The 55,540-nt window shown below is 71.3% G+C and carries 53 protein-coding genes, 1 tRNA gene and 1 pseudogene (1 of these 55 cut by a window edge); 27 read left to right on the top strand and 28 right to left on the bottom strand.

What is annotated here, in order from left to right; genetic code table 11:
• Together ACFY8U_RS34560 and ACFY8U_RS34555 are read left to right on the top strand one after the other, a co-directional pair.
• Positions 1-206 carry the 3' end of a YbjN domain-containing protein gene (locus ACFY8U_RS34560; RefSeq protein WP_361754023.1) on the top strand. It extends 307 nt beyond the left edge of the window, so 206 of the gene's 513 nt are visible here — the last part of the coding sequence; the start codon falls outside the window, past its left edge; its stop codon occupies positions 204-206.
• A gap of 128 nt (positions 207-334) precedes the next feature.
• A complete protein-coding gene (locus ACFY8U_RS34555) occupies positions 335-1,972 on the top strand; it encodes a glycosyl hydrolase family 28-related protein (protein WP_389576092.1) in 1,638 nt (545 codons plus the stop codon).
• Here ACFY8U_RS34555 and ACFY8U_RS34550 read toward each other — a convergent pair.
• Positions 1,962-3,386, bottom strand: coding sequence for an MDR family MFS transporter (locus ACFY8U_RS34550; protein ID WP_389576091.1), 1,425 nt, complete (start codon positions 3,384-3,386; stop codon positions 1,962-1,964). The genes ACFY8U_RS34555 and ACFY8U_RS34550 overlap by 11 nt on opposite strands.
• 125 nt (positions 3,387-3,511) lie before the next feature.
• Here ACFY8U_RS34550 and ACFY8U_RS34545 point away from each other — a divergent pair, with 125 nt between their 5' ends.
• Positions 3,512-4,270 carry a phosphoglyceromutase gene (locus ACFY8U_RS34545; protein ID WP_383167807.1) on the top strand — a complete coding sequence of 253 codons (759 nt, stop codon included), beginning with the start codon at positions 3,512-3,514 and terminating at the stop codon, positions 4,268-4,270.
• A gap of 83 nt (positions 4,271-4,353) precedes the next feature.
• Here ACFY8U_RS34545 and ACFY8U_RS34540 read toward each other — a convergent pair.
• Positions 4,354-4,509: pseudogene (locus ACFY8U_RS34540) on the bottom strand (integrase); the annotation flags it as partial.
• 338 nt (positions 4,510-4,847) lie between these two features.
• Between ACFY8U_RS34540 and ACFY8U_RS34535 the strand changes: the two are divergent.
• The 3 genes from ACFY8U_RS34535 to ACFY8U_RS34525 all read left to right on the top strand — a co-directional run bounded on the left by ACFY8U_RS34535 (position 4,848) and on the right by ACFY8U_RS34525 (position 7,207).
• Positions 4,848-5,270: a DUF4231 domain-containing protein gene (locus ACFY8U_RS34535; RefSeq protein ID WP_389576090.1), complete on the top strand. Its 423-nt coding sequence runs from the start codon at positions 4,848-4,850 to the stop codon at positions 5,268-5,270.
• A gap of 562 nt (positions 5,271-5,832) precedes the next feature.
• On the top strand, positions 5,833-6,657 hold the full coding sequence (locus tag ACFY8U_RS34530) for an alpha/beta fold hydrolase (protein WP_389576089.1): 825 nt from the start codon (positions 5,833-5,835) through the stop codon (positions 6,655-6,657).
• 82 nt (positions 6,658-6,739) lie between these two features.
• Positions 6,740-7,207 carry a GNAT family N-acetyltransferase gene (locus ACFY8U_RS34525; RefSeq protein ID WP_389576088.1) on the top strand — a complete coding sequence of 156 codons (468 nt, stop codon included), beginning with the start codon at positions 6,740-6,742 and terminating at the stop codon, positions 7,205-7,207.
• 56 nt (positions 7,208-7,263) lie between these two features.
• On the opposite strand, the gene ACFY8U_RS34520 is transcribed toward ACFY8U_RS34525, so the two are convergent.
• Positions 7,264-7,416 (bottom strand): hypothetical protein, encoded by a 153-nt coding sequence (locus ACFY8U_RS34520; RefSeq protein WP_389576087.1) that lies wholly within the window; start codon positions 7,414-7,416, stop codon positions 7,264-7,266.
• Between the two features lie 752 nt (positions 7,417-8,168).
• The gene (phoU, locus tag ACFY8U_RS34515) at positions 8,169-8,849 is read right to left on the bottom strand and encodes a phosphate signaling complex protein PhoU (RefSeq protein WP_361436928.1); all 681 of its coding nucleotides are present in this window, start codon (positions 8,847-8,849) and stop codon (positions 8,169-8,171) included.
• 262 nt (positions 8,850-9,111) lie between these two features.
• Between phoU and ACFY8U_RS34510 the strand changes: the two genes are divergently transcribed.
• Positions 9,112-10,341, top strand: a complete 1,230-nt coding sequence (locus ACFY8U_RS34510) for an ATP-binding protein (protein ID WP_361436930.1) — start codon at positions 9,112-9,114, stop codon at positions 10,339-10,341.
• Positions 10,338-11,018: a response regulator transcription factor gene (locus tag ACFY8U_RS34505; RefSeq protein ID WP_017242433.1), complete on the top strand. Its 681-nt coding sequence runs from the start codon at positions 10,338-10,340 to the stop codon at positions 11,016-11,018. Before ACFY8U_RS34510 ends, ACFY8U_RS34505 begins: the two co-directional genes overlap by 4 nt.
• A gap of 123 nt (positions 11,019-11,141) precedes the next feature.
• Here the strand turns inward: ACFY8U_RS34505 and ACFY8U_RS34500 are convergent, their stop codons facing one another.
• Complete coding sequence (locus ACFY8U_RS34500) at positions 11,142-11,828, bottom strand: DUF461 domain-containing protein (RefSeq protein WP_389576086.1); 687 nt, start codon at positions 11,826-11,828, stop codon at positions 11,142-11,144.
• Positions 11,829-12,465: 637 nt separating this feature from the next.
• Between ACFY8U_RS34500 and ACFY8U_RS34495 the strand changes: the two genes are divergently transcribed.
• The 5 genes from ACFY8U_RS34495 to rlmB all read left to right on the top strand — a co-directional run bounded on the left by ACFY8U_RS34495 (position 12,466) and on the right by rlmB (position 17,192).
• Positions 12,466-12,948, top strand: a complete 483-nt coding sequence (locus ACFY8U_RS34495; protein WP_003953493.1) for a CarD family transcriptional regulator — start codon at positions 12,466-12,468, stop codon at positions 12,946-12,948.
• Positions 12,949-13,378: 430 nt separating this feature from the next.
• The gene (ispD, locus tag ACFY8U_RS34490; RefSeq protein WP_361436934.1) at positions 13,379-14,128 is read left to right on the top strand and encodes a 2-C-methyl-D-erythritol 4-phosphate cytidylyltransferase; all 750 of its coding nucleotides are present in this window, start codon (positions 13,379-13,381) and stop codon (positions 14,126-14,128) included.
• Positions 14,118-14,612: a 2-C-methyl-D-erythritol 2,4-cyclodiphosphate synthase gene (ispF, locus tag ACFY8U_RS34485; RefSeq protein WP_361676518.1), complete on the top strand. Its 495-nt coding sequence runs from the start codon at positions 14,118-14,120 to the stop codon at positions 14,610-14,612. Before ispD ends, ispF begins: the two co-directional genes overlap by 11 nt.
• 146 nt (positions 14,613-14,758) lie before the next feature.
• The gene (cysS, locus tag ACFY8U_RS34480) at positions 14,759-16,156 is read left to right on the top strand and encodes a cysteine--tRNA ligase (protein WP_361599012.1); all 1,398 of its coding nucleotides are present in this window, start codon (positions 14,759-14,761) and stop codon (positions 16,154-16,156) included.
• Between the two features lie 76 nt (positions 16,157-16,232).
• Positions 16,233-17,192 carry a 23S rRNA (guanosine(2251)-2'-O)-methyltransferase RlmB gene (gene rlmB / locus ACFY8U_RS34475; protein ID WP_361436940.1) on the top strand — a complete coding sequence of 320 codons (960 nt, stop codon included), beginning with the start codon at positions 16,233-16,235 and terminating at the stop codon, positions 17,190-17,192.
• Here rlmB and ACFY8U_RS34470 read toward each other — a convergent pair.
• Positions 17,162-17,260 carry an MYXO-CTERM sorting domain-containing protein gene (locus tag ACFY8U_RS34470; RefSeq protein ID WP_389576085.1) on the bottom strand — a complete coding sequence of 33 codons (99 nt, stop codon included), beginning with the start codon at positions 17,258-17,260 and terminating at the stop codon, positions 17,162-17,164. The two genes, rlmB and ACFY8U_RS34470, sit on opposite strands and share 31 nt — an antisense overlap.
• Positions 17,261-17,335: 75 nt before the next feature.
• Between ACFY8U_RS34470 and ACFY8U_RS34465 the strand changes: the two genes are divergently transcribed.
• Positions 17,336-18,910 (top strand): DoxX family membrane protein, encoded by a 1,575-nt coding sequence (locus ACFY8U_RS34465; protein WP_389576084.1) that lies wholly within the window; start codon positions 17,336-17,338, stop codon positions 18,908-18,910.
• Between the two features lie 389 nt (positions 18,911-19,299).
• On the opposite strand, the gene ACFY8U_RS34460 is transcribed toward ACFY8U_RS34465, so the two are convergent.
• The 3 genes from ACFY8U_RS34460 to ACFY8U_RS34450 all read right to left on the bottom strand — a co-directional run bounded on the left by ACFY8U_RS34460 (position 19,300) and on the right by ACFY8U_RS34450 (position 21,811).
• Positions 19,300-20,016, bottom strand: a complete 717-nt coding sequence (locus tag ACFY8U_RS34460; protein ID WP_389576083.1) for an NDP-sugar synthase — start codon at positions 20,014-20,016, stop codon at positions 19,300-19,302.
• An 88-nt stretch (positions 20,017-20,104) separates the two neighbouring features.
• Positions 20,105-20,518 carry a hypothetical protein gene (locus tag ACFY8U_RS34455; RefSeq protein ID WP_361436948.1) on the bottom strand — a complete coding sequence of 138 codons (414 nt, stop codon included), beginning with the start codon at positions 20,516-20,518 and terminating at the stop codon, positions 20,105-20,107.
• 195 nt (positions 20,519-20,713) lie between these two features.
• Positions 20,714-21,811: a sn-glycerol-3-phosphate ABC transporter ATP-binding protein UgpC gene (locus ACFY8U_RS34450; protein WP_361599003.1), complete on the bottom strand. Its 1,098-nt coding sequence runs from the start codon at positions 21,809-21,811 to the stop codon at positions 20,714-20,716.
• Between the two features lie 181 nt (positions 21,812-21,992).
• On the opposite strand from ACFY8U_RS34450, the gene ACFY8U_RS34445 reads away from it, so the two are divergent.
• The 4 genes from ACFY8U_RS34445 to ACFY8U_RS34430 all read left to right on the top strand — a co-directional run bounded on the left by ACFY8U_RS34445 (position 21,993) and on the right by ACFY8U_RS34430 (position 24,487).
• Positions 21,993-22,066 (top strand) — tRNA-Thr (locus ACFY8U_RS34445).
• 263 nt (positions 22,067-22,329) lie between these two features.
• The gene (locus tag ACFY8U_RS34440) at positions 22,330-22,515 is read left to right on the top strand and encodes an HAD family hydrolase (RefSeq protein WP_389576082.1); all 186 of its coding nucleotides are present in this window, start codon (positions 22,330-22,332) and stop codon (positions 22,513-22,515) included.
• Positions 22,516-23,146: 631 nt separating this feature from the next.
• Complete coding sequence (locus tag ACFY8U_RS34435) at positions 23,147-23,389, top strand: hypothetical protein (RefSeq protein ID WP_389576081.1); 243 nt, start codon at positions 23,147-23,149, stop codon at positions 23,387-23,389.
• Positions 23,390-23,653: 264 nt separating this feature from the next.
• Complete coding sequence (locus ACFY8U_RS34430; protein WP_389576080.1) at positions 23,654-24,487, top strand: DUF4365 domain-containing protein; 834 nt, start codon at positions 23,654-23,656, stop codon at positions 24,485-24,487.
• A 380-nt stretch (positions 24,488-24,867) separates the two neighbouring features.
• Here ACFY8U_RS34430 and ACFY8U_RS34425 read toward each other — a convergent pair whose 3' ends face one another.
• The 8 genes from ACFY8U_RS34425 to ACFY8U_RS34390 all read right to left on the bottom strand — a co-directional run bounded on the left by ACFY8U_RS34425 (position 24,868) and on the right by ACFY8U_RS34390 (position 35,693).
• Positions 24,868-26,097, bottom strand: coding sequence for an HTTM domain-containing protein (locus ACFY8U_RS34425; RefSeq protein ID WP_389576079.1), 1,230 nt, complete (start codon positions 26,095-26,097; stop codon positions 24,868-24,870).
• On the bottom strand, positions 26,087-26,779 hold the full coding sequence (locus ACFY8U_RS34420) for a DUF5819 family protein (protein ID WP_389576078.1): 693 nt from the start codon (positions 26,777-26,779) through the stop codon (positions 26,087-26,089). Before ACFY8U_RS34420 ends, ACFY8U_RS34425 begins: the two co-directional genes overlap by 11 nt.
• Positions 26,780-26,962: 183 nt before the next feature.
• Positions 26,963-27,730 (bottom strand): ice-binding family protein, encoded by a 768-nt coding sequence (locus ACFY8U_RS34415; protein WP_389576077.1) that lies wholly within the window; start codon positions 27,728-27,730, stop codon positions 26,963-26,965.
• 16 nt (positions 27,731-27,746) lie between these two features.
• Entirely contained in the window at positions 27,747-28,148 is a 402-nt protein-coding gene (locus ACFY8U_RS34410) for an ice-binding family protein (RefSeq protein WP_389576146.1), read from the bottom strand.
• Between the two features lie 659 nt (positions 28,149-28,807).
• Positions 28,808-31,033, bottom strand: coding sequence for an FG-GAP repeat domain-containing protein (locus ACFY8U_RS34405; RefSeq protein ID WP_389576076.1), 2,226 nt, complete (start codon positions 31,031-31,033; stop codon positions 28,808-28,810).
• 128 nt (positions 31,034-31,161) lie between these two features.
• Positions 31,162-31,578, bottom strand: coding sequence for a hypothetical protein (locus ACFY8U_RS34400; protein WP_389576075.1), 417 nt, complete (start codon positions 31,576-31,578; stop codon positions 31,162-31,164).
• A gap of 216 nt (positions 31,579-31,794) precedes the next feature.
• A complete protein-coding gene (locus ACFY8U_RS34395; protein WP_389576074.1) occupies positions 31,795-34,083 on the bottom strand; it encodes an FG-GAP repeat domain-containing protein in 2,289 nt (762 codons plus the stop codon).
• Positions 34,084-34,292: 209 nt separating this feature from the next.
• On the bottom strand, positions 34,293-35,693 hold the full coding sequence (locus ACFY8U_RS34390; RefSeq protein WP_389576073.1) for an NAD(P)/FAD-dependent oxidoreductase: 1,401 nt from the start codon (positions 35,691-35,693) through the stop codon (positions 34,293-34,295).
• Positions 35,694-35,821: 128 nt separating this feature from the next.
• Here ACFY8U_RS34390 and ACFY8U_RS34385 point away from each other — a divergent pair, with 128 nt between their 5' ends.
• Genes ACFY8U_RS34385 through ACFY8U_RS34375 form a run of 3 tightly spaced genes read left to right on the top strand, consistent with a single transcriptional unit; the run spans position 35,822 to position 38,001 of the window.
• Entirely contained in the window at positions 35,822-36,505 is a 684-nt protein-coding gene (locus tag ACFY8U_RS34385) for a DsbA family protein (protein ID WP_389576072.1), read from the top strand.
• Positions 36,506-36,560: 55 nt separating this feature from the next.
• Entirely contained in the window at positions 36,561-37,460 is a 900-nt protein-coding gene (locus tag ACFY8U_RS34380) for an aminoglycoside phosphotransferase family protein (RefSeq protein ID WP_389576071.1), read from the top strand.
• 19 nt (positions 37,461-37,479) lie between these two features.
• Positions 37,480-38,001 (top strand): GNAT family N-acetyltransferase, encoded by a 522-nt coding sequence (locus tag ACFY8U_RS34375; protein WP_389576070.1) that lies wholly within the window; start codon positions 37,480-37,482, stop codon positions 37,999-38,001.
• Between the two features lie 54 nt (positions 38,002-38,055).
• Here ACFY8U_RS34375 and ACFY8U_RS34370 read toward each other — a convergent pair whose 3' ends face one another.
• Positions 38,056-39,054 carry a zinc-binding dehydrogenase gene (locus tag ACFY8U_RS34370; protein WP_389576069.1) on the bottom strand — a complete coding sequence of 333 codons (999 nt, stop codon included), beginning with the start codon at positions 39,052-39,054 and terminating at the stop codon, positions 38,056-38,058.
• A gap of 64 nt (positions 39,055-39,118) precedes the next feature.
• Positions 39,119-40,315, bottom strand: a complete 1,197-nt coding sequence (locus tag ACFY8U_RS34365; protein WP_389576068.1) for an NAD(P)-binding protein — start codon at positions 40,313-40,315, stop codon at positions 39,119-39,121.
• A 97-nt stretch (positions 40,316-40,412) separates the two neighbouring features.
• Between ACFY8U_RS34365 and ACFY8U_RS34360 the strand changes: the two genes are divergently transcribed.
• Positions 40,413-41,138, top strand: coding sequence for a pentapeptide repeat-containing protein (locus tag ACFY8U_RS34360; protein WP_389576067.1), 726 nt, complete (start codon positions 40,413-40,415; stop codon positions 41,136-41,138).
• Positions 41,139-41,192: 54 nt separating this feature from the next.
• Here the strand turns inward: ACFY8U_RS34360 and ACFY8U_RS34355 are convergent, their stop codons facing one another.
• The 4 genes from ACFY8U_RS34355 to ACFY8U_RS34340 form a co-directional block, all read right to left on the bottom strand.
• Entirely contained in the window at positions 41,193-41,693 is a 501-nt protein-coding gene (locus tag ACFY8U_RS34355; RefSeq protein ID WP_389576066.1) for a hypothetical protein, read from the bottom strand.
• Positions 41,694-42,260: 567 nt separating this feature from the next.
• Positions 42,261-43,475 carry an FAD-dependent monooxygenase gene (locus ACFY8U_RS34350; protein ID WP_389576065.1) on the bottom strand — a complete coding sequence of 405 codons (1,215 nt, stop codon included), beginning with the start codon at positions 43,473-43,475 and terminating at the stop codon, positions 42,261-42,263.
• 86 nt (positions 43,476-43,561) lie between these two features.
• The gene (locus ACFY8U_RS34345; protein WP_361754070.1) at positions 43,562-44,188 is read right to left on the bottom strand and encodes a response regulator transcription factor; all 627 of its coding nucleotides are present in this window, start codon (positions 44,186-44,188) and stop codon (positions 43,562-43,564) included.
• A gap of 286 nt (positions 44,189-44,474) precedes the next feature.
• The gene (locus ACFY8U_RS34340) at positions 44,475-45,605 is read right to left on the bottom strand and encodes a sensor histidine kinase (protein ID WP_389576145.1); all 1,131 of its coding nucleotides are present in this window, start codon (positions 45,603-45,605) and stop codon (positions 44,475-44,477) included.
• 295 nt (positions 45,606-45,900) lie between these two features.
• Here ACFY8U_RS34340 and ACFY8U_RS34335 point away from each other — a divergent pair, with 295 nt between their 5' ends.
• The gene (locus ACFY8U_RS34335; RefSeq protein ID WP_361754480.1) at positions 45,901-46,443 is read left to right on the top strand and encodes a heme-binding protein; all 543 of its coding nucleotides are present in this window, start codon (positions 45,901-45,903) and stop codon (positions 46,441-46,443) included.
• 217 nt (positions 46,444-46,660) lie between these two features.
• On the top strand, positions 46,661-48,067 hold the full coding sequence (locus ACFY8U_RS34330; protein ID WP_389576064.1) for a M1 family metallopeptidase: 1,407 nt from the start codon (positions 46,661-46,663) through the stop codon (positions 48,065-48,067).
• 21 nt (positions 48,068-48,088) lie between these two features.
• Here ACFY8U_RS34330 and ACFY8U_RS34325 read toward each other — a convergent pair whose 3' ends face one another.
• The 4 genes from ACFY8U_RS34325 to ACFY8U_RS34310 all read right to left on the bottom strand — a co-directional run bounded on the left by ACFY8U_RS34325 (position 48,089) and on the right by ACFY8U_RS34310 (position 50,995).
• Positions 48,089-49,234, bottom strand: a complete 1,146-nt coding sequence (locus ACFY8U_RS34325; RefSeq protein WP_389576063.1) for an RNA polymerase sigma factor — start codon at positions 49,232-49,234, stop codon at positions 48,089-48,091.
• Between the two features lie 7 nt (positions 49,235-49,241).
• On the bottom strand, positions 49,242-49,649 hold the full coding sequence (locus tag ACFY8U_RS34320) for a YciI family protein (protein ID WP_361598953.1): 408 nt from the start codon (positions 49,647-49,649) through the stop codon (positions 49,242-49,244).
• A 42-nt stretch (positions 49,650-49,691) separates the two neighbouring features.
• Positions 49,692-50,261 carry a GNAT family N-acetyltransferase gene (locus tag ACFY8U_RS34315; protein ID WP_389576062.1) on the bottom strand — a complete coding sequence of 190 codons (570 nt, stop codon included), beginning with the start codon at positions 50,259-50,261 and terminating at the stop codon, positions 49,692-49,694.
• Positions 50,262-50,419: 158 nt separating this feature from the next.
• Complete coding sequence (locus ACFY8U_RS34310) at positions 50,420-50,995, bottom strand: TerD family protein (RefSeq protein ID WP_361437001.1); 576 nt, start codon at positions 50,993-50,995, stop codon at positions 50,420-50,422.
• Positions 50,996-51,133: 138 nt separating this feature from the next.
• Between ACFY8U_RS34310 and arfB the strand changes: the two genes are divergently transcribed.
• Complete coding sequence (arfB, locus tag ACFY8U_RS34305) at positions 51,134-51,571, top strand: alternative ribosome rescue aminoacyl-tRNA hydrolase ArfB (protein WP_361437003.1); 438 nt, start codon at positions 51,134-51,136, stop codon at positions 51,569-51,571.
• 201 nt (positions 51,572-51,772) lie between these two features.
• Here arfB and ACFY8U_RS34300 read toward each other — a convergent pair whose 3' ends face one another.
• Entirely contained in the window at positions 51,773-52,336 is a 564-nt protein-coding gene (locus ACFY8U_RS34300; protein WP_389576144.1) for a flavin reductase family protein, read from the bottom strand.
• A 341-nt stretch (positions 52,337-52,677) separates the two neighbouring features.
• Here ACFY8U_RS34300 and cdgB point away from each other — a divergent pair, with 341 nt between their 5' ends.
• Positions 52,678-54,333, top strand: a complete 1,656-nt coding sequence (gene cdgB / locus ACFY8U_RS34295; protein WP_361754076.1) for a diguanylate cyclase CdgB — start codon at positions 52,678-52,680, stop codon at positions 54,331-54,333.
• A 106-nt stretch (positions 54,334-54,439) separates the two neighbouring features.
• Positions 54,440-55,405 carry a CBM35 domain-containing protein gene (locus tag ACFY8U_RS34290; protein ID WP_389576061.1) on the top strand — a complete coding sequence of 322 codons (966 nt, stop codon included), beginning with the start codon at positions 54,440-54,442 and terminating at the stop codon, positions 55,403-55,405.
• The last annotated feature ends 135 nt before the right edge of the window (positions 55,406-55,540 follow it).

The raw sequence follows: 55,540 nt of genomic DNA, 5'->3' as shown, positions 1-55,540 counted from the left end.
AGCTGCCGCTGGCCGCCGTCACCCCGGACGAGCTGGACCGTCTCCTCGGCTCGGTCCTCGAAGCGGCGGACGGCTCCTTCAACACGCTGCTGGAGCTCGGCTTCGCGAGCGCGATCCGGCGCGAGTACGAGTGGCGGGTCTCGCGCGGCGAGTCGACCCGGAACCTCGACGCGTTCACGCATCTGACCCAGAAGCCCGCGAACTGACCGCCGGTCCTTCGTAGCTGCGCGACGCCGTAGGGCGCTGCACGACCCCTTCCGTACCCGCCGTGGCCGTGCCATGCTCGCCGCCGTCGCGCATATGAATGGCGTTCACATCCATGAAAGGCGGGCTCATGGGAATCAGCAGAAGGCAGTTCGTGGGAGGTGCGGTGGCGGTCGGGGTGGCCGCCACGACCGGCTTCCGGCCGGCGGGGCCGACGCCGCTCTGGAAGGAGTACGCCGACTCCCCGTACACCCACCCCCAGATCCCCTACATCGGCCGCTCCGGCGCACACGGCGGCGCCACCCGGCGGCCCCGCCCGCCCGTCGTCGCGAACGTCCTGTCCTACGGCGCGGCCCCCGACGGCTCCGCCGATTCGGCCGCCGCCATCAACCGGGCGCTCGCCGAGGCGGGGGAGCGCGGCGGCGGCACGGTGCTCGTCCCGCCCGGCACGTACCGCATCGACGACTTCCTCCACATCGGTCACAGCGGCGTCGTGCTGCGCGGCGCGGGCTCGGGGCGGACGAGACTCCTCGCCACGAAGCACCTCACGGAGCTGATCGGCCCCTACGGTTCGCGCTACGGCGGCGACAAGTCCTCCTGGTCCTGGGCCGGCGGCCTCATCTGGCTCGCCCCGCACGCCCGCCACGCCTCCCTCGTCGCCGCGATCCGCGACCGCGCCTGGCCCTTCGAGGGCTGGACCGGCAACCGGCGCGACGAGTGGGAGACGCTGACCACCGTCCGCCCCGGCCGGCGCGGCGACTGGTCCGTGACGGTCGACGACCCGTCAGCCGTGCGGCGCGGACAGCTCGTCCTGCTCCGTCTCGCCGACGACGCGGGCCACACGCTCCTGGAGCACATGGCGGGCGGCGGGGCCGGACCGGAGGCGTACCACTGGGACGACAAGACCAAGCTGACGTCGTACGTGCCGTACGAGTGGCCGGTCCGCGTGGTGGCCGTACGAGGCCGGAAGGTGACCCTCGAACGACCCCTTCCGCTGGACGTCCGCCCGGAGTGGGACCCCCGCCTGACGACGCTCGCGGAGCCGCTGACGGACGCGGGCGTCGAGGGGCTGACCCTGGAGGCGGTCGAGACACCCCAGGCCCCCCACCTCCTCGACAAGGGCTACAACGGCGTCACCTTCCAGTGCGCGTACGACTGCTGGGCCGAGGACGTCGTCGTACGGCATGTGGACAACGGCTTCGGTCTCGTCGCCGCCTCCGCCGTCACCCTGCGGCGCACCCGGGTGGAGGGGCGGGGCTCCCATCACCCGTACTTCTGCCGCGAGGGCGCCCACGACAATCTGATCGAGGACTTCCGCATCGCGGCCCGTACGGTCCCCGCACCGGCGGGCACCCAGCTCCACGGCATCAACGTGGAAGGGCTGTCCAGCTACAACGTCTGGTCGCGCGGCGTGATGGAGATGGGCACCTTCGACACGCACCGGGGCATGCCGTTCGCCAACGTACGGACGGAGATCACGGTCGAGAACAACGGGAGGCACGGCGGCGACGCCTCGGCCGGCCCGCTGTACGGGGCCCGCTTCACCCACTGGAACGTGACGGTGACCAACGGCCGGGCGGGCCTCGTCAAGATCGACACGATCGCGCCGTACAGCGCGACCGTCGGGATCAGCGAGGTGCGGGAGTTCGACCAGATCGACGTACCGGACTTCACGGGGGAGCTCCACGCGCGCGTGGAGGCGTACGGGAATCCGGGGGCGGTACGCCCCCGGAACCTGTACGAGGCGCAGCGGATGCTCAGGCGCTGACGGTCTTGTCGGCGGGGGTCTTGTCCACGGGGGTGCTGTCGGCGAGGGCGCGCTCGACGGCGGCGGGGTCGAGGGCGGCCGGGGCGAGGGCGGTGGGGTCGACGTCCGTGCCGCCCTTGCCGGTGATCGTCTGGCCCTGGGCCTGGCCCTGGCCCTGGGGCTGGCCCTGGGGCTGGGCCTGGGCCTGGGCCTGCCCCTCGCCCTCGTCGAGGACCCTGCGGAGGCGGGTGGAGTAGCCGAGGGCGGCGACGGCGCCGATGACGCCCGTCCCCATCCAGAGGAAGTCCGGACCCGGTCCGTCGACGACCCAGCCCGCGAGGATCGGCGCGAGGAAGCCGGACAGCGCCCAGGACATGCCCATCACGCCCTGGTAGCGGCCCCGGGCGTGCTCGGGGGCGAGCTTGGCGGTGGCGGCGGCGTTGGTGGGGACGTGGACCATCTCGCCGATGGTCCACACGACGACGGTGACGGCGAAGACCAGCGGCGTCCCGGCGAGCGCGGTGGCGCCGGTGCCGAGCGCGAAGAGCAGCGAGGAGACGGTGAGCAGCATCGCGGGGGAGCGCTTGTCGGTGATCTTGTTGACGAGCAGCTGGAAGGCGACGATCACGACACCGTTGACGGCGATGACCGCGCCGTACGCACCCGGCTCCAGACCGGCCGCGGCCATGGAGAGGGGAAGGCCGACCCAGGGCGCGGTGAAGACGAGGCAGACGAGGAGGTTGAGGAGGACGAGCGTGCGGAAGGGGGCGTCGCGCAGGACGTCCAGGACGCTGACGCGGTCCTTCTCGACGAGCTCACCGGCCGGGTCGCGGCGGGCCTCGGGTCGGGTCTCGGGGAGGCGCAGGAAGACGATCAGCGCGCAGAGGGTGACCGCGGCGGCCTCGATGAGGAAGAGGGCGCGGTAGCCGAGGAAGATCGCGGCGCCACCGCCGAAGGCGGCGACGGCGAAGCCGAGGTTGAGGGCCCAGTAGTTGAGGGCGAAGGCCCGGCGGCGGTCGTGCTCGGGGACCATGTCGGTGATGGTCGCCTGGATGGACGGCCGGACGGCCTGCATGGAGACGCCCATCAGCAGGACGACGCCGGCGACGCCCCAGGCGGTGGTGACCAGGGCTAGGGCGACGGCGCAGGAGGCCGTCACCAGGTGCATGGTGACCATCGTGGGCCGGCGGCCCCACTTGTCGGTGAGCGTGCCGCCGAGCGGGGAGCCGGCGACGCCGCCGAGACCGTGGAGGGCCACGACGAGCCCGGCGAACCAGGCGGAGTGGCCGAGCTCCTGGGTGAGGTAGAGGGAGAGGAAGGTGAGGACGAAGGCGCCGGTCCGGTTCACCAGGGTGGAGAGCCAGAGCCACCAGAATCCGCGGGGGAGCCCGGATACGGTCGCGCGCGCTGATCGTCTGAGCGAGTCGATGGACATGTGTTGCCGGCCCCCGTGATGTGTAAGTCCCTCTAGTGGCGCTCGTAACTTACGCATCTCATACGCCGGACGCCAGCGAATTGACGGTGCGCGTCAACCGTCGGGCGTCGATTAGGCTCGGGCGCATGGCCGACGCACCGTACAAGCTGATCCTCCTCCGCCACGGCGAGAGCGAGTGGAACGCGAAGAACCTGTTCACCGGCTGGGTGGACGTCAACCTCACCGAGAAGGGCGAGAAGGAGGCGGTCCGCGGCGGTGAGCTGCTCAAGGACGCCGGTCTGCTGCCCGACGTACTGCACACCTCCCTGCAGAAGCGCGCCATCCGCACGGCGCAGCTGGCGCTGGAGTCCGCCGACCGCCACTGGATCCCGGTCCACCGGTCCTGGCGTCTGAACGAGCGCCACTACGGTGCGCTCCAGGGCAAGGACAAGGCGCAGACGCTCGCGGAGTTCGGCGAGGAGCAGTTCATGCTCTGGCGCCGCTCGTACGACACCCCGCCGCCGGCGCTCGAGGACGGCACGGAGTTCTCCCAGTCGGACGACCCGCGTTACGCGACGATCCCGCCGGAGCTGCGCCCGCGCACGGAGTGCCTGAAGGACGTCGTCGACCGCATGCTGCCGTACTGGTACGACGGCATCGTCCCGGACCTCCTGGACGGCAAGACGGTCCTGATCGCGGCCCACGGCAACAGCCTGCGCGCGCTGGTCAAGCACCTGGACGGCATCTCGGACGAGGCCATCGCGGGCCTGAACATCCCGACGGGCATCCCGCTCTCCTACGAGCTGGACGAGAACTTCAAGCCCCTCAACCCGGGCGGCACCTACCTCGACCCGGAGGCGGCGGCCGCGGCGATCGAGGCCGTGAAGAACCAGGGCAAGAAGTAACCCTGACGCACGATAAGGCCCCCTACCTGCTGGTTCTCAGCGGGTAGGGGGCTTCTTCGTGCCCGTGGGCCGTCTGTGGGCCGTCAGGGCGACGGTGCCGCGTAGACGGACGCGATCGCCTTCCGGGTCCGCTCACGGCTGCTCGGCATCAGGTGGGCGCATACGCGGAGCGTCAGCCCAGGATCCGAGTGGCCGAGGTATTCGGCCAGGGCCTTGACGTTCTCTCCGGCGTCGAGGACCTTCGCTCTCTCCGCACTTGTAGAGAAGGAGACTGGCCTAACCGCCTACGACCCCCAGGTTGAGATGCCTCTGACAGAGAGCTCTCCCCAGCAGGCCCCAAGTTGCTTCGGGACGAAGAGGTCACGGGCCAAATCCCGCCACCCTGACTCAGAAGTACAAGTTCAGAGCCACCTAGACCGCCAGATCACCTTCCGTTGCAGGAACCTCTTGCGGCTACGCTAGGCGCGCGATTGCCAGGGCAGCGAGCTGCGAGGTGGCGGCAGAACTTGGGGGCGGAGTGCAGCCGGACAGTGGCCTGGGCGTTGGTCTCAGCCCGAGGGAGGCAGCCGCCCTCCTGTTGGACAAGATTCGTCAGGGCAACGGCTACGCCCGCGGCAAGAAGAAGCGGTTCAGTCGAAGTGCCGCCGTCACTAAGGTGGCGACGCTTGTACTGTCCGCTGCGTCCACCGTCATCCTGGGCCTGCAGAACCTCGACGCGTGGGCCGGTCTGGCCTTGGCGTGTGTGGCGCTGGTGACGTTGCTGGGAGCCGTCGAACCGTTCTTCAACTGGCGCTCCCGGTGGGTTCTGATGGAGGAAGCGCAGTACCGGTTCCAGCGGCTTGCCGATGACCTCGAATACCTCGTGGCATCGACGGCCGCCGACGACCTCACGTTCGATCAACTGAACGAGATCTTTGGCCAGTATCAGGCGATCTGGGGCGACCTAAGCCGCACATGGCTGGAACATCGTCGAGAACCCGCGCCGTCGACCAATGCCTAGAGGTGATCGGCTGAAGTTCAGACGGGGCGCATCGAGAGTGTTGGCGTCAGTCGAGTGCGGCAAAACTGGGCCGTCCCTGGACCGTCCGAGGCTGCTCGACTGTGGCCAATGACGACCAACGACGACCACTAGGCCCACGACCCCACCGCCCCTGAGCAGCAAAAACCCAGCTCACCAAGATCCCCGGCAAGACCCAGGGCAAGAAGTAACCCTGACGCACGAAAGGGCCCCCTCCCTGCCGGTTTCCGGCGAGGAGGGGGCTTCTTCGTGCCTGGGGCCGGTGCGACGGAGGCTCCTCCTCCGTGCAACTCGCCTTCTGTCCCTGGTGCGGTGTGCGTCCGGGCAACAGTCTGACGATGGATCAGCGACCTGGCCTGGCGCCCTCGTCCTCGCGCGCCGCCGCCGCGCGCGCCGCTGACCCCGCCCCGGTCCCTGACCCGGCTTCTGATGTACGGAAAGCCCCTGCTCGCCGAACTTCCCGGTGGGCAGGGGCCTGTGCGTGCGGCGCGCCGGGATTCGTCCGCGCTCCGGCAGAGGGACGATGGGGGCGGAGGTGGGATCCATGGGCCGGTACGTAGAAGCCAACGGAACCAGGATCTGGACCGAGAGCCGTGGCCAAGGGCCGGACGTCCTGTTGATCGCCGGGCTGAGCGACCCCGTCGAGGCCTGGCAGGCGCAGCTCGACGGGCTCTCGGACCGGTACCGGCTCATCGCCTTCGACAACCGGGGCTCGGGGCGTACGCCCCTGCCCGACGAGCCCGTCTCCCTGGCCACGATGGCCGACGACGCCGCCGGAGTGCTCCGCGCACTCGGCGGCGACGGGACGCAGGCGCACGTCCTCGGTTTCTCCGGCGGCAGCGCGATCGCGCAGGAGCTGGCGCTCCGCCATCCGGAGGCCGTACGCAGCCTCGTCCTCATGAGTACCTGGGCGCGGGCGGACGCCTACTTCACCGCCATGGGCCGCTTCTGGCGATGGATGGCGGCGGAAGCGCCCGACGAGCGCGCCATGCTGGAGGCGTTCTTCCTCTGGATCTACACGCCGCGCGCCCACGCCGACGGCACGGTGAAGCAGATCGTCGACGAAGCGCTCGCCTTCCCGCACCCGCAGTCCGCCGAGGCCTTCCAGCGTCAACTGGAGACGTTCACCCAGCACGACACGCTCGACCGGCTGCCCGCCATCACCGCGCCGACCCTCGTCCTCGCCGGCGAACGGGACATCACCACGCCGCCGCGCTTCGGGCGCGTCGTGGCCGACGCCATCCGGGGCGCTCGCTTCGAGGTCCTGGAGGGGGAGGCCCACCAGCCGTTCCAGGAGTCCCCGGACATGTTCAACGCCCGGGTCGACGCCTTCTGGCAGGAGTTCGAGAGCGGCACCCTGCCGTCCTGATCCTCAGGTGCCGGCCTACGTGCGGCCGCCGCCCGGCATATTCACGAGCGAAGATCCCCGGCCCGTCGGTAGCCTCCGCGTCATGTCTACCGCGCTCCGCCTGGAGAAGATCACCCCCGACAACGTCGACGCCGCGATCGCCCTGCGCGTGCATCCGCACCAGGAGAAGAACGTCGACCCCGTCGCGAACTCGCTGGCGGAGGCGTACGCCTTCGGTGAGCCCGCCTGGCCCCGCCTCATCTTCGACGGCGACGAGCTCGTCGGCTTCCTCATGGCCTTCCTCGACATCCAGTGGGCCCCGAAGAAGGACCCCGACGACTACCGCAGCGGGCTCTGGCGACTCAACATCTCCGCCGATCACCAGGGCAAGGGGTACGGGCGCTTCGCCGTCGAGGCCGTACGCGAGGAGATACGGCGGCGGGGCGGCAGCCTGATGTACGTGTCGTGGGAGGCGGACCAGGACGGCCCCGGCGACTTCTACCGCAAGCTCGGCTTCCGCGAGACCGGCGAGACGACCGGGGGCCAGCCGGTGGGCGTGCTCGAGGTGTGACGCGAAAGGCCCCGCCCGGGAGCTTCGGCTCCCGGGCGGGGCTTCACGCCGCGCGGCTACCCCGAGCAGCCCCCGCACTGGCACGGCCCGCCGGACTGGCAGCCGCAGCCGCAGCCCGAGCCGCACCCGCAGGCGCCGAGGACGGGCAGGAAGACCGCACTACGCGGCGCCTCCTGCTGGGGGTCGGTGGTGGTGGCGGATTCGGCCATGGGGGTCCCTCCTCGAAGGCGTACGTCGCCTCCCCCCATTGCATGCCCACCCCGCCGGGCGCATCAACGGCGCACAGAAGTGCGAACACCTTCCCGCCGGGCGAGGCGGCCCGCCCCGTAGACCCGCGCCACGCGGTCCGTCCGATCGCACGGCCCCGGTCGCCGGGACAGGTCCCGCGTCGCGGAAGCCCCGCGCCGGACCAGGCTCGGGCGCCGGGCAGGCTCGTGGGCGGGACAGGCCGGACGCCGCGTGGCACGCGTCGCCCGCTCCCGGCCCGCCGAGCAGGCCGGCTGCCGGTCGGATCACCGCCGCGAAAGTCCCGCCGACGACTCCAGGCTCCGCCGTCGGCCGGGGGAGGCCCCCGCCGGGCAGCCCTCGCAGGCCCGCCGTCACGCAGGGCAGCGCGGACCGCGCCCCTGCGGTAGCGGCGTCACGCCGATGGGTGGCGTCACGCCGAAGAGCGGCTTCGCGCCTTCGGCGGCCGTTGCGCGACGCGACGCCCCGTCTCGCGACCGTCCCGCCGAGCAGGCCCGGCTACCGAGCGGGGCCCGCCGCGATTCGGCCAGCCGAGGGACGGCGGGTCCGCCTCGCGCCCGCCGGGGCCCTCGCGGCCCGCCGAGAGGCCCGCGGCCCGCCGAGGGCCCCTCGGGTCGGGCCGTCACCCGCCCAAGACCTAGACCTAGGCCCAGGCCCAGGCCCAGGCCCAGGCCAAGCCCCAGGCCCCCCGACCGTCCCGCCGCCCGCCCCAGGGCTACGCGCCTTCGACCGGGGCGTCCGACTGCTGGAGTTCGTCCGCGTGCTCGCCCGTCACCAGGTACACCACGCGCTTCGCCACCGACACCGCGTGGTCCGCGAACCGCTCGTAGTAGCGGCCCAGCAGCGTCACGTCGACCGCCGTCTCGATGCCGTGCTTCCAGCGGTCGTCCATCAGGTGCTGGAACAGCGTCCGGTGCAGCAGGTCCATCTCGTCGTCGTCCTGCTCCAGCTGGAGCGCCAGGTCGACGTCCTTCGTGATGATGACCTCCGCCGCCTTCGCCATCAGGCGCTGCGCCAGCTGACCCATCTCCAGGATCGTCGCGTGCAGGTCGCGCGGCACAGCCGTCGCCGGGAACCGCAGCCGCGCCAGCTTCGCCACGTGCTGCGCCAGGTCGCCCGAACGCTCCAGGTCCGCGCTCATGCGCAGCGAGGTCACCACGATCCGCAGGTCCGTCGCCACCGGCTGCTGGCGGGCCAGCAGTGCTATCGCCCGGGCCTCCAGGTCGTGCTGCAGGTCGTCGACCTTCTGGTCCGCGGCGATCACGCTCTCCGCGAGCTTCAGGTCGGCGTCGAGCATGGCCGTCGTGGCGCGCCCGATCGCCGACCCGACCAGGCGGGCCATCTCGACCAGGCCCTCGCCGATCGAGTCAAGTTCCTCGTGATACGCGTCCCGCATCGATGTCCCTCTCTCGCAGATGTCCGGGGTCCCGTCGTGCTCGGACCCCCACGCTCCCACGTTCGACCCCGTACAAGTCGGGTGCGTCCACCCCAAGTGAATGAGCTCTTTCACCCCGGTGAACTCTGGGCGACGTACGCCGTCGTCCCGAACGGTCCAAATGAACCACCACCGTCCCCACGGTGAACTCTGGGCGACGACTGTTCGAGCAGCCACACGGACGGCTGGGAGAGTGTCCGTCGGCCCGCATAACCTTGATGGCATGGACGTGAACGCGGCGGTCGCCGCATTGGCCGCGATCGCCGGGGTGTGCACCGGCGTGATCGCCATGCTGGCGTTCCGCTGGAGCGAGCGCGACCAGGCGCGGCCCACCCGGACCTCCCTGCACACCGACGCCGTGCTCCCGCCCGGCGTTGACACCGTGCTCTCCGTGCTGCGCTCCTCCGCGGTCGTGCTCGACGAGAGCGACTCCGTGGTCAAGGCCAGCTCGGCGGCGTACGCCCTCGGACTGGTCCGCGGCGGGAAGCTGGCCGTCGAGCCGATGCTCAACATGGCCCGCGACACCCGCCGCGACGGAGAGATACGTCAGGTCGAGCTCGACCTGCCCCGGCGCGGTACCGGACGCGGCGAGGCCCTCGCGGTCTCCGCCCGTGTGGCACCGCTCGGCTCCCGCCTGGTGCTGCTCCTGGTCGAGGACCTGACCGAGGCCCGCCGTATCGAAGCGGTACGGCGCGACTTCGTCGCCAACGTGAGTCATGAGCTCAAGACTCCGACGGGCGCCCTCTCCCTGCTCTCCGAGGCCGTCATGGACGCCTCGGACGACCCCGAGGCGGTCACCCGCTTCGCCGGCCGCATGCAGATCGAGGCGACCCGCCTGACCAACCTCGTACAGGAACTCATCGACCTCTCCCGGGTGCAGAACGACGACCCGCTGGAGGACTCCGAGCCCGTACGGGTGGACGAACTGGTCGCCGAAGCCATTGACCGCTCCCGGCACGCCGCCTCCACCAAACAGATCACCATGGCCTCCGGAGGCACCGCGGACCTGCACGTATGGGGCAGCCGTGGCCAGCTCGCCGCGGCGCTCGGCAACCTCGTCGAGAACGCCGTCAACTACTCACCGGCCCGTACGCGGGTGGGCATCGCCGCCCGCCGCGTCGCGGCACCCGGCGGCGACCTGATCGAGATAGCGGTGACCGACCAGGGCATCGGCATCTCGGAGAGGGACCGCGAGCGGATCTTCGAACGCTTCTACCGCGTCGACCCGGCCCGCTCCCGTGCCACCGGAGGTACGGGGCTCGGCCTGGCCATCGTCAAGCACGTGGCCGCCTCGCACGGCGGGGAGGTCACGGTCTGGAGCACCGAAGGCCAGGGCTCCACCTTCACCCTGCGGCTGCCCGAGGCGGGCGCCGTGAGGGACCGCCGCCCGTCAGCCTCCCCCACCCCCGATCTCATGACCGAACCGCTCCCTGCCCCGGAGGTCCTTCCGTGACCCGAGTGCTTGTCGTCGAGGATGAGGAATCCTTCAGCGACGCCCTGTCGTACATGCTCCGCAAGGAAGGCTTCGAGGTCGCGGTCGCCGCGACCGGGCCCGACGGTCTCGACGAGTTCGAGCGCAACGGAGCGGATCTCGTCCTCCTCGACCTCATGCTGCCGGGGCTGCCCGGCACCGAGGTGTGCCGTCAGCTGCGCGGCCGCTCGAACGTCCCGGTCATCATGGTGACCGCCAAGGACAGCGAGATCGACAAGGTCGTCGGGCTGGAAATAGGAGCCGACGACTACGTGACCAAGCCCTTCTCCTCGCGGGAGCTGGTCGCCCGCATCCGCGCGGTCCTGCGCCGCCGCGGTGAGCCGGAGGAGGTCACCCCCGCCGCCCTGGAGGCCGGCCCGGTCCGTATGGACGTGGACCGTCACGTCGTCACGGTCTCCGGCGGCAAGGTCGACCTTCCGCTGAAGGAGTTCGACCTCCTGGAGATGCTGCTGCGCAACGCGGGCCGCGTCCTGACCCGTATGCAGCTGATCGACCGGGTCTGGGGCGCCGACTACGTCGGTGACACCAAGACCCTCGACGTCCACGTGAAGCGCCTGCGGGCGAAGATCGAGCCCGACCCGGGCGCGCCGCGGTACCTGGTGACGGTGCGCGGCCTCGGCTACAAGTTCGAGCCGTAAACCGAGCCGTACTGCCGTACAGCCGTCCGTACGTTCCCAGGACCGTTGGGCGTCGCGTACATACGTGAAGGGGCGCCCCGCCGGAGTGATCCGGCGGGGCGCCCCTTCCGCGTTACGGGTGTGTCAGTGACCGGTCGAGCTGCTCGCGCCGCCCGTCGGGGTCGCGGTGCCCGAGGGCGTGGTGCCGCCGGTCGGGGTGGCGGTGCCCGTCGGGGTGGGCGTGCCCTCGCCGCCGTGGCCGGCCTCGCCGGTCGGCGTCGCGGCGGCGGTCGGCTCGGCGGCCGGGGGCTGCGGGATCTCGGTGGGGCCGAACTCCGCGAAGTAGCTGGTCGCCGGGACGACGAAGGCCTCCAGGGACACGTCGCCGGTCCGGCTCAGCTTGAAGACGAGCTCCTGCGCGCCGCCGTCCTTCACGGCCTCGTGGCCGTTCGCGATCGTGGCGGAGGCGTTGCCCTTGCCGCCGATGATGACCGAGCCGCCCGCGGGGACCGTGATCGGGCCCGAGCCGGTGGCGGCCTTGAGCGCGACCGGCGCGGCGGAGCCGCCCAGCGTGATCGAGTCGAGCGTCTGCGGAGCGCTGCCGTTGTTGAACACCGTCGCGGAGACGACGGCCGGGCCGGGCGCACCGGAGGTCGGCTGGGTGATCACGATGGCGTTCTGGATCTTGACGTCCTCGACGGTGACGGCGGCGTTGTCCGGCCTGACCCCGAGTGTCTGTGCGTCGTTGCCGGCGCCACAGGCGGACAGCGAGGCGATCGAGATCACGATGGCGGTGGCGGCGAGGGCGCCGCGTCGAAGGCTGCGGCTCACGGCGGCGGCATCTCCTAGGACGTACGGACGGGCATGGACGGCCGGCTGGAGTCGAGCTCAGGACCAACCGGCTAAGGGCGAGCTAAAGGTGCGTCAGCGGGCTTAGGTTACCGAGCCACCCTCTCCGACCCGCACCCGACCCGCCCCTTCGCGCCTGCCGGCCGCGCGCCACGCTCCCCACGCCCTTCGTGATCGCCTGCGGCATGGCCGGATCACGTCGCATTGGCGCTCCGTTCACATAACCGACTTGATCAATTCGGTGACCGTCCGCGCATTACCTGGCACGCCCCGCGGAAAAACCCGACTCACACCGTCGGGTGATCAATTCGGGATTCGGTCCGAGATGCATCCGCACGGGTGACCGATCCTCGAACGGAGTACGTGAAGATGCCTGCTCTGAACCCGGCAAAACGGGACATCACGCCTCCTCCGGGGGGCTCCGGGCGGGTGTGGTGCGCGCGTTTCTCTTCGTCCGCGCAGCGGCTCCGACCTGCGAATACCGGCTTCCGGAAGCCCTGCGCAGCACGTTCGCGTCGCTGTTGTCAAGCCCTGAGATATGCCCTGACCTGCGAAAACGCCATTCAGAAGAAGCCGTATCCGTGTTACCCTGGATAGCCACGGAAGGGGTACCTGTCACATGACGTTCAAGGTTGGCGACACCGTGGTCTATCCCCATCACGGGGCCGCGCTGATCGAGGCCATCGAAACTCGCCAGATCAAAGGCGTGGACAAGACCTACTTGGTGCTCAAGGTCGCCCAGGGCGACCTGACGGTTCGTGTGCCGGCGGACAATGCGGAGTTCGTCGGTGTTCGCGATGTAGTTGGTCAGGACGGACTTGACCGGGTCTTCGAGGTGCTGCGCGCGCCGTACGCCGAGGAGCCCACGAACTGGTCCCGACGCTACAAGGCGAACCTCGAGAAGCTCGCCTCCGGCGATGTCATCAAGGTCGCCGAAGTGGTCCGCGACCTGTGGCGCCGGGAGCGCGAGCGCGGTCTCTCCGCAGGTGAGAAGCGCATGCTCGCCAAGGCTCGGCAGATCCTGGTGAGCGAGCTGGCGCTCGCGGAGAACACGAACGAGGACAAGGCCGAGGCTCTCCTCGACGAGGTCCTCGCGTCCTGAGTGAAGCGATGCCGCGGTGCCCGATGACGTGCTGTGTCCCACACAGCGCTGTCGCCGGGCGCTGCGGCATGTTTCGTCTCCGGACGTCCCGCCGCCCGATGTCTCTTTCGACGTCCACGGCCGCTTTCGCGACGCGCCACGCCACGACGAACGACGTCACGACGTCCGGGTGATCTCCCGACGCTCTCCGGGTGATCTCACGTCCGGGTGGCCCGGGTGACATCCGTCTCGTGTCGCGTCCGTCGCGAAACTTCCGTACCCCCTGCCCCTCGCGTCCACGGACCTTGTGCCACTCGCAACGCCCCGACCGTCGTCACGGAAGGGGCCCGGTCAAGGCGTCGCGTACAGCACTCCCCCAGACTTCGTCCGGGGGGACCCCCAGGGCCATACCCATGTCGGCCGAGCAAACAAACCTGCCGGAGTGCAACCGATGACAGACGAAACGCGTCCCGCGCGCACCGCCGCTGTGATCCCCGCGGCGGGCCGGGGCGTACGCCTCGGCCCGGGCGCCCCCAAGGCGCTCCGAGCGCTGAACGGCACCCCCATGCTCATCCACGCCGTCCGGGCGATGGCGGCCTCGCGCGCCGTCTCCCTCGTCGTCGTGGTCGCCCCCTCCGACGGTGCCGCCGAGGTCAAGAACCTCCTCGACGCCCACGCGCTGCCCGAGCGCACCGACTACCTCGTCGTCCCCGGCGGCGAGACCCGTCAGGAATCCGTACGCCTCGGCCTCGAAGCGCTGCCCGAGGGCGTCTCCACCGTCCTCGTCCACGACGCGGCCCGCCCGCTGGTCCCCGTCGACACCGTCGACGCGGTCGTCGAGGCGGTACGGGACGGAGCCGTCGCCGTCGTCCCCGCCCTGCCGGTCGCCGACACCGTCAAGGAGGTCGAGCCCGCCGAGACGAAGGGTGACCCCGAGAGCGTCGTCGCCACGCCCGAGCGCTCCCGGCTGCGCGCCGTCCAGACACCGCAGGGCTTCGACTACGAGACCCTCGTCAACGCGCACGCGACCGTCGCCCTCACCGGTGACGGCGCCACCGACGACGCCGGCATGGTCGAGCGGCTCGGCGCGCCCGTCGTGGTCGTCCCCGGCCACGAGGAGGCGTTCAAGGTGACCCGTCCCCTCGATCTCGTACTGGCCGAGGCCGTACTCGCCCGCAGGAGGGCCAACGATGGCTTCTGACCTCCCCCTGATCCCGCGGACCGGCATCGGCACCGACGTCCACGCCTTCGAGAAGGGCCGCGAGCTGTGGTGCGCGGGCCTTCTGTGGGAGGGCGAGGAGTACGGGCTCGCCGGGCACTCCGACGGTGACGTCGCCGCCCACGCCGCCTGCGACGCGCTCTTCTCCGCCGCCGGCATCGGCGACCTCGGCGCCCACTTCGGCACCTCACGCCCCGAGTGGTCCGGCGCCTCCGGCGTCACCCTGCTCACCGAGGCCGCCCGGATCGTCCGCGCCGAGGGGTACGAGATCGGCAACGTCGCCGTCCAGGTCATCGGCGTACGGCCCAAGGTCGGAAAGCGCCGCGACGAGGCGCAGAAGGCGCTGAGCGCGGCCGTCGGCGCCCCCGTCTCGGTCTCCGGCACCACCACGGACGGCCTAGGCCTCACCGGCCGCGCGGAGGGCCTGGCCGCCCTCGCGACCGCCCTGGTCTACCGCCCGGCCTGACGCGCCCGACCGCCTCGGCGTACCGCGGGCCCGACGCGCCCGGCCGTCCCGGTCCACCGCCCCACCTGACGCACCGCCGGAAAAATCCCGCCCCGCGACCCGCAATCGGTCGCGGGGCACTACCACACGCCCACTACCCTGGAGTGGTGACTATTCGCCTGTACGACACCAGCGCCCGGCAGATCCGTGACTTCTCCCCGCTCACACCGGGCTGCGTCTCGATCTACCTCTGTGGCGCGACCGTCCAGGCCGCCCCGCACATCGGCCACATCCGTTCGGGGCTGAACTTCGACATCATGCGCCGCTGGTTCGAGTACCGCGGCTACGACGTCACGTTCATCCGCAATGTCACCGACATCGACGACAAGATCATCGCCAAGGCCGCCGACCAGGGCCGCCCCTGGTGGTCGATCGGCTACGAGAACGAGCGCGCCTTCAACTCCGGCTACGACGCCCTCGGTTGCCTCCCGCCCACCTACGAGCCCCGCGCCACCGGCCACATCACCGAGATGGTCGAGATGATGCGCGGACTCATCGAGCGCGGCCACGCCTACGAGGCCGACGGCAGCGTCTACTTCGACGTGCGCTCGTTCCCCGGCTATCTCGCCCTGTCCAACCAGGACATCGACGACCTGCGCCAGCCCGACGAGGGCGTCTCCGGCAAGCGCGACCCGCGCGACTTCGCCATGTGGAAGGCCACCAAGCCCGGCGAGCCCGACTGGGAGACGCCGTGGGGCCGCGGCCGCCCCGGCTGGCACCTGGAGTGCTCGGCCATGGCCCACAAGTACCTCGGCTCCGCCTTCGACATCCACGGCGGCGGCCTCGACCTGATCTTCCCCCACCACGAGAACGAGATCGCCCAGGCCAAGGCCTTCGGCGACGACTTCGCCTCGTACTGGGTGCACAACGCCTGGGTCACCATGAGCGGCGAGAAGATGTCCAAGTCGCTCGGCAACTCGGTGCTCGTCTCCGAGATGGTCAAGCACTGGCGCCCCATCGTCCTGCGCTACTACCTGGGCACCCCGCACTACCGCTCGATGATCGAGTACAGCGAGGAGTCCCTGCGCGAGGCCGAGTCCGCGTTCGCGCGCATCGAGGGCTTCGTCCAGCGCGTCACCGAGAAGGCGGGCAAGACCGTTCCGCCCGCCCCCGAGGTGCCGCCCGCCTTCGCCGAGGCGATGGACGACGACCTGGGCGTCCCGCAGGCGCTCGCGATCATCCACACCACCGTGCGCCAGGGCAACAGTGCCCTCGCCGCAGACGACAAGGACGAGGCCATCGCCCGCCTCGCCGAGGTCCGGGCCATGCTCGGTGTCCTCGGCCTCGACCCCCTCGACCCGCACTGGGCCGAGGAGAGCGACCGCGGCGAGGAGCTCCACGGCGTCGTCGACACCCTCGTACGGCTCGTGCTCCAGCAGCGCGAATCGGCCCGCGAGCGCAAGGACTGGGCGACCGCGGACGCGATCCGCGACCAGCTCGGCCAGTCCGGCCTCGCCATCGAGGACAGCCCCGACGGCCCCCGCTGGACGCTGGGCAACCGCTGATGATGTGCCGCTCGGGGAGCCGGGCGGCACACTTCACTTACAGACCTATGTACGCAACACCGAGGATTAGGTAGTCATGGCCGGGAACAGCCAGCGCAGGAACCGCCGCACGTCCAACAAGAAGGGCGCGACGGTCGGCAGCGGTGGCCAGCGGCGCAAGGGCCTCGAGGGCAAGGGCCCCACGCCGCCCGCCTCCGCCCGCAAGGGTCACAAGAAGAACCGCATCGCCAACGCCCAGGCCAAGCACGCCGCCGCCCGCCGCCCCGCACCGCGCCGCGGCGGCCCCAAGGGCACCTCGGAGATGGTCGTCGGCCGTAACCCGGTCTACGAGGCGCTGCGTGACGGCGTCCCCGCCACCACGCTCTACGTCCAGCAGTTCATCGACAACGACGAGCGCGTCCGTGACGTCCTCAAGCTCGCCGGCGACCGCGGCAACATCAACCTGATGGAGGCCCCGCGCCAGGAGCTCGACCGGATGACGAACGGCCTGAACCACCAGGGCCTCGTCCTCCAGGTCCCGCCCTACGAGTACGCGCACCCCGAGGACCTCACCGCGGCCGCCTACGACGCCCACGAGGACCCGCTGATCGTCGCCCTCGACGGCGTCACCGACCCCCGCAACCTCGGCGCGATCGTCCGCTCCGTCTCCGCCTTCGGCGGCCACGGCGTCGTCGTCCCCGAGCGCCGCGCCGCCGGCATGACCGCCGGCGCCTGGAAGTCCTCGGCCGGCACCGCCGCCCGCACCCCCGTCTCCCGCGTCACCAACCTGACCCGGGCCCTGGAGGGCTTCCAGAAGGAAGGCCTCACGGTCGTCGGCCTCGCCGCCGACGGCGAGCACACGGTGGAGGACCTGGAGGCGCTCGACGGCCCCGTCGTCATCGTCATCGGCAGCGAGGGCAAGGGCCTCGGCCGCCTCGTCGGCGAGACGTGCGACTACCGCGTCCGCATCTCGATGCCCGGTGGCGCCGAGTCGCTGAACGCCGGCGTCGCCGCGGGCATCGTCCTCTACGAGGTCGCCCGCCGCCGCGCGAACTGACCCGCGTACGCCATCCCCGGAAAGGGCCCAGCTCCCTGAGCTGGGCCCTTTCCCGTACACCCGCACACATGGCGCGATCTTGACGGGTCTCGGACATTCAGAGCCCGTCAAGGCAGTGTCCTAACCCCGCGTCACTCGGTTAGATGAGTGTGGACACCAGAACGCCCCGGCCGGGGTTCGACGATCAGCCCGCGCTGAGCATGCTCAAAGTGGATTCCGATCCCGCGCAGGTCATCGTGAACCACGCCAGCTTCCGTGTGCGGCTCGCGCCGGCCCAGCAGCCGAAGTTCGCCGCCGCCTCCCGCGGCCCGGCCCTCGCCGGAGCGGCGGCAGCGGCAGGTGGAGCCGCCGGCCGCCGCCGGCCCGTCGTATGGACCGGAAAGTCCGCGCCCGGAGCCACCGGACTGCTCCAGGCCGTGCGCGAGTCCTCCGTCTCCACGCTGGAGCCCCCCGCGCACCACGACGCCGGCGCCACCCAGGCCATCCCGCGCATCGACGACACCATGCCCACCCCCGTCGTCACCGCCGAGACGCCGCTCCTCCCCCCGATGCGGCGCGCCGAAGGCGCCTTCGACCACGCCTACGACAGCCCGTACGAGCTGTCCCGCGAGGGCACGTACGGGAACGGACGCGGGGACGACCCGAACGGCGACGAACTCCGCGGCCGCTCGCAGCGCCACGGCGCCGACCCCGTCCGGCACGCCTACTACCCCGGGCGCCGGATGAACCTCGGCGTCGTCCTCCTCCCGCTCCGCGTCTTCCTCGGCTTCATCTCCATCTACGCCGGCATGGGCAAGCTCTGCGACCCCGTCTACTTCGACGGCGGCGAGCGCGGCTCCATGGTCAAGTGGCTCCACTCGCTCAACCCCTGGGCCCTCGCCGAACCGCTCCGCGACTTCGCCCTCCAGCACCCGGTCGGCGCCGGCCTCACCGTCGCCTTCCTCCAGGTCGTCGTCGGCGTCCTCACCGTCCTCGGCCTCTGGCAGCGCGTCGGCGCCGTCATCGGCGCCCTGCTCTCCGCCGCGCTCCTGCTGACCGTCAGCTGGAAGTCCGTCCCCGTCTACGACTCCGCCGACATCATCTTCCTCGCCGCCTGGTCCCCGCTGATCATCGCCGGGGCGCCCGTCTACTCCATCGACGGCCGCCTCGCCGGCGAAGCCTGGCGCACCCTGGGACCCCGCTCCGAGCTGTGGGAGCTCCGCCGCCGCGTCCTGCGCCGCGGGGCGCTCGTCACCTCCGTCGTCGTCGGCCTCACGCTCCTCACCGGCTCCGTGCTCGGCGGGGCCGTACGGTCCACCGAGATGGTCACCGTGCCCGGCCCGAACGACGACCCGATCAACCACCTGCCCGGCCGGACGCTCCCGCAGGAGCCCGGCGAGCGCACCCCGTCCCAGTCGACCTCCACGCGCCCCAAGCCGTCGGCGACGGCCGGCGCGAGCGGCGAGCCCGAGGACGACAAGACGGCCTCGCCGAGCGAGACCGTACGGGAGACCGGCCGTACGGAGGAGAGCCGGCCGACCGCCACGCAGGGCACCGGCAGCCGTACGCCGACCCAGTCGCGCCCGGCGGCCCCGCCGTCCACCAGCTCCGGCCCGACGAGCTCGGGCGGCACGGGCAGCGGTGGCGGCACCGGCGGCACGACCGAGCCGACGAGCGGCGGCTCGTCGACGGGCGGCACGGGCGGCAACCGGAACCCGATCGGCGGCCTGCTGGGCTGACGCGGGGTTCCTGCACGAACAACGGACAACGAACAACGGACAACGGGCGGCACCGCGGGGACGCGGCGCCGCCCGTCGTCGTGCGGCCACGCGCCGGCTCGTACGGTACGAGGGGCGGTCAGGGCGGCACGAAGGCACGGCGGGGACGGCTCGAGCGCTCTCAGGCGGTACGCGCGGCGCTCGTCGGGGGGTACGGCGGTCAGGCCGTACGGAAGCGCTGCCAGGCCGCACGAATCACGGTGTCAGGCCGTACGCGTACTCGTCGCGGCGGACGAATTCGGCGAGGCCCTGCTCCGTGCCCGGCAGGGCTTGGCCAGGCGGGGCCAGCCGGGGCCGGCAGGGCCGCGGCAGGGCCGGCCAGGTGGGGCCGGCCAGGGGCGGCAGGGCTCTCAGCCGCCCTGTCCGGCCAGTTCCTTCGCGGCCTCGGTCAGGTCCTTCGCCGTGTCGATCGCCCGCCAGTAGGCCCCCTGGGGCAGCGGGAAGCCCGCGAGGCGGCGCTCCCTGGCCAGCCGGGGGAACGTGGTGCGCTCGTGGTCGCCCCGGTCCGGGAGCAGCTCGGTGAAAGCGGCGGAGAACACGTACACGCCCGCGTTGATGAGGAACGGCGACGGCGGCGCCTCGATGAAGTCGGTGATGTGCCCGAACGTGTCGGTCTCGACGGCGCCCCACGGGATCCGGGGGCGGGCGAGGGCGAGGGTCGCGGTGGCGTCGCGCTCGTCGTGGAACGCGGCCATCTCACGCAGGGAGAAACGGGTCCAGATGTCGCCGTTGGTGGCGTACCAGGGCTGTCCGGGCTCCGGCAGGTGCGCGGCGGCGTACTTGAGGCCGCCGCCGCGGCCGAGCGGCTCGTCCTCGACGACCGTCTTCACGCGCAACGGCAGATCGGCGGAGGCGAGCCACTCCTCGAGCACCTCGGCCAGATGTCCGCAGGACACGACGGCGTCCGTCACGCCCTCGGCGGCGAGCCAGGACAGCTGATGGCCGATGATCGGGGTCCCGGTGCCGGGGATCTCGACCATCGGCTTGGGGCGGTCGTCGGTGTACGGGCGCAGGCGCGAGCCCTGGCCGCCCGCCAGGACCACGGCCTGCGTCGGGGAGGTATCCATACCGCGAACGATATGCGTACCTCGGGAAGCGGCCGTTCAGCGTCGTCAGCGTCTTCGGCGTCGCTGGATCAGTGGGCGGGGCGGCGGCTCAGCTGGCGTACATCACGCCGGTCGCGAACGAGGTGTCGCAGACCGGGCGCGAGTAGGACTGGGCGCGGGTGGGGCCGTAGTGGCGGACGGCCGCCTTGCCGAGGGCGCGCGCGATGGACATGCAGTGCTTGGCGAGGGACGGGCTGTTCTCGACCTCGCGCTGGAGGTGGGTCAGGGCCGTTCCGGGGTCCTTCTCCTGAAGCTCTGCGAGGAGCCGGTCGCGCAGAATATCCTGCGGGGCACGGGACTTGGCGGGGACGGAGACGTCCTCCGAGGATGCGGTCAGCATCTGGGTGTCGGAGCCCTGGCCGGCCCACGGAACGGCGGACACCGCGAGCGTTCCGGAGAGCACCAGGACGACGGGCAGGACGAGGGCGAGAGAGCGGCCGATACGGCGGGCAGTGTGCGTCACGGAGGCGAGCGTAGCGGCCGGTGATGATATGGCGACATTTAGTCACTCTCGCGGGGGATGGTTCGAGGCGAAAATTCGAATCCCGTGTTGACGCCGGTGTCTGAATTGGCGGCTATGCCGGGGTATTTGTCGACATAGGCGAACGGCCCCGCATCTGCAAGAGATGCGGGGCCGTTCGGCAGTACAGGCTCAGGCTCAGCCGGAGAGGCGCTCACCCGTCGAGGTGGAGAAGACGTGCAGCTCGTCCGGGCGCGGCACGACGTGGAGCGTGGAGCCCTTCTCGGGCACGGCACGGCCGCCGACGCGGACGACCAGGTCCTTGTCCTCGCTGCCGACGCGGGCGGAGCCGTAGACGTAACCGTCGGCGCCGAGCTCCTCGACGACGTTCACGGAGACGGCCAGGCCCTCCTTGCTGGTGGCACCCGACACGTCGAAGTGCTCGGGGCGGATGCCGACCGTCACGGTCGTGTCGCCCTTGGCGGAGGCGGCGGAGAGCGCGTCACGGGAGACCGGGACGATGCTGTTGCCGAACTTCACGCCGCCCTCGGTGATGGGCACCTCGACCAGGTTCATGGCGGGGGAGCCGATGAAGCCGGCGACGAAGAGGTTGGCGGGGCGGTCGTACATGTTGCGCGGCGAGTCGACCTGCTGGAGCAGACCGTCCTTGAGGACGGCGACGCGGTCGCCCATGGTGAGGGCCTCGACCTGGTCGTGCGTGACGTACACCGTGGTGATGCCGAGCCGGCGCTGGAGCGACGCGATCTGCGTACGGGTGGACACACGGAGCTTGGCGTCGAGGTTCGACAGCGGCTCGTCCATGAGGAAGACCTGCGGCTCGCGCACGATCGCGCGACCCATGGCCACACGCTGCCGCTGGCCACCGGAGAGAGCCTTGGGCTTGCGGTCGAGGTACGGGGTGAGGTCGAGGATCTTCGCGGCCTCTTCGACCTTGGCGCGGATCTCGCTCTTGTTGACGCCGGCGATCTTGAGGGCGAAGCCCATGTTGTCGGCGACGGTCATGTGCGGGTACAGCGCGTAGTTCTGGAACACCATGGCGATGTCCCGGTCCTTCGGCGGCAGGTGCGTGACGTCGCGGTCACCGATGCGGATGGAGCCGCCGTTGACGTCCTCCAGGCCGGCGAGCATGCGCAGCGAGGTGGACTTGCCGCAGCCGGACGGACCGACGAGGACGAGGAACTCGCCGTCCTCGATCTCGATCTCGAGCTGGTCGACGGCGGGCTTGTCGGAACCCGGGTAGAGCCGGGTCGCCTTGTCGAACGTGACAGAAGCCATGGTGATGAATCCCTTCACCGGCAGGAACGTGCCGGACGATCCGAGTAAAGGAAGGATTGAGGTCTAGTCCACCGAGGCGAACTCCGGGTGACGCTACCCGCCGGCACGCGATCTGTCAGCAGTCCCGGTCCGTGAAATTGCCGACCACGGCGGGGTGGGGGTTGGTTACACTGCACTCGCTGCCTCCTTAGCTCAGCTGGCCAGAGCACCGCTCTTGTAAAGCGGGGGTCGTCGGTTCGAACCCGACAGGGGGCTCAAGGGCGAAGACCCCCAACCGATCATGGTTGGGGGTCTTTGACATCTACGGGTGACATCCACGGGGGTGGTCAGGGACGGTCGGGCCTTGGACGCAGTCACCTGAGGAGCCGCTCCACCGGGCTCAGGGGACATCCCGTGGTTCGTTCGGCTCAGCGATCCGGGAGGCGGCCATGTCCCACGGGGTCGGCTCTGCCACGTCTTCATGATCATCGGTTGAAGCCGAACCCGTTCCCGCTCATCACAGCAGCCGAGCGGTGCATATGGACGTCACGAACTGCACGCTGATCGGTGACTCGCCCACGGACATCCAGGCCGCTCACGCCGCCGGGACAACGGTCATCGGCTACGCCAACAAGCCCGACAAGGCCGGCCTGTTCGCCGAGGCGCAAGCCGACGCGATCACCGACGACATGCAGGCCATGGCCGACGCACTCACCACGGCGTAGCCGAGGACCAACGGGGGAGCTGTTACAAGTTTCTCTACCTCATCAAGGCACTCGCCGCGCACGGCGCGGCGCGTGCGGCCCGTCGTCCGGGCCGCCGCTCCTGTCTGCGCCCCGCTCCGGCCAGGCCGCCGGCCGCACGCCTGACGGCTCGGATTGATGGTGGGGAACCACGATGCGGCCCGGCCGAGTGCGCGAGGTGCGGGTCAGGGAGATGCCTCCGGCGGGGGCGCTCAGGCTCCGGGATGCCGGGGGATCCTTACGCGAGTACCGGCGCGTGGGTGGTTGAGGCGGGGGACTCCCATCCCGTCTGCCATCGACCCAGGACAAGCCGAGCAGACATGGCACCGGGCGTCCAGGTCGTTCGTACAGTGGCGCCCTCCACCTGGACGCCCGGCACCGCGCCCGCTCCACATACGTGTGGGTCGACGGCAGACGGGATGGGAGCTGAGGTAAGTGGTGGTCACCCTCGCGACGTCATCCGCCTGGCGAGGTCATCTCGTCGGTACCGAGAGCGCGGTCCAGTTCCAGCTGGGCGACATCGGCCTTGAGATGGTCCCTCTCCCGCCGAAGGGCAGGCGGCTGAATGACGCAGCGTCGTAACGGATGAAACCGACGCCGCGTTAGGCCAGCCATGAAGATCACCAAGGCGCGCGCCGCCACCCTCATCGCCACTGCCTTCTTCGCCGCGCTGCTCGCTTCCCCCTCGGCATCCGCCGCCGACGGCCCGCTGGGAGGCGTGGCACTGGGGGGAGGACTGGTCGGCGGCGTTGTCGACGAGCTGGGCGAAACCGCCGGCGCCGCTGTCAAGCAGACCGCCGCAGGAGTCCCCGCTGTGCTGCCCCTTCTGACTGGGGCCGTGCCGACGATGTCATGAAACAGCGCATCGAGCTCTGACCGCGTGCCAGTTGCGTGCCAGACAGAGCGGGGAACGACGGTCAACGGCGGGTGCCGCTGGGAGCCGCAAGGTTCCCGCCGCCACCCATATCCGCTGGTCAGTGACCTATAAGCGGGTGGAAGATCGGTGATTCCCAAGCTCATGGCATGCGTTCGAGCTCCTGCACACAGGCTTGTCGACGACCCAGTGTCAGACCCGGATGGCACGGTAGGCGGGCAGGCATGCGGATGGGGGGAGCGGAACATGACGGTGATTCCGAGTGGGCGGCGGATGGAGCAGGCAGCAGTGAACGCCTTGCGCACTCTCCTGCAGAGTCACGATCACGTCGTGGAGGAGATCTCAGGGCAGAACGACTACGGCGAGGACCTGTACGTCACCTTCGCTGACGCTGGACGGGTGACCAATGACGTCATCAAGGTTCAGGTGAAGGGCGGCATCTCATGGAGAAGGGCATACGGCTACGCAGTACCAGTGCGACAGCATTCCGAGACTTGGGCAAACGGCAACGTCCCCGTCTTCTGCGTCGTCTTTGATCCGGGCACAGAGCAGCTGTACTGGGCGAACGCTACGAAGCAGCTCCGTGTTGGAGGGCAGAAGGGCCAGCGGCCGCGCACCATCAGGCTGTCCAGGACATCGGTGCTGGACACCAACACCGTGGCGGACTTCGTGAATGAGGCCCGTGCGTACGTCGGCGGGTACCGAGGCCGGAACGCGGTCCTGAGTCATCTCGGAGAGATGGCAGGCGTCGTCTTCGATCGCTCGGACCATGTCCTTCACTGGGTCAATGAGTTCGACGAGCAGTTGATCTTCTGGCAGCGCCCTGGGGAGTTCTATGCCACGCTCCTTCACAGCGACCTCGACTGGGATCCAATCCCGATCACGCCCAGCGGGCTGCTCCTGCCGGGCGCCTGGTCTCAAGGCCTCGATTTCGGCGGAGACTTCCCAGAGGAGCTGCGGCAGAGCTCGCCAATCGCAGCCATCAGTGGGGTGATCCTGAACATGCCGGAGGCCCTGTGGCTCGCCTCCTGTTTCTCCGCTACAGAGCGGGCACGGCGAGGGGCTGAGGTGCCGAGATGAGAGCAACCAACCGCGCACACGCTCAGCCGCGGCCAAACTGGGACGTCAGCGGCTCATACCGCAGGTCACAGGCACAGCAGCCCGAACACAGCGAGCGTCGCGGGTTGCTTCGGGACGGAGGTCGCCGTGCCACATCCGTGCCAGATCGTGCGGGGACTCAGGGGGAACGAAGGGCGTCTACAGAGCCTGGGCAGTAGGTGAGCTAGCGCCCAACCTTGCAGCTCCGGCGCGGGTGCGCCTTCCCCCTCTCCTAAAGCGGGTGCCGCAGGTTCGAATCCTGCCGGGGGCACAAGCGAGAAGACCCCCAGCCGACCATGGCTGGGGGCTTAGGCAACTACGCCGGACATCGACGGCGGTCCGCCGCCGGGGCCGCGCCTTGCTCAGGTCTGGTCGGGCGCGAGCCCGGTGGCGAGTGGCGCGCCCTTCCGCGGGGTTGGAGCGGCTCGATGCTGCGGGTCGGACACGGTGGGTACGCCGGGCCGGCCGCCCTGCGAGGGTACGGATCCGGATCCGGCCGATCGGCCCGGTGCCGGCCGTCGCGTCCCGCGCTGTGTTGCGCGTCGCCACAGGTGAGGCAGGAAGGTGTAGAAGCGGTCGGGGAGGAACACGGCGTCCGCAACGATCATCGCGCCGGAGAAGAGGGGCAGCCCCATGAGGACGGCGATACCGACGTGCATGCCGAGCAGCACGGCCAGAACGGGATACTTGAGCCTGCCGAAGAGCACGAACGGGAACGCGACCTGCAGGAGCACCGTCACGTAGCCGACGATCGCGATCGCCATCGGGTACTCGTCCACCAAGTGGGAGAGCGCGGGCCAGGGCTGGAACAGTTCGAGGTTCAGCGCGTAGTGGAGAGCGGTGCCGCCACCCCAGGTCGGGCCTTGGACCTTGTACAGGCCGGCTGATCCGTAGAGGAAGCAGACCTGTGCCGCGATGACGAACATCGCGCAGTTGTGCACCACCGTGGTCAAGGTGATCCGAGCGTCCCGGAGTTGCTGCGCGTAGAGGCTCTTCACCGGATCCGTCGTATTGCCCGCACGTGCCGCCCTGAGCCGTTCGCGGCGTGCGTCCAGGGACCAGCGGCGGCCGCAGGCGGTGAGGACGAGGTAGAGGGCCATCAGCAGGACCAGGTTGTCACCCCCGTCCGTCATGAAGATCGCTCGTGCATGGAACGAGGTCACCACGACGGCGAAGAGGACGGACATGACGCGGGTCCGCCAGCCCAGCGTGAAGAGCGCGGACGTGACGACTGCCAGTACGTAGCAGAGCTCGAAGTAGGCACGACTGTCGGACAGGATCAGGATGCTGTTCCAGCCCGTCTGGTCGAAGAGCTGTGCTGCCAGCGCGGGCGTCCAGGGCGAGTCGGGGCCCCAGATCTCTGCGCGGTGCGGAAATTCGCGGAGCAGAAAGATCAGGTAGAGCAGCCCGTACCCGATGCGCAGAACCGAGGCGGCGTACAGGGAGACCGGCCTGCCGGTGAGAAGCGCCCACAGAACGGCGATCCGGTCGCCGAGCCACCGGCGGGCAGTGCCGACGAGCGAAGTCCCGTCGCCGGCGGTCCGGTGCGGTGCGGCTGCCGTGGAGGACTGGGGGATCTGCTCATTTCCCATGGGGGGTCACCTTCCACCAGGGCAGGAGTCGGTTCTCGGTGGGCGCCGGCGGGGGGCTGCCCACGGGTGTGCCGGGTGCGGCGATGGGCAGCGTGATGACCCGGAGCTGAATGAATTCGAAGGTGCCGCCGTCGTTGTGGGCGGCGACGCGGTCGGCGGCGATGTTGCTCAGATACTTCTGCAGCATCACGGCCCGGTCCGAGCGCGCCGTGTCGCTTCCTCCATGTGTTTCGACGTAGGAGCTCCAGGCGCGGCGCAGAAGGTTCTGCGCCGTGTGGCTCGGAAATGCATTGTGCTCGACCGCGGAATTGTCCACGGCGGCGAGGTCGAACCAGGGACTCACCCGTACCGATCCATTGGAGTCGGTGTGTGCGGTTCTCGCCAGGACCTGCCGGTTGAAGGAGTCCGGGTCCGGGGCGAAAAGCCTCCAATTCTGTTCGAAGAGGGGGTACACCCATCCGTTTACCTGTGCGCTGTACCGCTTCGACACGGGGTTGGAGGGGGCCACGTGCAGGAACACCATGACGACGTGGACCAGGGTGGTCACCAGACACAGGAGAACGGCGGTTTGCAGCGCTGTCTTCAGCGCACGGGCACCGATGGGCCGCCTGTCCGGCGTACTCCCTCTGTCATGACGTGGTGGGGAGACCGGATCGGAATCGGACTGCTGAAGTTCCTCCACGGCCGCTGATTCAATTCCGCTCGACACCGCCCACCCTGTCTTTCTCTTATGTGTTGATCGCGCCCGAGGTCACTGCGACTCTCACCGACGGCGCACGGCGCACGGCGCACGGCGCGCGGCGGATTCGGTGAGGATTCCGCCGCGCGCCGCTATGTGATGAACCGGCTTCGAGCAGGCTGCCGCCTAGACCTCGTGGTCCGTGGGCTTGTCGGCGTAGCCGAAGTGTCCGTGCGGCTGCTCGCCGTGGCCGTCATGGCCGTCGTGGCCGTGGCCCGGCTTGCCCGGTCCCTCGTGGTCCCCGTGACCCGGACCGCCGTGGTCCCCGTGACCCGGTCCGCCCTGCTCCGGTCCGCCGTGGTCCGGCTTGCCGCCGTGCCCGCCGGTGACGGCCCCGCCGGTCGTGTTCCCTGCGGTGATACCCGAGGTGTCCCCACCCGTGGTGTTCCCGGCGGTGTTGCCCGCGGTGTTCCCGGAGGTGTTGCCGGAGATGTTGCCCGAGGTGCCGCCGCTCACGAGGCCGACGCTCGGTCCGCCGATGAGGCTGCCGCCGATCAGGCCCAGGGTCGTACCCGTCGTCGCCCCGGTCGTGGTGCCGGTCGTCGTGCCTGCGGTCGCCCCGGTCGTCGTTCCCGCGGTCGCCCCGGTGGTCGTTCCCGCGGTCGCCCCGGTGGTCGTGCCGGCCGTCGTCCCACCGGTGGCGCACCCGCCGAGGAAGATCCTGTTGTTGTCCATCGTCACCTGGCCGTTACGGGCCAGCGCACGGCCCTCGATGTTCGTTCCCGTTCGCAGGAAGATCGAGGTCAGAGCCATGATGGTGCCGACGAAGGTGGTGTTCGTGTTGAGTTCCGCCGAACTACCGATCTGCCAGAACACGTTGCACGGCGAAGCGCCGTTGGTAAGGAGGACCCGGCTGGACGTTGCCGTCGTCAGGGCTGTTGGAATCTGGAACACCCAGACCGCATTGGGGTTACCCCCCGGCGTTCAGGACCAGGTCGCCGGTGAGTCCGACACTGCCGGCGGGGTCCCTCGTGTAGACGCCCGGAATCAGCTCTGTGGGGCCGGACGTCCCTGAGCCGATCGCCGCCGGAAGGTCGAAGTCCTCGGCCTGCCCGGCAGCTTGGTTGTACGCCACGATCAGATCGCTCTTGGCCTGGAGGGCCGCGGCGTCCGCAGCGTGCACGGCGCCGAGCACTCGGCCGGGCGGGAATCCGGTGATGGACGGGTTCGGGTGCGTCCCGAGGTCGTGGTCGATCACCGTGGGACCGGTGTTGGTGACTCCCTGACCTGCCAGAACCGAGTAGCTGGCGGTGGTGCCCAGGGGTACGGGTGTCGCGATGGCCAGCGCCTGAGTCGGCGCAATGGCGACCATCACGGTGGCAACCGTTGCGGCGAGAGCTGAGGCCAGTCCGCCGGACAGAACGCGGCGATTAGCCGATTGCGGGATGTGCAGCTTCATCAAGAGGCCAATTTCTGTGGGGGGCCGTGGCATGCCGGGCCCTACCGGGTCACCCGGAAGCCTTCTAGCTGTCGCCGCATATTACGCGGGAAATTTCACATGCCGACGCCGAGTAAGGGCAGGAGGGGGGATTAATACAAACACATTCAACGACGCGAAGCGCGATGAAAATATTCAAACTCGTATCGTCGATAATCCTGCATTACCCCGAAAAGCAAAGCTCGACCAGCTCATGCGGCGTAGGACCGCACATATGCCCAATAAATCCAACCCCGCCGCGCTTGGAGGGATGCCGCCGACCGGGTGATCTCACGAATGCCGCCGGAACGGGCGTGGCGATCGGCGCATCCGCCGGGCCGTCTGTGGGCCGTGCAAGGGATGCAGCCGCGGACAGCTCCTCGTGGACCGGCAAGGGGCGGTATACCGCCTTGAGGTCGTCGGCCTGGTCGGACGGGCGAAGGCAGCGCCGTCACGGCGGTGACGAGGGTTCTCGTCACCACGTGACGGCGGAGAGGGCGAGGACCAGAGTGGTGCTGGTTCGTGTGCTCGCCCTTTTGCGGGAGGGAGTTCCGTCAGCCGAACAGGTCGTACGAACCCGAGGCGAAGAGGGTGGTGGCGACCCGGGCCCGCTCGAACGGGGTGGTGCGCGCGCCGGTGCCCCGGAAGAGGTACGTCTTGCCGGTGGCGGCCTCGACGGCGAGCAGGTCGTTCCTGCCGTCGTCGTCGTAGTCGCCCGCCCCGACGAACTTGCTGTAGCGGCCGAAGCCTTCGCGGAGGCGGGTGCGGCCGGTGAAGGTGCCGTCGCCCTTGCCGAGGTACATCCATGTGACGCCGTCCGCGTCGCGGGTGACGAGGTCGCCGTGCGCGGCGCCCGCGATGTTGCCCGTGGCGGTGAGCTGGTTGTAGATGCCCCAGCCGGAGCCGATCTTCTTGCGGGTGTCGAAGGGCTTGGAGGCGCTGCCGGTGGCCTTGTAGAGCCACAGGACGCCCGTCTTGTCGGCGGCGACGACGTCGGGGCGGCCGTCGCCGGTGAAGTCCGAGCCGCCGGTGATCTTGTCGTAGGTCTGCCAGCCGCCGCCGACCTGGACGCGGTCGGCGAAGCCGCCGAGGCCGTCGCCCTGGTGGAGCCAGAGCACGCCCGCCTTGTCGCGGGCGACGACGTCGGCGTGGACGCTGCCGGCGACGTCGCCGGTGGTCTCGATGCGGTCGTAGATCTGCCAGCCGCTGCCGACCTGGGTCTCCGGGACCTCGAACTCGGTTCCGGAGCCCCAGCGGCGGGAGCGGACCGAACTGTCCGACCACAGGACACCGGAGGCGTCGCGGGCAAGCAGGTCGGGCGAGCCGTTGTCGTCGAAGTCGTGCTGCTTCGGCGTGCGCGTGACGGTGAAGGTGCCGGACCTGTTCAGAGCGGGGCCGAGACCGGACAGGGGCTCGGCGGTCAGCTCCCAGGTGTAGTCGCCGTTGTAGGCGATGCGGGTGTCGGGCGAGCCGAACTCGTTCCCGTTGCCGAACGTTCCCACCCACTCGGGGCCCATGGGGAAGCCGTCCGCGTAGTCGGTCCTGCTCCCGTCCATGCTGCGGCCCTGGGCGAAACCGTTCGAGGTCCAGTCGAAGGTCTTGCCGGAGCGGACGTGCCGCAGCCGCACCGTGGCCTTGGTGTCCCAGTGGTTGAGGAACCACTTGAACGAGACGTCGGAGTGCCGGTCCAGGTCGACGGGGTTCCGCATCAGGGGCTGCCGCAGTTCCGCGGTCTCGGTCGGCGAGCCGTTGCTCGCGACGAGGGTGGTGGCGAGCCGGCCGTCCGCGCCGAGCTCGACGCGGTGGACGCCCTGGCCCTTCCCCAGCCGGCCGCCGCTGGCCAGGACGCCGCCGTCGGCGTCCCGCGTCATGGTCTGGAAGTAGTCGAGCAGCTCGACCGGCGCGGCGTCGTCGGTCAGGTTCCGGGCGCGCAGGCCGTAGCCGGGCGTCAGATCCCGGCCGGCCCGCAGGGGCAGCCCGTCGAGGAGCCAGTCGCCCACCAGCTGCACCTCGGCGGTGCGGGGCATCCGGCCGAGTTCGACGGTCTTCCGCTCGGCCGTGCCCCGGGTGAGGACGACCGCCTGCGCCGTGCCGGTCGCGGCGTCCCGCTCCGCCCAGGCCACATGGGTGTCCGAGAAGGTGAGCGAGGAGGCCGACGCCGGGACCGCGTAGATCTCGGTGACCGCCCCCGCCGCGAGGTCCACCAGACCCTGGTTCCGGGTGCCGTCCGCGTCGGTGAAACCGACGACGCCGTACTTCGCGGTGCCGGGACGGACCGAGAAGTCCTCGGCCCCGGCGGGCAGGCCGGTGACCTGGCGGCCGCCCTGGGCCGTGTGGGCCCACAGCGCACCCGCGGCGGCGAGCGAGGTGAAGACGTACGGGCCGGCGATGCCCACCGCCTTGCCGTGGCCCGCGGGCAGCTGGTAGCGGGCCCCGGTCGCCATGTTGACCACGGTGTCGGTCACGTCGTCGACGAACTGGTCGCCGCCGACGGCCGAGACCGACGTCGTGTAGCGGCTCAGGCTGTAGGACCTGCCGTCCTTGTAGCTCGTCCAGGCGCGGACGTCGCCGTTGAACCAGAGGCTGTCGAAGAATCCGGCGCTGCCGGCCTCGTCGACCACGAAGTTCAGGGCCACCCGCGTCACGCCCTCTTGCGTCGCGGTGCCGGTCACCGTGTCCGCCGCGGTGGCCGGGACGGATAGGGCTCCGGCGCCGAGGGTGACGGCGAGGACGGTGGCCACGGAGGCCGCGGCGCGGCGGGTGACACGTACAGGAAGCACGGGCTCTCCAGACGAAGACGGGTCGGTCCGCGAATGAGAGCGGACGGACCCGTATGACAATCGATCAGGAGAAAGGGTTGTACGACCCGCTTTCGAAGAGGGTGTGGTAGAGGGCGTGGTGGAGCGGGTCAGGCTGAACGGGGGTGTACAGCCGGCCCGCGCCCTCGTGTCGCGTAGGCGATGACCGCGGAGGCGCCGGCGCTCACGACGGAGCTTCCCACCATGACCATCCCCACTCCGATGACGAAGAGGCCGCTGGCGTCGTCCGACCAGTCGTAGAAGGCGGCGACGGTCAGGCCGACGGTGGTGCCGATGACAGCGCCGGCGAAGTGGCGCCGGGACGCCGCCCAGTACACGGGTGCCAGCAGAGTCAGCACGAGCCCGATCACCTGCCACGCCTCGTAGGGGCCGGTCGTGGAACCATCCGGATGTACGTCCCGATGCTGGTCCCAGCCCAGCCAGGCAGCCCACACCGCCGACGTCACCAGGGCCAGTACGAGCGTCACCAGCAGTGGGTTGTCGAGCTTCCGTAGTTGTCGTCGCATGGCCCAAGCGTTCCGGCTCGCCGCGAAGGCGCCCAGAGCGCAGGTACTCACCGCACCCGAGTACTTCAGGCTCGATGCCGTGGGTGACAAGGAAGCAGAAGCCCGCACCGGCTCCCTCGACCGGGCGGCGAAGGCCCCCGACCGGTCGTGGTCGGGGGGCCTTCGCCGTCTGCTGGTGACATCAGCGGGCCGGGTCCCGCCCGGCCCTGTGGTGGGTCAGGAGACGTGGTTGTACGGGCCTCCGGTCAGCACCGGGCTGGAGATCCGGCCGGCGAAGGGCTTCCGGTAGTCGCCGGTTCCGGCGTAGAAGTAGCCGGTGTTGCCCGGGCCGTACGCGTACAGGTCGGGGCGGCCGTCGTTGTTGGCGTCGCCGATGCCGATGGTGTCGGTGTACGCGTTCCAGCCGCCGCCGATCTGCTTGCGTGCCGCGAACGTGCCGTCGCCCTTGCCGAGGTAGAGCCAGAGCACGCCGTTCCTGTCGCGGGCGACGAGGTCACCGGCCGCCGCACCGCCGATGTTGCCGGTTGCCGTGATCTGGTTGTACGTCCCCCAGCCGCTGTTGCCGATCTTCTGACGCTTGGCGAAGGGGACGCTGACGTCGCCGGTGTTCTTGTAGAGCCACAGCGCACCGGCCTTGTCGGTGGCGACGAGGTCGAGGCGGCCGTCGCCGTTCAGGTCGCTGCCGCCGGTGATCTGGGTGTACGTGTTCCAGCCGCCGCCTATGGACTTCCGGGCCGCGAACGACGCCCCGTAGCCGTTGCCGGTCACGTCGTACAGCCAGAGGACGCCGCTCTTGTCCCGGGCGACGAAGTCGGCGGAGCCGCCGCCGATGCCGCCGACGGTCTCGATCCGGTCGTAGATCGACCAGCCGCGGCCGATCTCGCCGGGCGAGTACTTCGCGACGAGGGTCTTCTTGGTGGTGTCGTACGTGGTGCGGGCCAGCGACAGCACGCCCTGGGCATCACGGGCGAGCAGGTCGGGGCTGCCGTCCCCGTCGAGGTCGTGCGGGGAGGGGATGTTCTTGGCGGCGGTGAAGCTGCCGGAGGCCTCCACGGCGGGGCCGACGCCGTTCTGCGGGCGGGCCGTGAACGACCAGTCGTACGTCCCGACCTCGGCGTCCTTGCCCATCTGGGACTCGGCCGCGATCTCCGACCACTGGATGCCGAAGACCCCGTCACCGTAGTAGTTGGGGCTGCCGGCGGACTCGCTGTAGAGGTGCAGCGTCTTGGAGAACGACTTGCCGGTCGCCCGGTGGGTGATCTTCAGGTCGACATCGGCGTTCTCCCGGGACAGCTTCCACTTGAGGGGCGCATGGCCGGCCATGTCGAAGGTGTGCGGGATCTGCGTACCGAGGTGGAGGAGCTGCACCGGCTTCCCGTTGGAGGCGACCAGCTCGGCGGCCGGCTTGCCGTCCGCGCCGAGGGAGATCCGGTAGAGCCCGTCGCCGTGCTGAACGGTGCCACCGCGCACGAACAGCGTGTTGTCCGGGCCGGGCTGGACCGACTGGACGTAGTCGACGAGCTTGACCGTCTCGCCCGAGGTCAGGGACTTCGCCGTGAAGGGCACCAGCGGTCGCGTGTCGCCCGTGCCGTCTCCCCCCAGGAGCCCCGGGGTCCCGTGCATCTGCCACGAGCCCAGCAGGCCGACGGCCATGGCCTCGCCCTCCCAGAGACCGAAGTCGGTCACGGTCTCGACGCCGGTGGCACGGTCCACGGTGTAGACCTTGCCCCCTTCCTCCGCCCAGACCAGGTGCGTGGCGGAGAGCGAGCTCCCGCTGGTGTAGTAGGCCTCGGTCTCGTGGGTGGATGCCACCTTGGCGGCGGCGAGGTCCACCACGGCGTACTCGTGCCGCCACGTCGCGGGGGACGTCGCGTTCCTCAGGGTGTAGCGGACGAGGACCGAGCCGTCACGCGCAGGGCTGGAGGTGATGTTCGAGGCCCCGGTCGGGATGCCTTCGACCTTCCGTTGCGTGACGGTGTCGCCGGTGCGGGTGACGAGGTGCAGCTCCGCGGATTCGTCGTCCTTCGCCACCTGCGCAAGGACCGTGTCCTTGGAAACGGCCTTCACGTAGGTGCCGTTCAGCGGGCGGAGGTCGATCGTGACGGTCCTGCCGCCGTCGGCCATGTCGCGGAGCTTCACGACCAGGGAACGGCTGGGGGTCGTACCCTGCCCGGTCATGATCACGTCGGATCCGGTGGCGTCGGCCACCGGGGCGTCGATGACGGTGCTCGAACCGTCCGCGAAGCGGGTCCACTTGAAGACCGGAGCCGAGGTCGGCTGTTCCCGCCCCTGGGTCAGGAATCCGGTCTTTCCGGCCGCGCTGAACGAGAACGCGTTCGTCGGGTACGGGACGGGAGCCGTCTCCGTCCCCGCCTCTGCCGTCACGGCGGCGGGCATCGGGGCGGCGGTGGCCGGGACGGACAGGGCGCCCGCACCGAGCGTGACAGCGAGGACGGTGGTGATCGCGGCGGAGACGCCCCGACGGGGTGTGCTTGCGGAGATCAAAGGTTCCTCCAATGGAAATCGGATCGACGCGTGATCCTGCTAGCGCCGTTCATGAGACTCCCGTTCGAACCGGAGGGTTGTACGCGTGTGAAGTCCGCACAGAAATAACCGAGTTGCCGAAGGCCCGGTACGGAAGGGCGGCGCGGGTCGAGCAGCCGATCGAGGTCCGGGGGACCTGGGGCCTTCGGGCTGGTGGGGGGCGTTGTGGGTCAGCGGCCCGAGAGTTTGTCGGCGATCGTGGCGATGCGGGACGTCTCCGCGCCGTGGCCGGTGATTTCCTGGCGGTCCGCCGTGCGGTAGGCCGCGTACATCGCCTGGACGCCGAGCCAGCGCAGGGGTTCCGGTTCCCACTTGCGGACCTTGTGGTTGACCCACGGGAGCGCGGTGAGGTCGGTGGGGCCCGACTGGCCGGAGTCCTGCTGGATGAGGTCGCGCAGGGTGCGGGCCGCGAGGTTGGCGGTGGCGACGCCCGAGCCGACGTAGCCGCCGGCCCAGCCCAGGCCGGTGGAGCGGTCGAGGGTGACGGTGGCGCACCAGTCGCGGGGGACGCCGAGGACGCCGGACCAGGCGTGGTCGATGCCGATGCCGGCGAGGCTCGGGAAGAAGCCGACGAGGATGTCGTGCAGGGCCTCGACCGTCTGGGGCTGGGTGCGGCCGTCGTTGTCCGTCTTCGAGCCGTAGCGGTAGGGGACGCCCCGGCCGCCGAGGGCGATGCGGCCGTCGGCGGTGCGCTGGGCGTACATGTAGGCGTGCGCCATGTCGCCGAGGGTTTCCCGGCCCTCCCAGCCGATGGCGTCCCATTGGGCGTCGGTGAGGGGCTCGGTGGCGATCATGGACGAGTTCATGGGGAGCCAGGTGCGGCGCTGGCCGGTGAGGGAGGCGGTGAAGCCTTCGGTGCAGCGCAGGACGTAGGGCGCGCGGACGGTGCCGTACGGGGTGATCGCGTGCTTCGGCTTGATCTCGGTGACCGGGGTCGACTCGTGGATCGTGACGCCCAGCGCTTCGACCGCGTCGGCCAGGCCCTTGACCAGTTTCACCGGGTGGAGGCGGGCGCCGTGGGGGGTCCAGGAGGAGCCGACGGCGCCGGTGACGCGGATGCGGTCGGCGGTCTCGCGGGCGCCGTAGAGCTCGCGCTCCTTCTCGCCGAAGGCGATCTCGACGGCGTGGAAGGCCTTGAGGCGGGCGAGCTGGGCGGGGGAGTGCGCGATCTCCAGGACGCCGCCGCGGTGGATGTCGGCGTCGATGTCCTCGGCGGCGCAGACCTCGACGATCTCGGTGACGGTGTCGTTCATGGCGTGCTGGAGGCGGACGGCGGCGTCGTGGCCGTGGAGCTTGGCGTAGCGGTCGCGGCCGGCGATGCCGTTGTACAGCCAGCCGCCGTTGCGGCCGGAGGCTCCGTAGCCGCAGAACTTGGCTTCGAGGACGGTGATGTTGAGGAAGGGGACGGCCTTCTTGAGGTAGTACGCCGTCCAGAGTCCGGTGTAGCCGCCGCCGACGATGCAGACGTCCGCCGTGGCGTCCCCGGGCAGGGGCTCGCGCGGGGCGGGGGTGCCTTCCTGCGCGTACCAGAACGAGATGCCGCCGTTGACCGTGCTGCTCCTGCTGACCATGGGCGGGAGGGTACTGGATGGCCGGGGGCCTTGGACCCCTGGATCGGGGTCTTTCGGCGGGGTGGGCGGGGTGGGGGTCCGGCCTAGGTTCGATGGTGCGGATTTCGTCGTTCCGAAAGGACCTTTTCATGCCCGTACGCAGGAGTGTTCGTGCTGTCGTGGCGCTGGCGGCGGCGGGGGTGGTGGGGCTCGGGGCGGCGGGGTGTTCGGCGTCGTCCGTGGCTTCGTCGCCGGCGTCGTTCTCGACCGCCGCGGCCGGGCTCACGACGGTGGTCGAGGGTCCGAGGATCGTCGTCGGCGACGCGGCGGCTCCGCACACGGCGACGGTGTTCCTGGACCCGCGGTGCAGCTACTGCGCCAAGTTCGAGGAGAGCGGGGGCGTGGCGCTCGCGGAGGCGGCGGCCGCGGGGAAGGTGCGGATCTCGTATGTCGTCGCGTCGTTCCTGGACGCGCGCAGTGGCGGGACGGCTTCGGCGCGGTCGGCGAACGCGCTGCGGGCGTCGGTGGAGGCGGGGAGGTTCGCGGAGTTCCAGGCGGCGGTGCTCGCGAGCGGTGGGGCGGAGGACCCGTTGCGGGTGGCGGACGGGGTGGAGGGGTTGCGGGGCGCGGAGTTCGACCGGGCGGTACGGGAGGAGTCGTACCGGGACTGGGTGGCGTCGGCCGAGCGGGTCTTCGAGGAGTCGGGGGTGGGCGGGACGCCGACGGTGCTGCTCGACGGGCGGGAGGTGGGTGTGGGCGGTGCGCTGTACGACGAGGCCGCTTTTGCACGGGTGCTGCGGGACGCGGGTGTGTCGGGTGTGCCGGGTGTGTGAGGGGCCGTCGGCGGCCGTCTCCTGCGGGGTGCGGTCGGAGGGATAGCGTCGGCGTGTGATCGGGATTCCGGCGGAACTGGTGGCGTCGCAGGCGAGGTTCAACGGGGAGGCGGGACGGGCGTTCGTGGCGGCGTTGCCGGGGCGGGCGCGGGAGTTCCTGGACCGGTGGGGGCTGCGGGTGACGGGGCCTTCGATGTACGGGATGGCGTCGCTGGTGCTGCCGGTGACGCGCGGCGCGGACGGTGTGCGGGCGGCGCTGAAGATGCGGTTGCTCGACGAGGAGAGTGCGGGGGAGGCGACGGCGCTCCGGGTGTGGGACGGCTCGGGCGCGGTACGGCTGCTCGCGGAGGACCCGGGGACCGGCACGCTGTTGCTGGAGCGGCTGGACGAGGGCCGGCATCTCTCGGCGCTGGACGACGCGCGCGAGGCGGTGCGGATCCTCGCGGATCTGCTGAGCCGGCTGGTGGCGGTGCCCGCGCCGGAGGGGATGCGGGGGCTGGGGGACATCGCGGCGCGGATGGTGGCGGAGACCCCGGGTGCGGCGGTGCGGCTGGGGGCGGAGGACGCCGCGTTGCTGTGGGACTGTGCGGCGGCGGTGCGGGAGGTGATGGGGGAGCCGGGGGACCGGTTGCTGCACTGGGATCTGCACTACGACAACGTCCTGGCGGCGGAGCGTGAGCCGTGGCTGGCGATCGATCCGAAGCCGCTGGTGGGGGACCCGGGGTTCGATCTGCTTCCGGCGCTGACGAACCTGTGGGAGGCGGATCCGGCGGCGGGGACGCTGTGGCGGTTCGATCTGCTGACGGAACGGCTGGGTCTTGACCGGGGGCGGGCGCTGGCGTGGACGCTGGGCCGGGTGCTGCAGAACGGGCTGTGGGACGTACGGGACGGGGAGGCGGCGCTCGATCCGCACCACGTGTCCATCGCGCGGACGCTGTTGGCCCGAGGCCGCTGACGGGGTGCAGGCTGGGCGCATGATTCGTGTCGCCACACCCGCCGATGTCCCTGTGATCCACGCCATGATCCGTGAGCTCGCGGAGTACGAGAAGTCGCTGGACGAGGTCCGCGCGACTCCCGGGCAGCTCCATGAGGCGCTCTTCGGCCCGCGTCCGGCGGCCTTCGCGCACATCGCGGAGTCCGACGAGGGCGAGCCGGTGGGCTTCGCGCTGTGGTTCCTGAACTTCTCGACCTGGCGCGGTGTCCACGGCATCTACCTGGAGGACCTGTACGTCCGCCCGTCGAGCCGTGGCGGCGGACACGGGAAGGCGCTGCTGGCGGAGCTGGCGCGGATCTGCGTGGAGCGGGGGTACGAGCGCCTGGAGTGGTCGGTCCTGAACTGGAACACGCCGTCGATCGACTTCTACGAGTCGCTGGGCGCGCGTCCGCAGGACGAGTGGACGGTGTACCGGCTGACGGACGACGCCCTGCGGGGGCTCGGGACGGGCGGGAGGAGCGGGGACGTCAGCGGGGACGTCAGCGGGGCGGGGGCCCGCTGACGTAGGTCGCTTCCTAGGGCTACGGGATGTCGCTTCCCGGGGCCGGGGCCGGGGCTACGGGATCAGGACCACCTTGCCGATCGTGCCCCGGGTCTCCAGGGCGCGGTGGGCCGATGCCGCCTCCGCGAGGGGGAAACGGTGGACCGCCGGGCGGAGGGTGCCGGCGGTGGCGGCGGCGAGGGAGGCGAGTTCGAGGTTGCGGACGTCGCCGCCCGCCTTCTGGAGCATGACGGGGCCGAGGACGGACTCCGAGGTGATGCCCCGGGCCGCGAGTTCCTCGTCGGTGAAGGTGAGGGGTTCGCCGTCGTGGAGGCCCGCGCCGGACCAGCCGAAGACCACGTGCCGGCCGCCCTTGCCGAGGAGGTCGACGGCCGCGAGGCCGGTGGCGCCGCCGACGGAGTCGAAGACGACCGTGGCGGTCCTGCTGCCCAGGAAGGCGCGGACCTGGTCCGGCCAGTCGGGGAGCTTGTAGTCGACCGCCAGGTCCGCCCCGTTCTCCTTGACGAGGGCGACCTTCTCCGGGCCGCCCGCGAGGCCGATGACGGTGGCGCCGGCGTTCTTCGCGTACTGGACGAGGAGCGTGCCGATGCCGCCGGCCGCGGCCGGGACGACGGCGATCGAGTCCGGGCCGAGTTCGGTGAACTGGAGGATGCCGAGCGTGGTGCGGCCCGTGCCGATCATCGCGACGGCCTCCGCCTCGCCGAGGTGGTCCGCCAGGGCGTGCAGGCGGCCGGCGTCCACGACGGCGAGTTCGGCGTAGCCGCCGGGGGCCATGCCCAGGTGGGCGACGACGCGCTTGCCGAGCCAGGACGGGTCCGTGCCCTCGCCGAGCGCGTCGACGGTGCCTGCGACCTCGCGGCCGGGAATCGTGGGCAGCTCGGCGGGGGCGGGGAAGGGGCCGGTCGCGCCGAGGCGCAGGGCCGTGTCGAGGAGGTGGACACCGGCCGCGGTGACCGCGATCCGCACCTGTCCGGGGCCGGGAGCCGGGTCCTCGACTTCTTCGTACGTGAGGTTCTCGGCCGGGCCGAAGGCGTGGAGACGGATCGCGTGCATGGTGGGCTCCCCGAAGAGTCGGTCGGTGTGGGCCGTACGTGGTGACGACCCACAGCTTTCAACCTCAAGTGGACTTGAGGTCAAGCGTCCTCGTCCTGAGCGCCAGCGACACCGCCTCCACCGCGCTCGTGAACGACACCTCCGACAGCACGCCCGGCGCCGCCACCTGGTCGCCCACCACGTACACGTCGTCGCCCCGGGCGATCGCCGGCCGGTCGCGCCAGGTCGTACCGGGCCGGTCGACCGCTCCCGTACGGCCGCCGGAGACGGCCTCGCGGCGCCAGACCGTACGCTCGCGCCAGCCCGGGAACCCGAGGTCCAGGAGGCGTTCGGCGTGGGCGACGCCGTCGGCCTTGGACTCGCCCGGGGCGATGGGCAGCTGGGCCTGGATCAGCTGCTCGCCGGCCGGGGCGAGGGAGGGGTCCTGCGCGGTGAAGCGCTCGATCCAGCCGGGCGCGTCCAGGTCCGAGACGATGAACGGGTCGCCCTTGCGGCTCCGCAGCGCCAGGTCGAACAGGACCGTGCGGCCGCTCTCTCCGCTGAGGGTCGGGTCGCCGAGGAGACGGGCGGCGGCCGCGAGGGAGGTGGCGACGACGACCGGGCCGTCGGCGACCGGCAGCGCATCGAGCCGGGACGAGGTCTCGATCCGTACGCCCGCCTCGCGGGCGTACGCGGCCATCCGCTCGACGAGCCGCCCCCAGCCGCCCCGGAGGTACTGCGCCTCGGGCGGCAGCGTGGTGGACCGGTGCAGTCGCTCCTGGACGAAGCGGGCCGAGAGTGCGCCCGGGTCGTGGTGGAAGAGGGCGACCGCGCTGAACGCGGCGGCCTGCCGGGCCGCGTCGGGGCCGGCGACCCGGGTGGCCCAGCTGAGGAAGTCGGTGTCGACGGGGGCCTGCTCGGCGGTGCGGAGCGAGTGGCGCAGGAAGCCGAGCGGTGGGATGCGGCGCAGCGCGCCGGCGAGGTGGAAGCGGAAGCGGGCCGCTTCGAGGGGCGGGACCTGCGCGAGGGGGCCGATGAGGCCGCGCTGCGCGAGCCAGGTCCAGTGGGGGCCCTTGCGGTAGAGCGCGTGCGGCCCTTCGTTGGTGCGGTACGGCCCGTCGGCGGTGCGGGCGCGGCCGCCGAGGGTCTGGTGGGCCTCGTGGAGGGTGACCGCGGCTCCCGCCTCGGCGGCGGTGATGGCCGCGGTGAGTCCGGCGAACCCGCCGCCGACGACGGTGATGTGGGTCCGGGCGCCGGTGCGGGGCGTGTTGTCCAGGTGCATCGCTTGCTCCCTCGTGTCGCTGGTACGAGGGGGACGGGCGAAGGGGGCGCGGATGTGACATCGGGGCGTTGTCAGTGGCGTACGTCACGATGGGGGCATGGTGACGGGCAGGGTGAGCGGCGGGGCGAACGGCAGGTCGAGTGGGGGAGGGAGCAGGTCGACGGGCAGGAGGAAGATCGCGGCGGCGCGGCGTCCGGAGGTGCGGCTGCCGCCGTTGGAGGCGTACGAAGGGGGAGGGCTGGAGCCGGACGGGGACTACGACGGGGTCGCGTTCGAGGGGCGTGACCTCTCCGGGCAGAGCGCGTCCGGGGCGCGGTTCCTGGAGTGCGCGGTGCGGGACTGCGCGGTGGACGAGACGCGGCTGAGCAGAGCGCGGATCCTCGACTCCGTACTGAGCGGCGTGCGGGGGGTCGGTACGGATCTGGCGGAAGCGTCGCTGCGGGACGTGGAGATCGTGGACGCGCGGCTCGGAGGGACGCAGCTGCACGGGGCGGTGCTCGAGCGGGTGCTCGTGAGGGGAGGGAAGATCGACTTCCCGAATCTGCGGACGGCGAAGCTGAAGGACGTCGTCTTCGAGGAGTGCGTCCTCGCCGAGCCCGATTTCGGGGCCGCGGTGCTCGAACGGGTGGAGTTCCGGGGGTGCGTGCTGAAGGGGGCGGACTTCAGCGGGGCCCGGATGAAGGACGTGGACCTGCGGACGGTGGAGCGTCTGGAGATCGCGCGGGGGGTCGACGCGTTGTCGGGCGCGGTGATCAGCACGACGCAGCTGCTGGACCTGGCGCCGGTGTTCGCGGCGCAGTTGGGGGTGCGGGTGGAGGACTGAGGGACGCCTTTTTGGGGGGACGAGGGGGTACGGGACCAGGCGGCCGGCCGCGCGTTACGGGACTCGGGGGAAGCGGGCCTGGAGGTCCCAGATCACGGGGTTGTCGCCGAGGCCCTCGTGCATGTCGGTGAGGTCGGCGACCAGGTCGTGCAGGAAGTCGCGGGCCTCGCGGCGTAGTTCGCCGTGGTTGAAGGTGAGTGGGGGCTCGTCGCCCGGCATCCAGTCGGCCTCCACGTCGACCCAGCCGAAGCGGCGCTCGAAGAGCATCCGGTCCGTGGACTCGGTGAAGTCGAGTTCGGCGTACTGGGGCTGCGAGGAGCGGCTGCCGCGGGGGTCGCGGTCCAGCTGCTCGACGATGTCGCAGAGCGCCCAGGCGAAGTCGAGCACCGGCACCCATCCCCAGGCTGTGGACACCTCGCGGTCGACCTTGGGGTCGGCGAGGTAGACGTCCCCGCAGAACAGGTCGTGGCGCAGCGCGTGGACGTCCACGCGGCGGTAGTCGGTCTGCGGGGGGTCGGGGAAGCGACGGGAGAGGGAGTAGCCGATGTCGAGCACGAAGACGATGCTCCCACGCGCGCCGACCCCACCCTTACCGGCGGGGACGACGGCTCGGGCGGCGGGCCGGTGGGGGGCGGGCAGGTGGAGGGCGGGGCGTCCCCCGGTCCCGGTGGGGGGCGGGTCGGCGAGACGCGGGGGCGCCGCCCGGCCCGGGGCGTCCCCCGGTCCCGGTGGGGGCGGCCCTACGCGAGGCGGCGCGGGGCGGGGCGGGACAGCCCTATGCGAGGCGGCGACGCCACCCGCACCGCTCCGGTGACGACGACGCCTGGGCGGGGGCATCGGGGAACGCGCCGGGGCCGACGTGACCCTGGTGGCCCGGCCTGTGGCCCTGGCGGGTTCACCGAAGCGGGCTGGGCGGCGCAGCCCGCGCTGCTCGGGTCGGCCGGGGCGCCGGGCGGGCGCGGGGACGGACGACGGGCGCGTGTTGCTTCGTCCGGCCCGTCGTCGGCCCTGGCGGGCGAGGTCCGTGCCCGCGCTAGGTGGCGCAGCCCCGCGCCGCTCGGGTGGGGCGGGCGCGGGGGCGGATCGTCGTCGGCTCCGCCGGTCCGGCGGGCTCCGCGGGCCTCAGCCTCGTGACCTGGTGGCGTGCAGGGTGCGGGCGAGCCTTGGGCCCAGCCAGCGCTTCAGGTGGCGTAGGGGTTGCAGGCCGTCTGCCGCGCGGTCCAGGCGGTAGTAGAGCTGCGGCGGGATGTGCGGCAGCAGGGGCGAGTGGCGCTGGCCGAGGAGGGCGAACATCTGGGCCGGGGGGAGCCGCATGTAGCGCGGCAGGTTCTCGTACCACCGCGCGCTGTAGCGAGCCGCGCTCTGCGCCGAGAGCAGTTCGGCGCGCCGCCGGGCGCCGTACCGGGTCAGCGCCCCGTCCAGGTCCCCGCCGCCGCGCAGGGCGTCCGCGAGGGCGAGGGCGTCCTCCAGGGCCAGCGTGGTGCCGGCGCCGATCGAGTAGTGCGTGGTGTGGGCGGCGTCGCCGAGCAGGACCAGGTTGCCGCGGTGCCAGACGCGGTTGGTCAGCGTGCGGAAGTTCAGCCACTGCGCCGCGCCGTCGTCCTGGCCGCGGCCGATCAGCGGCTGCCCGTCGAGGAGGTCGTGGAACAGCTTCTCCAGGAGGTTCAGGCTGTCGGACTCGCTCCTCGTGTCGAGCCCCAGCCCTTTCCACGTCTCCGGCGCGCACTCCACGACGCACGTGGACTGCTCGCCGCTGAACCCGTAGGCGTAACACCAGATCCAGCCATGCTCGGTCTCCTTGAAGGCGAAGCTGAAGGAGTCGAAGACCTTCGTCGTACCGAGCCAGATGTACGGGTTGCGGCCGGTGGTGACCTCAGCGCCGAAGTGGCCCGCGTACGCCTCGCGCAGCGCGCTGTTGACTCCGTCGGCCGCGACGACGAGGTCGGCGTCCGCCAGTTCCGGGGCGTCGGGCCCGGAGATCCCGTGCTCGAACTCGACGCGTACGCCCAGCTCCTCCGCCCGTGCGGCGAGGAGGGCGAGCATCCGGCGCCGGCCGATGCCGAAGCCCTCGTCGCCCCGGTGGACGGTCCGCTCGTCGCGGACGATGGCGACACCGTCGGTCCAGCGGACCGAGGCCTCGTCGACGGCCCGCGCCGACTCCGGGTCGCCCGCCCGCAGCTTGTCCAGGAGCCCGGCCCAGTAGGTCACGCCCCAGCCGTACGTGGAGCCGGCCGGGTTCCGTTCGTAGACGGTGACCTCGTGGGAGGGGTCCTGCCGCTTCATCAGGATCGAGAAGTACAGGCCGGCGGGCCCACCGCCGACGCAGGCGATCTTCACGTGCGCTCCCACAACGAGACGAGACGAACTGACACTCTGCGATAGAAAGGCAACGCAGAGTAGCAGTGTCCGGGGGGTCCGGGGCGTCAAGGGAGCAGACGCTGCTCCTTCGCCACGGCGACGGCACCCGCGCGGGTGTCGACGCCGAGCTTCGCGTAGATCCGGCCGAGGTGGGTCTTCACGGTCGCCTCGCTGATGAAGAGCGCGCGGGCGATCTCACGGTTGCCGAGGCCCTGTGCGAGCTGGCCGAGGATGTCCCGCTCGCGGTCCGTGAGGGTGGGCCCGGCAGCGCCGCGCATCCGGTCCATGACGCGGCTGGCGACCGGCGGGGAGAGTGTCGTCCGGCCCTGGGCGGCGGAGTGGATCGCGGCGAACAGCTCCTCCGGGCGCTCGGCCTTCAGCAGATATCCGGTCGCGCCCGCCTCGATGGCGCGGGTGATGTCGGCGTCGGTGTCGTACGTCGTGAGGACCAGGACGTGCACGCCGGTCGTCGAACCCGCGATCCGGCGGGTCGCCTCGACGCCGTCGATACCGGGCCCGAGCTGGAGGTCCATCAGGACGACGTCCGGGCGCAGCTTGGCGGCCATCGCGACCGCCTCCTCGCCGCTGCCCGCTTCGCCGACGACCTCGATGTCGTCGGCGCTGCCGAGCAGCGCGAGCAGCCCGGCGCGGACGACGGCGTGGTCGTCGCAGAGCAGGATCCGTACGGTCACGGCCGACCTCCAGGTTCGTGTGCCGTCATGGGGCGGCCTCGGTGTTCCGGGGCCGACGGGGCCGACAGTGCCGACAGGGCGGTGATGGGGCGGCCTCGGTGTTCCTGGGCCGACGGGGCGGGGACGGGGCGGCCTGGGTGTTCCGGGGCCGACGGGGCCGTGACGGGCCGGCCTCGGTGCTCGGGGGCGGACGGGGACGTGATGCGGCGGCCTCGGTGCTTGGGGGCGGACGGGGAAGTGATGCGGTGGCCTCGCGGCTTCTGGCCCCCGTCCGCCGCGTGCGCCTTCATCGGCCCGTCTCCGCGTTCGTGCGCAACGGGATCGCGGCCGAGAGCACCGTGCCCTCGCCCGGGGTGGACTCCACCGTCAGCGTGCCGCCGAGCTGGCGTACGCGCGCCCGCATCGCGGGCAGGCCGTGGCCCCGCACGCCCCCGCCGTCGCGCGCCGCGGCAGGGTCGAAGCCGCGCCCGTCGTCGGCGATGTCGAGGACCACCTGGTCGTCGAGGTAGGTCAGGGTCAGCGCGGCCGAGGTGGCGCCCGCATGCTCGCGGACGTTGGCGAGGGCGCCCTGCGCGATGCGCAGCAGCGCCGACTGGGCACGCTCCGGCAGCGGGACCGGCGCCCCGTCGACCCGGAACGCAGTCGACTCCCGTCCGGCCAGCATCCGCAGCGCCTCCTCCAGGCCGCCGCCCTCGGCGAGGTCGGCTGGGGCCAGGTCGTGGACGAAGCGGCGGGCCTCGGCGAGGTTGCGTTCGGCGATGGACTCGGCGGTACGGACATGGCGGCGCGCGGTCGACGGATCGCTGTCCCAGGTCCGTTCGGCCGCCTGGAGCAGCATCTGCTGGCTGGACAGGCCCTGCGCCAGGGTGTCGTGGATCTCCATCGACAGCCGCTGGCGCTCGGCGAGGGTCCCCTCGCGCCGCTCGATCGCGGCCAGCTCGCGACGGGTGCGGATCAGATCGTCGATCAGCGCCCGCTGCCGGTCCGCCTGCCGCTGCGCGTGGACGAAGACGGCGGTGGCGATGGCGGCGACGGCCGGCGGGGCGACGACGAGGTTGGGGTCGAAGCCGTCGTCGGAGAGCTGGACCTGCGCGGTGACGACGAAGACGGTGAGGAGGGTGACGAGGACGAGGGCGGCCCGTGGCGGCAGGGTGCGCATGCCGGTGTAGAAGAGCGGCACCGCGCACCAGGCGAAGCTCGGCGCGAGGACCACCAGGAGCATCCAGACGGCGACGACCGTGACCAGCCAGGCGATCCGGCGCGGGGTGGGGCGCGTGCCGAGCACGGGGCCGAGGAGGTACAGCGCGGCCAGCGCACCGGAGAGGGCGACGATCCAGGGGCTGCGGTCCTCCCACGGGTGCCGCAGCAGGAAGCGGGCCAGGGACGCGCCGAGGAGGAGGAAGAAGGCGAGGTGCATGACTCGCGCGAGCCAGCGCGAGTCCGGGTCCTCGTCCGGGTCCTGCGCCGTCACACGTACTCCTCTGACCGGGGGGAGGGGCCTTCTGACCTGGGGATACGTATCCATACTGGCCCAGGAGGACCAGAGGGGCATCAACCGATCGGCTGACACCCCCGTCGTCCATCATGCGCGACGGCGGCATCCGGTCCGTGGACCGTACAGGCCCGGATCCGGCCGGAGGATCGATGGCAGAGCGAACGAACGACCCGCCTCGCCTCGACTCGACCACCGCCCCAGCCTCAAGGAGCCCGCCATGAAGAAGAAGATCGTTTTCGGTGCCGCCACCGTCGCCATCGCCGCCGCCGGTACGTTCGGCGCCGTCTCCGCGAACGCCTCCGCCCCGGCCGCCGCGCCCGCCGTCGCCGCCAAGGCCGACGCGTCCAACCAGAACCTCCAGCAGACCACGCACCTGACGATCGAGGCCGCCACCAAGGCCGCGCAGGCCACCCTGGAGGCCGCCGAGGACGAGAACCAGCGCGTCACGGTCGCCGTCGTGGACCGCAACGGCAACACCATCGTGACCCTGCGTGGCGACGGCGCCGGCCCGCAGTCCTACGAGTCGGCCGAGCGCAAGGCGTTCACGGCGGTCTCCTGGAACGCGCCGACCTCCGTGCTCGCGGGCCGTCTCGCCCAGGCCCCGAACCTGAAGGACATCCCCGGCACCCTGTTCCTCGGCGGCGGCGTCCCGGTGACCGCCAAGGGCGCGCCGATCGCCGGCATCGGTGTCGCCGGTGCGCCGAGCGGCGACCTCGACGAGAAGTTCGCGCAGGCGGGCGCCGCGGCTCTCGCGAAGTAACCCTGAGCGGCCGCGCGAGCGGCCCGTAGGAGATCGGATCGGTGCCGCCCGGACCCCGCCGGGCGGCACCGAACGCGCTCCCGGCCCGCCGTGTCCCGCCCGCCCCGCCCGCCGTGCCCCGCCCGCCGTGTCCCGTACGGCGTGTCCCGTACGGGCGCGCCCGCCCCCGAACCCCGTCGGGCGGCACCGAGGCCCTACCCCTGCCTAAGATCGACTGGTGGACATACGGAGCCGAGCCGGCCTGGCAGCAGCCGTCGCCGCGCTGCTCGTCCTCGGCGGCTGCACCGCGAGCGCGGACGGCGGCGTCGACGTCGGCGGGGTGCGCGGCACCCCCGGCGCGGCCGGGCTGCGCGACCCGTACTTCCCCAAGCTCGGCAACGGCGGCTACGACGTCACCCACTACGCGCTCGACCTCCGCTACGAGCCCAAGGCCGGCCGGCTCGACGCCACGGCCATGATCACGGCCCGCGCCACGCAGGACCTCAGCGCCTTCAACCTCGACCTCGCCGGTCTCACCGTCGCCTCGGCATCCGTCGACGACGTCCCGGCCGCTGTCAACCGGGCCGGGAACGAGCTGACGCTCCGGCCCCGCGACGACATCGACAAGGGCGACGTCTTCCGCGCGAAGGTCACGTACGCCGGCGTGCCCCGGACGATCACGGACGCGGACGGTTCGAAGGAGGGCTGGCTGCGGACCGCGGACGGGGCGCTCGCGCTCGGTCAGCCCGCAGGCTCCATAGCCTGGTTCCCCGGCAACCACCACCCCTCCGACAAGGCGACGTACGACATCACGCTCACCGTCCCCACAGGGACGCAGGCGATCACCAACGGCGTACGGACCTCGGAGCGGACCGCGAACGGCCGGACCACGTCCGTCTGGCGTGTCGCCGAGCCGATGGCCAGCTATCTCGCGACCGTGGGCGTGGGCCGGTACGTGACGAAGGCCTCGGCGACCCCGTCCGGGCTGCCCGTGCTGACCGCCGTGGACCCGACCGTCGCCGCGAAGAGCGCACCGCTGCTGGACCGTATCCCCGAAGTCCTCGCCTGGCAGGAGGAGAACTTCGGCCCGTACCCGTTCTCCGCCACCGGCGCGATCGTCGAGCGGACCGGGGACGCGGGCTACGCCCTGGAGACCCAGACCCGGCCCGTCTTCCCGCAGGACGCGTTCACGCCGGAGATCCTCGCCCACGAGCTGGCGCACCAGTGGTACGGCAACTCGGTCACGCCCGCGACCTGGCAGGACATCTGGCTGAGCGAGGGCTTCGCGGTGTACGCGGAGTGGCTGTACGCGGAGGACTTCGAGGACACCCCGGCGCAGCGCAGCTTCGAGTCGGCGTTCGCCGTGGACGCCAACTGGGCCTTCCCGCCGGCTGAGCCGCCCGCGGCGGAGAACCTCTTCGACCCGCCCGTGTACCAGCGGGGCGCGATGGTCGTGCACAAGATCCGGCAGGCGGTCGGCGACGAGACGTTCTACGAGATCCTGGCGGGCTGGCCCGCGACCCACCGTCACGGCACCGCCTCCACCGCGGACTTCACCGCCTATGTGGAGGACGTGGCGGGTGAGGATCTCGACGACGTGTGGGATGTGTGGCTGTACGGGAAGGGGAGGCCGCCCGCGCCGTAGGTCCAGGCGCGAGGGAGGCTGTCAGCGTGGCCCGTCGGCGTTGAGCCGGGCGGCCTGGCGCGTCAGGTAGTCCCGTTCGGCGAGGTTGGGGGCCTTTCGGGCCGCCTCCGCGTACAGCCGTGCCGCCGTCGCCGGGTCGCCGTCGCGTTCGTGGAGGTACGCCGCCACCGCCGCGTACCGGGGCAGGGATTCGTCCAGCGCGGCGAGCGCCGCGAGCCCTGCGCGTGGTCCGTCGGCCTCGCCGACCGCCACCGCGCGGTTGAGCCGGACGACCGGACTGTCGGTCAGCCGCCCGAGCTCGTCGTACCACTCGACGATCTGCACCCAGTCCGTCTCCTCGGCGGTGGGCGCGTCGGCGTGGAGTGCCGCGACGGCGGCCTGGGCCTGGAACTCGCCGAGCCGGTCGCGGGCGAGGGCCGCCTGCAGGATCCGGACGCCCTCGGCGATCGCCCCGGTGTCCCACCGGCCGCGGTCCTGCTCGGCGAGCGGGACCAGGCTGCCGTCCGGCGCGGTCCGGGAGGCGCGCCGGGCGTGGTGGAGCAGCATCAGGGCGAGCAGCCCCGCCACCTCGGGGTGGTCGATCACGGCCGCGAGCTGCCGGGTGAGGCGGATGGCCTCGGCCGCGAGGTCGATGTCGCCGGAGTAGCCCTCGTTGAAGACGAGATAGAGGACGCGCAGCACGGTGGCGACGTCGCCGGGCTGGTCGAACCGGACGTCGGAGACGGTTCGCTTGGCCCGGCTGATGCGTTGGGCCATCGTCGCCTCGGGCACCAGGTACGCGTGGGCGATCTGGCGGGTGGTCAGCCCGCCGACGGCGCGCAGGGTGAGCGCGACGGCGGACGAGGGCGTGAGCGACGGGTGGGCGCAGAGGAAGTACAGCTGGAGTGTGTCGTCCACCGCGGGGGCGGGGCCGGGCGCCGGTTCCTCGTCGACGCGGTCCTCACGGCGGCGCCGGGCGGCGTCCGCCCGGGTCGCGTCGAGGAACTTGCGCCAGGCCGCCGTGACCAGCCAGCCCTTCGGATCGCGGGGCGGGGAGGCGGGCCAGACGCGCACCGCCTCGACCAGAGCGTCCTGTACGGCGTCCTCGGCCGCCGCGAAGTCGGCTCCGCGGCGGACGAGGATCCCGAGGACGCTCGGGGTGAGGCTCCTGAGCTGTGCCTCGTCCATCAGTGGGTCACTCCGTGATGGTGGGGGGCGCGGCGAGGAACGGGCGCAGCTCCAGCCACTCGTGGATCGGCTTCCCGCCGGCCCCGGGGGCGGCCGACAGCTCTCCGGCCAGTTCGACGGCGCGGTCGTAGCTGTCGACGTCGATCACCATCCAGCCGGCGATCAGGTCCTTCGTCTCGGCGAACGGGCCGTCGGTGACCGGCGGGCGCCCCTCACCGTCGTACCGCACCCACGCTCCTTCGGGAGCGAGCGCCTCGCCGCCGACGTACTCGCCGGACTTCTCCAGCCGGTCCGCGAAGTCCCGCATGTACTGCACGTGGGCCGAGATCTCCTCGGGCGTCCACCGGTCCATGGGGATGAAGTCCGCCGGAACCGGGGCGCCGCGGTAGTGCTTGAGAAGCAGGTACTTGGCCATGGTGGTTCTCCTCGGTGCTGATGCGATCCATTGTGGTCGCGTTCACCCCTGGGACGGAGCCGCTTCCGGGTTCTCGACATCCCCGCGGAAGTTTCTTGGCGCGAGTTCTTTGCGCAGGACGACGCAGGGCCGGGCGTGGGCGCGGTCCGGTCGGCGCGCGGTCTCCTCGTAACCGAGGGCGGTCCAGAAGGCGAGGGCGTCCGGGTTGTTCTCCAGGACCGCGAGCCTGAGTCCCGTACGGCCCGCGGCGCGGAAGCGGTCCTCGACTGCGGTGGCGAGCCGGCGGCCGTGACCGGCGCGCCGGGTGCCGGCGTCGATCATCAGCAGGCCGAGCCAGGGGTCGGGGTCGGCCGGGTCGGGGTGGTGGGCGAGCGTGACGGCGATGCCGACGAGCCGGCCCTCGGAGCGGGCGAGCAGGACCTCGGTGCCGGGCTGCGCGAGCTCGTCGGCGAGGGTGGCGGCGACCTGTTCCGGGCGGATGTCGTCGGGGTCGGGGAAGTCGCCGGTGAGTTCGTGGAACGCGCGGTTGGAGGCGTACAGCGCGGTGAGTTCGGTGAGCAGGGGGCCGGGGAGGGCGTGGGGCTCGGCCGGGGTGAGCGGTTCGACGATCACGCGGGCAAGGGTAGAGCCCCGGCGCGCGGGCCGCGCCGGGGCTCTCCAGTGGTCCGACGTCACGTCACGTCAGGTCCGTGGCCGTACGCCCGGTCCCTGCGTCACGTACGTGCGTACGCGGGTACGTGCGTACGCGTGTACGCGGGTACGTGTGTCCGTCAGAGGTTGACGCCGAAGTCGCGGGCGATGCCCTCCAGGCCCGAGGCGTAACCCTGGCCGACCGCGCGGAACTTCCACTCCTGGCCGTTGCGGTACAGCTCGCCGAAGACCATCGCGGTCTCGACGGCGGCGTCCTCGGAGAGGTCGTAGCGGGCGATCTCGGCGCCGCCGGCCTGGTTGATGATGCGGATGTACGCGTTCCGGACCTGGCCGAAGTTCTGCGAGCGGTTGACCGCGTCGTAGATGGAGACCGGGAAGACGATCTTGTCCACGTTCGGGGGCAGCGCGGCGAGGTTCACGTTGATCTGCTCGTCGTCGCCGCCGCCCTCGCCGGTGCGGTTGTCACCGGTGTGGACGATGGTCTGGTCCGGCGTGGACTTGTTGTTGAAGAAGACGAAGTGCGCGTCGGAGGCGACCTTGCCGGCGGCGTCGACGCCGATGGCCGAGGCGTCGAGGTCGAAGTCCGTGCCGGTGGTCGTGCGGACGTCCCAGCCGAGGCCCACGGTGACGGCGGTCAGGCCCGGAGCCTCCTTGGTCAGGGAGACATTGCCGCCCTTGGACAGGCTTACAGCCATGGGATGTGCCTTTCTTCGTGACCTTCGTGATGTCGTCACACGGGATAACGCGGACGGTGCCCCGCCGGTTCCACGGTCCAGGACCGGTGTCGACGCGGTGCGAAAACAGGATGACGTGCGGGAGCCCGTCCGGGGAACATGGATGACATGTCCGGTCCCTATCTGATCCGCGGCTCCGTCTCGCTGCCCGAGGCCGAGCTCATGTGGCGTTTCTCGCGGTCGTCGGGGCCGGGCGGGCAGCACGTCAACACCAGTGACTCGCAGGTGGAACTCCGCTTCGACCTGGCGTCGACGGAGGCGCTGCCCGAGGTCTGGAAGGCGCGCGCCCTCGAACGGCTGGCCTCGCGGATGGTCGGCGGGGTGGTGACCGTCCGCGCGTCGGAGCACCGCTCGCAGTGGCGCAACCGCGAGACGGCGGCGGTGCGTCTCGCCGCGCTCCTCGCGGAGGCGACGGCCCCACCGCCGAAGCCGCGCCGGGCGACGAAGATCCCACGCGGGATCAACGAGCGCCGGCTACGGGTGAAGAAGCAGCGCTCGGAGACGAAGCGCGGCCGTCAGGGCCGCGACTGGGGCTGACGGGCACCCGCCCGCGCTGTCCCGCGCCCGAGTCGTCCCGCGCCCGAGTCGTCCCGCGCCCGAGTCGTCCCGCGCCCGAGCCGCCGCGCGCGTACTGTCACCCGCCCGCCGTCACCGCTCAATCTCGCCCGCGCCCGAGTCGTCCCGCGCCCGCGCTGGCACCCGCCCAAGCCGCCGCGCGCCGCGCCCGCACGGAGCGTGTCATGCCAAGTGCCGGTACTTGCCCCGGAAGTACGTCAGCGGGGCGTCCTGTGTCGCGCTCGGGACCGCCGACGTCAGGACGCGGGCCACGACCAGGGTGTGGTCGCCCGCCACCACGCGGTTCTCCGTGCGGCATTCGAGCGTCGCCAGCGCGCCGGTCACCAGAAGGGCGCCGCTCTCCTCGCCCCGGGTGGACGGGACGTCCGCGAAGAGGAGGCGGTCGCTCACGCGGCCCTTCATCGCGAAGCGGCCCGCGATGTGGCGCTGGTTCTCGGCGAGTACCGAGACCGCCCACACCGGGACCTCCGTCAGCAGGTCGTCCATGCGGGAGCCGTTGCGCAGGCTCACCATGACCAGGGGCGGGTCCAGGGAGACCGACATGAACGCGGTCGCGGTCATGCCGACGTCCTCGCCGCGCGGGCCGTCATCCGGGTCGTGGGCCGTCACCAGGACCACGCCCGCCGCGAGGCGGGACATCGCCGCCCGGAACTCGTCGTTGCTCACCCCCTCAGCATGAGGGATCGCCAGATCCGAGGTGGGGGGCGAGGAGAGGGTCGTCGTCAGCACATCGGCACGCTAGCTCCGCGCCGGGGGCCGACACATCGGGCCCCGGGACCAGACCGGGCCCCTCGCCGGTCCTAGGACCTCGTACGGCCCGGAACGGTGACACGTGACGCACCGGTAGCTTGCCCAGCGTTCACTTTGCGTTCATGAAGGGCGGGGGGTGCTTTCCGGTACCCCCTGACACCCTTCATCACGTCTTGTGACTTGAGTCACAGAGCGCAGTATTTGTTGACCCTGTGTACCGGGTGCACAGCTCGCTGTGATTCAGTGGCGGAGACAGTGCAGTACGAGAGCCGATGAGAACCCTGGAGTTGCTGTCGAGGTCTCGGGGAGAGCGAGCGATGGAGACCGAGTCGGAGCCGTACGTCCGTCTTGCGACCCTGCGGCAGCTGCATCAGGTCGTGGCCGACCTCAATACAGCCCGCAGTCTGGCGGACACCCTGCAGACCGTCGCCGACGGCATCGTCGCGGGCCTCAACTATGAGCTGGCCTGCGTCAACCTCGTACGCCCCGACGGAGATCTCGTCGTCGCCGCCTTCGCCGGCAGTCCCGCGGCCGAAGCGCTGATCACCGGCCGTGTCGGCTCCCGCGCCTCCTGGGAACGCCGCCTTTCCATGGGTGTCGCCTGGGGTGACCTGCGGTTCATACCGCACACCGAGGGCTGGGTCCTCATCGAGGACGACGTCCCCCAGTGGCACACCGAAGGACCCGCGCCGCGCTTCGAGGACGAGTGGCATCCGCACGACCGCCTCTACGCCCCCATGTACTCCCCCGGAGCTCGCTCCGCTCACCCGGGAGGACCCCCAGGCTCCGGCCGCGAGCTCCTCGGCGTCATCTCCGTCGACCGGCCCCGCAACGGCAGGCACCCCGGCCCCTGGGGCCAGGAGGCCCTGCAGATGTACGCCTCCCAGTCGGCGATTGCGATCAGCAACGCCCGGCTGCGAGCAAACATGCAGCGCGCCCTCGTCCGTCTGGAGCGTGAGCAGCAGGCCCTGCGCGCCAGCGAAGAGTCGTTCCGCCAGGCCTTCGAGTACGCCCCCTCCGGCATGGCCATCGCCGAGATGGGCGGCGACCAGCACGGCCGGCTGCTGCGCACCAACGACGCCCTGTGCCGCCTCCTCGGCCGGCCCGCCTCCGTGATGCGCCGCTACTCCTTCGCCGACCTCGTCCACCCCGAGGACATAGGGACCCTGCTGCGTACCTCCGCCGAGGGCGGACGCGCCGAGCTGCGGCTCGGGCGCCGCGACGGCACGTACGTCTGGGTCTCGCTCCGTAACTCGGTGGTCGCCGACACCGCCGACGGCCCCCGCTTCCTCCTCACCCATGTCGAGGACATCGAGGAGCGCAAGCGTCACGAGCTCCAGCTCGCCCACCGCGCCTCGCACGACGCGCTCACCGGCCTGCCCAACAGCGCCGAGCTGCGCTCCCGGCTCAGCGCCCGGATCTGCGAGCGCCCGCACGCCACCCCCGAGGCCGACTACGACGCCCCGTACGGGCACGAACACGGCTTCGGCTTCGACGCGGGGCCCGGCGCAGGCGGTCCGTACGACCACCATGTGCACTCCGTCGCGCCCGCCGGCGGGGACATCGACGACGGGACGAAGGGGCTCGCCGTCCTCTTCTGCGACCTCGACGGCTTCAAGTCCATCAACGACCGGTTCGGGCACCACACCGGCGACGCCGTCCTCATCGAGGTCGCCCGGCGGCTCACCACCGGAGTACGGGACGGGGACACGGTCGCCCGTCTCGGCGGGGACGAGTTCGTCGTCCTCGCCGACGGCCTCGGCGCCGCCGACGCGGCGGACCTCGCCGTACGGCTCCGTAACGCGATCATTCCGCCGATCCGGGTCGACGGGCGGGCGGTCCGGGTCGGGGCGAGTTTCGGCATCGGCTGGGCCGAGTGCGGCATGACCGTCGAAGAGGTCCTGAACTCCGCCGACCAGCGGATGTACATCGAGAAGCGGTCCCGCGCCAAGGTCCACCGCCGCGCCGGATAGAGGGCCGCTCCATGCTCGCCTGTCAAGGACCGGATCGTCGGCTTCCCCGTTCGGGGTAGGCTCGGCCGGTCGGCGACGGCTGGCGAGCATGGATAGGAGTGACCGGATGGCTGCCGGTAACGACGGCGCGAACACGCCCGAGAACGACGATCCGTTCGGCTACCTGTATGCGGACGGCCAGGCGGCGGGTGCCCAGCCCCCGGGCCAGGGCGGTGGCTACGGCTACCCCGGGCCGGCCGCGCAGCCGGGTGTCCCCCGAACCTCGTACAACCAGGTCAGAACGGTCGGCGAGCGCCAGTACGGCGGCCAGCAGCAGTACGGCCCGCCCGCCGGGCAGGTCCCGCAGCAGCCCGCGTACGGCCAGCCGCACCCGCAGTACGCGGCGCCGGAGACCTACCCGGGCGGCCAGCAGACCCGGCAGTCGCCGATCCCGCACCAGCGCGGCGGCGGGGGCCGTGGCCCCAACACGCGTGGCCTGCTGGTCGGCGCGATCGCGGTCGTCGCGGTCGTCGTGATCGGTATCACGGCGGCCATCCTGACCAACAAGGGCGGCGAGGAGACCAACGGCGGTACCGCGGGCGGCAAGCCGACCGGCGGCTCCTCCGAGGTCTCCGAGAGCCCGAGCACCGAGCCCAGCGCCGAAGAGACCCCGGCGGCGCTGCCGCAGCAGGACGCGGCGGTCCTCCAGCTCGGCGGCAGCGCGCACCTGGAGAAGACCATCAAGGGCGCGAAGGGTGTGGGCGGCACCTACGTGACCGGGTTCAACACCGTCGGTGCGTCCGTGACCTGGAACACCGAGGTCCCCGAGGCCGGCACGTACAAGATGGAAGTGCGGTACGCGGTCCCGGCCAAGGACGCCAACGCCACCGTGACCGTCAACGGCAAGGCGAACACGAAGCCGATGAACCTGAAGAACTTCATCGGTTCGTCGGACCCGAACCTGGAGAAGAACTGGCAGACCACCTGGTCGCAGGTCTCGCTCCAGAAGGGCAAGAACGAGATCAAGCTCTCCTGCGAGCCCGGCAACCAGTGCGACGTGATCCTCGACTGGGTGAAGATCAGCAACCTCTGATCCGGTCGGCCCGCAGGGCACCCTGATACAGACACCCGGCGCCGGGGGGGGGGGGGGCCCCCCCCCCCCCCCCCCCCCCCCCCACCCCCCCCCCCCCCCCCCGGGGGGGGGGGGGGGGGGGGGGGGGCCCGCCCG

Source organism: Streptomyces sp. NPDC012508 (genome assembly GCF_042902595.1).
GTDB lineage: Bacteria > Actinomycetota > Actinomycetes > Streptomycetales > Streptomycetaceae > Streptomyces.
The sequence above is the reverse complement of the archived record's forward strand: the minus strand, read 5'-3'. Positions and strand labels throughout refer to the sequence as shown.

What these genes read in the sequence shown, in the direction of transcription:
- ACFY8U_RS34390 (WP_389576073.1), bottom strand. Translation starts at nt 35,693, where the DNA reads ATGGTCAGCAGGAGCAGCACGGTCAACGGCGGCATCTCGTTCTGGTAC.
- ACFY8U_RS34310 (WP_361437001.1), bottom strand. Translation starts at nt 50,995, where the DNA reads ATGGCTGTAAGCCTGTCCAAGGGCGGCAATGTCTCCCTGACCAAGGAG.
- ACFY8U_RS34450 (WP_361599003.1), bottom strand. Translation starts at nt 21,811, where the DNA reads ATGGCTTCTGTCACGTTCGACAAGGCGACCCGGCTCTACCCGGGTTCC.
- ACFY8U_RS34425 (WP_389576079.1), bottom strand. Translation starts at nt 26,097, where the DNA reads ATGGGAAATGAGCAGATCCCCCAGTCCTCCACGGCAGCCGCACCGCAC.
- ACFY8U_RS34545 (WP_383167807.1), top strand. Translation starts at nt 3,512, where the DNA reads ATGGCCGACGCACCGTACAAGCTGATCCTCCTCCGCCACGGCGAGAGC.
- ACFY8U_RS34435 (WP_389576081.1), top strand. Translation starts at nt 23,147, where the DNA reads ATGAAGATCACCAAGGCGCGCGCCGCCACCCTCATCGCCACTGCCTTC.
- ACFY8U_RS34460 (WP_389576083.1), bottom strand. Translation starts at nt 20,016, where the DNA reads ATGGATACCTCCCCGACGCAGGCCGTGGTCCTGGCGGGCGGCCAGGGC.
- ACFY8U_RS34385 (WP_389576072.1), top strand. Translation starts at nt 35,822, where the DNA reads ATGCCCGTACGCAGGAGTGTTCGTGCTGTCGTGGCGCTGGCGGCGGCG.
- ACFY8U_RS34335 (WP_361754480.1), top strand. Translation starts at nt 45,901, where the DNA reads ATGAAGAAGAAGATCGTTTTCGGTGCCGCCACCGTCGCCATCGCCGCC.
- ACFY8U_RS34360 (WP_389576067.1), top strand. Translation starts at nt 40,413, where the DNA reads ATGGTGACGGGCAGGGTGAGCGGCGGGGCGAACGGCAGGTCGAGTGGG.
- cdgB (WP_361754076.1), top strand. Translation starts at nt 52,678, where the DNA reads ATGGAGACCGAGTCGGAGCCGTACGTCCGTCTTGCGACCCTGCGGCAG.
- ACFY8U_RS34290 (WP_389576061.1), top strand. Translation starts at nt 54,440, where the DNA reads ATGGCTGCCGGTAACGACGGCGCGAACACGCCCGAGAACGACGATCCG.
- ACFY8U_RS34525 (WP_389576088.1), top strand. Translation starts at nt 6,740, where the DNA reads ATGTCTACCGCGCTCCGCCTGGAGAAGATCACCCCCGACAACGTCGAC.
- ispF (WP_361676518.1), top strand. Translation starts at nt 14,118, where the DNA reads ATGGCTTCTGACCTCCCCCTGATCCCGCGGACCGGCATCGGCACCGAC.
- ACFY8U_RS34365 (WP_389576068.1), bottom strand. Translation starts at nt 40,315, where the DNA reads ATGCACCTGGACAACACGCCCCGCACCGGCGCCCGGACCCACATCACC.
- ACFY8U_RS34340 (WP_389576145.1), bottom strand. Translation starts at nt 45,605, where the DNA reads ATGCACCTCGCCTTCTTCCTCCTCCTCGGCGCGTCCCTGGCCCGCTTC.
- ACFY8U_RS34510 (WP_361436930.1), top strand. Translation starts at nt 9,112, where the DNA reads ATGGACGTGAACGCGGCGGTCGCCGCATTGGCCGCGATCGCCGGGGTG.
- ACFY8U_RS34325 (WP_389576063.1), bottom strand. Translation starts at nt 49,234, where the DNA reads ATGGACGAGGCACAGCTCAGGAGCCTCACCCCGAGCGTCCTCGGGATC.
- ACFY8U_RS34410 (WP_389576146.1), bottom strand. Translation starts at nt 28,148, where the DNA reads ATGGTCGCCATTGCGCCGACTCAGGCGCTGGCCATCGCGACACCCGTA.
- arfB (WP_361437003.1), top strand. Translation starts at nt 51,134, where the DNA reads ATGGATGACATGTCCGGTCCCTATCTGATCCGCGGCTCCGTCTCGCTG.
- ACFY8U_RS34495 (WP_003953493.1), top strand. Translation starts at nt 12,466, where the DNA reads ATGACGTTCAAGGTTGGCGACACCGTGGTCTATCCCCATCACGGGGCC.
- ACFY8U_RS34555 (WP_389576092.1), top strand. Translation starts at nt 335, where the DNA reads ATGGGAATCAGCAGAAGGCAGTTCGTGGGAGGTGCGGTGGCGGTCGGG.
- ACFY8U_RS34370 (WP_389576069.1), bottom strand. Translation starts at nt 39,054, where the DNA reads ATGCACGCGATCCGTCTCCACGCCTTCGGCCCGGCCGAGAACCTCACG.
- ACFY8U_RS34465 (WP_389576084.1), top strand. Translation starts at nt 17,336, where the DNA reads ATGAGTGTGGACACCAGAACGCCCCGGCCGGGGTTCGACGATCAGCCC.
- phoU (WP_361436928.1), bottom strand. Translation starts at nt 8,849, where the DNA reads ATGCGGGACGCGTATCACGAGGAACTTGACTCGATCGGCGAGGGCCTG.
- rlmB (WP_361436940.1), top strand. Translation starts at nt 16,233, where the DNA reads ATGGCCGGGAACAGCCAGCGCAGGAACCGCCGCACGTCCAACAAGAAG.
- ACFY8U_RS34430 (WP_389576080.1), top strand. Translation starts at nt 23,654, where the DNA reads ATGACGGTGATTCCGAGTGGGCGGCGGATGGAGCAGGCAGCAGTGAAC.
- ACFY8U_RS34530 (WP_389576089.1), top strand. Translation starts at nt 5,833, where the DNA reads ATGGGCCGGTACGTAGAAGCCAACGGAACCAGGATCTGGACCGAGAGC.
- ACFY8U_RS34375 (WP_389576070.1), top strand. Translation starts at nt 37,480, where the DNA reads ATGATTCGTGTCGCCACACCCGCCGATGTCCCTGTGATCCACGCCATG.
- ACFY8U_RS34400 (WP_389576075.1), bottom strand. Translation starts at nt 31,578, where the DNA reads ATGCGACGACAACTACGGAAGCTCGACAACCCACTGCTGGTGACGCTC.
- ACFY8U_RS34550 (WP_389576091.1), bottom strand. Translation starts at nt 3,386, where the DNA reads ATGTCCATCGACTCGCTCAGACGATCAGCGCGCGCGACCGTATCCGGG.
- ACFY8U_RS34440 (WP_389576082.1), top strand. Translation starts at nt 22,330, where the DNA reads ATGGACGTCACGAACTGCACGCTGATCGGTGACTCGCCCACGGACATC.
- ACFY8U_RS34320 (WP_361598953.1), bottom strand. Translation starts at nt 49,649, where the DNA reads ATGGCCAAGTACCTGCTTCTCAAGCACTACCGCGGCGCCCCGGTTCCG.
- ispD (WP_361436934.1), top strand. Translation starts at nt 13,379, where the DNA reads ATGACAGACGAAACGCGTCCCGCGCGCACCGCCGCTGTGATCCCCGCG.
- ACFY8U_RS34520 (WP_389576087.1), bottom strand. Translation starts at nt 7,416, where the DNA reads ATGGCCGAATCCGCCACCACCACCGACCCCCAGCAGGAGGCGCCGCGT.